Origin of the sequence: Cupriavidus alkaliphilus, assembly GCF_900094595.1 — a bacterium.
Taxonomy (GTDB): Bacteria; Pseudomonadota; Gammaproteobacteria; order Burkholderiales; family Burkholderiaceae; genus Cupriavidus; species Cupriavidus alkaliphilus.
Window position 1 is genome coordinate 280,283 of sequence record NZ_FMAD01000001.1, and the last position, 56,908, is coordinate 337,190.

A 56,908-nucleotide genomic window follows, 5' to 3' on the forward strand; every position below is an offset into this window, starting at 1 on the left:
CCTGCGGCCGGTGGCGGCGAGACCGTCGTCAAGATCGGCCACGCGGCCCCGCTGACCGGCGGCATCGCGCACCTTGGCAAGGACAACGAAAACGGCGCCCGCCTGGCCGTGGAAGAAGTCAACAAGTCCGGCCTGGAAGTCGGTGGCAAGAAGATCAAGCTGGAACTGGTCGGCGAAGACGATGCCGCCGATCCGAAGACCGGCACCTCCGTGGCGCAGAAGCTGGTCGACGCCAAGGTCGTGGCCGTGGTCGGCCACCTGAACTCGGGCGTGTCGATCCCGGCGTCGAAGATCTACAGCGATGCCGGCATCGTTCAGATCTCGCCGTCGTCGACCAACCCGGACTACACCAAGCAGGGCTTCAAGACCACCTACCGCGTGGTCGCCACCGATGCCCAGCAAGGCCCGGCGCTGGCCAACTACGCCGCCAAGACCCTGAACGCCAAGAGCGTGGCGATCGTCGACGACGCCACTGCCTACGGCAAGGGCCTGGCCGACGAGTTCGAGAAGACCGCCAAGGCGGCCGGCGTGAACGTGGTGGCGCGTGAAGCCACCAACGACAAGGCCACCGACTTCAAGGCCATTCTGACCAAGATCAAGGGCAAGAAGCCGGACGTGATCATGTACGGCGGCATGGACGCCACCGGCGGCCCGTTCGCCAAGCAGGCCAAGGAACTGGGCATTGGCGCCAAGATCGTCGGCGGCGATGGCGTCTGTACCGACAAGGTGGCCGAGCTGGCCGGCGATGCCGTGACCAACATCATCTGCTCGGAAGCTGGCCTGGCCCTGTCGAAGATGGAGACGGGTGCCGACTTCAACAAGCGCTACCAGGCACGCTTCAACGCACCGGTGCAGATCTACGCACCGTTCACGTATGACGCGGTGATGGTCGTCGTCGATGCCATGAAGCGCGCCAACTCGGCCGAACCGGCTGCCATCCTGGCTGAAATGCCCAAGACCAACTACAAGGGCGTGATCGGCAACATCGCCTTCGACGAGAAGGGCGACATGAAGGAAGGCACCATCACGCTGTACGAGTACAAGGACAAGAAGAAGTCCGTCCTCGACGTCGTGAAGATGTAATCTGGGCTTACCGGCCCATCCGAACGGCACCGTGAGTATTTTGCGGTGCCGTTCTTTTTAGCCTCGCCTAATGTAGAAGCATCCTTACCATGGATGGAGCAGGGCAGGCCGCTCACCAGCAAACCAACCACCGCAACGTTACCCATCACACACCATGGTCCCCCCGGCATCCACACCATGCCGTAAGGTCAGGGACTGAAGCAGGAGTTTTCATGGATATCCTTATCCAGCAGATCGTGAACGGTCTGGTGCTCGGCAGCATCTATGCGCTGATCGCACTGGGCTACACCATGGTCTACGGCATTCTCGGCATCATCAACTTCGCCCACGGCGATGTGCTGATGATCGGCGCGCTGACCGCCCTGTCAGCCATCCTCGGATTGCAAAAGTTCGCTCCCGGCCTGCCTGAATGGCTGACGCTGGTGATCGCCACGCTGATCGCCATGCCGGTCTGCGCGATCCTGTCGTATTCGATCGAGCGGGTCGCCTACCGGCCCTTGCGCAATGCGCCACGACTGGCCCCGCTGATCACCGCGATCGGGGTTTCCATCATCCTCCAGACGATGGGCATGCTGATCTGGTCGCGCAACCCGCTGACGTTCCCGCAGCTGCTGCCCTCGGAGCCCATCGACATCGGCGCCACCGGCGCCACCATCACCGGCAAGGAAATGGTCATCATTGGCCTGGCCGTGATGGTCATGTCGGGCCTGCTTGCGCTGGTGAACCGCACCAAGCTCGGCCGCGCCATGCGCGCCACCGCCGAGAACCAGAAGGTCGCCGGCCTGATGGGCGTGAACCCCAATTTCGTCATCTCCGCCACCTTCATGATCGGCGCCACGCTGGCGGCGCTGGCCGGCGTGATGATGGCCACCAACTACGGCAACGCCCACTTCTACATGGGCTTTATCCCGGGCCTGAAGGCGTTCACCGCCGCGGTGCTGGGCGGCATCGGCAACCTGGCGGGCGCCATGGTCGGCGGCATGCTGCTGGGCCTGATCGAGGCGCTGGGTGCCGGCTATATCGGCGACCTGACCAATGGCGTGTTCGGCTCGAACTACCAGGACGTCTTCGCCTTTATCGTACTGATCACTGTGCTCGTCTTCCGTCCGTCCGGCATCATGGGCGAACGCGTGGCCGACCGCGCCTGAGGAGAGCGAATCCATGAATACCCCGATTCCATCCGCAGCCGCCGTCGCCGCACCGTCGAAGGTGCCGGCCAAGACCCTGGCCGCATTGATTGGCTTTTTGGTGGTTGCGCTGTGCGCGCCGTTTATCGTCCAGACCCTGGGCGGCAACTACTGGGTCCGCGTGCTGGACTTTGCGCTGCTGTACATCATGCTGGCGCTGGGCCTGAACATCGTGGTCGGCTTTGCCGGCCTGCTTGACCTGGGCTATATCGCGTTCTACGCGGTGGGCGCCTACATGATGGCGCTGCTGGGCTCGCCGCACCTGGCGAACCAGTTCGAGTGGATCCAGCAACTGTTCCCCACCGGCATCCACCTGTCTATGTGGTTTGTATTGCCTCTGGCAATCCTGGTGGCCGCGACCTTTGGCGTATTGCTGGGGGCGCCGACGCTCAAGCTGCGTGGCGACTATCTCGCCATCGTGACGCTGGGCTTCGGCGAGATCATCCGTATCTTCATGAACAACCTGGACCGCCCGGTGAACATCACCAATGGTCCCAAGGGGATCACGGCGGTGGACCCGGTGCATATCTTCGGCTTCGACTTCTCGAAATCGCATGAGATTTTCGGAATGAAGTTCACGCCGGTGTTCATGTACTACTACCTGCTGGTGTTCCTGGTCATCGTGATCGTGTTCGTGTGCCTGCGCCTGCAGACCTCGCGCATCGGCCGCGCCTGGGTCGCCATCCGCGAGGATGAAATCGCGGCCAAGGCCATGGGCATCAACACCCGCAACATGAAGCTGCTGGCATTTGCCATGGGCGCGTCCTTCGGCGGCGCCTCCGGCGCGGTGTTCGGCGCGTTCCAGGGCTTCGTGTCGCCGGAATCGTTCACGCTGTGGGAATCGATCTACGTGCTGGCGATCGTGGTGCTGGGCGGCATGGGCCATATCCCGGGCGTGATCCTGGGCGGCGTGCTGCTGGTGGGCTTCCAGGAGCTGCTGCGCGTGGTGGCCGAGCCGATGCAGACCGGCCTGTTCGGCCATGTGATCGTCGACGCCGAGGTGCTGCGCCAGCTGCTGTTCGGCCTGGCCCTGGTCGGCGTGATGCTGTACCGCCCGGCAGGCATCTGGCCGTCGCCGCGCAAGGAAGACCGCCCGGTGGTGCGCCGCGCGGGCAATATCGGCCGTCTGTAAACCGGAGGAAGGCATGAGCAACAACGATTTCCTCCTGTCGGTGCAGGGGGTCAACAAGCGTTTCGGCGGCCTGCAGGCCCTGTCCGATGTGGGCCTGCAGATCAAGCCGGGCGAGATCTATGGGCTGATCGGCCCCAACGGCGCCGGCAAGACCACGTTCTTCAACGTGATCACCGGCCTCTACACCCCGGATTCGGGCGAGTTCGTGCTGGGCGGCAAGCCCTACCAGCCGACCGCCGTACATGAGGTGGCCAAGGCCGGCATTGCGCGCACGTTCCAGAACATCCGCCTGTTCGGCGACATGACCGCGCTCGAGAACGTGATGGTGGGACGCCACGTGCGCTCCAAGGCCGGCGTGTTCGGCGCGATCTTCCGCCCGCCCTCGGTGCGCCGCGAAGAAGAAGGCATCGAAGACATGGCGCATGACCTGCTCGACTACGTCGGCATCGGCAAGTACGCCAACTTCACCGCGCGCAACCTGTCGTACGGCCACCAGCGCCGGCTCGAGATCGCGCGCGCGCTGGCGACCGAGCCCAAGCTGCTGGCGCTGGACGAGCCGGCCGCCGGCATGAACGCGACCGAAAAGGTCGAGCTGCGCGGCCTGCTCGACAAGATCAAGAACGATGGCAGGACCATCCTGCTGATCGAGCACGACGTGAAGCTGGTGATGGGGCTGTGCAACCGCCTGACGGTGCTGGACTACGGCAAGGTGATTGCCCAGGGCCTGCCGCACGAGGTGCAGAACAACCCCGCGGTGATCGAGGCCTACCTCGGCACCTCGGCGCACTGATGGCGGGAGCGGACGTAATGAATCAGCCTGCAATGAAACAGACAGTACTGAAGATCTCCGGCCTGAAGGTTGCCTACGGCGGCATCCAGGCCGTCAAGGGCATCGACCTCGAAATCCGCGACGGCGAGCTGGTCACGCTGATCGGCGCCAACGGCGCCGGCAAGACCACCACCATGAAGGCCATCACCGGCCTGCAGGGCTGGGTCGGCGGCGACGTGGAATACATGGGCAAGTCGATCAAGGGCGTGCCCAGCTACGCGCTGCTCAAGCAGGGGCTGGCGATGGTGCCGGAAGGCCGCGGCGTGTTCGCGCGCATGACCATCACCGAGAACCTGCAGATGGGCGCCTACACGCGCAACGACGAGTCCGGCATCAAGGCCGACGTCGAGCGCATGTTCGGCATCTTTCCGCGGCTGAAGGAGCGCGCCAACCAGCTGGCGGGCACCATGTCCGGCGGCGAGCAGCAGATGCTGGCGATGGCGCGCGCGCTGATGAGCCAGCCCAAGGTGCTGCTGCTGGACGAGCCGTCGATGGGCCTGTCGCCGATCATGGTGGAGAAGATCTTCGAGGTCGTGCGCGACATCTCGGCGCAGGGCGTGACCGTGCTGCTGGTCGAGCAGAACGCGCGCCTGGCGCTGCAGGCCGCGCACCGCGGCTACGTGATGGAGTCCGGCCTGATCACCATGAGCGGGGAGGCCAGCCAGATGCTGGACGACCCCAAGGTGCGGGCCGCCTACCTGGGCGAGTAAGCGGCGCGCCGCCGCTCCGGTTTTTACACCCCGCCGCTGCAAGAGGGGTGAGGGAGAGGGCGGGCGCTCGCAGGCGCAAGGCCTTTCCCCTTGCCGCGGGGCCCCGCGCGGGCTGGCTTAGGCCGGCTGCGCGGGTTCTGCGGCGCTGGCCCTCTCCCTCACTCCTCTGCGGCGCGGATCCCGGATCCGGCCGCAAAGCAAAAAGCCTCGCGCAATGCGAGGCTTTTTGCCGTCTGCGGATACCTGAAGGGTCAGGCCAGCTTCTTCAGCAGCGTGCGCAGCATGCCGATCATCTGGTCGATCTCTTCGCGCGTGACGTTCAGCGCCGGCATGAAGCGCAGCAGGTTGGCGCGCGGCGCGTTCAGCAGCAGGCCTTGCGGGGCCATGTCGCGCGCTTCTTCCACCAGTTGCGGGCCGATGTCCTTGCCGAGCAGCAGCGCGCGCAGCAGGCCTTCGCCGCGTTCGCCCTCGAGGCCGAATTCAGCCGACAGCGCCAGCAGCTGTTCCTTCAGGTATTCACCCTTGGCCTTGACGTCGTCCAGGAAACCCGGCGCGGTCAGCTGCTCGATCACGGCGCTGCCCACCGCGGTCATCAGCGGGTTGCCGTTGTAGGTGCCGCCCTGGTCACCGGCCTCGAAGCTGGCGACTTCGGCCTTGCACAGCAGCGCCGACAGCGGCACGCCGCCGCCGATGCCCTTGCCCAGCGTCATGATGTCCGGCTCGACGCCCGACAGCTCGTACGCGAACAGCGTGCCGCAGCGGCCGCAGCCGGCCTGCACTTCATCGACGATGAACAGCAGCTTGTGCTTGTCGGCCAGCGCGCGCAGGCCCTGCATGAATTCGCGCGTGGCGGGGATCACGCCGCCTTCGCCCTGCACCGGTTCCAGCATGATGCCGACGGTCTTGTCGGTGATCAGCTTCTCGACCGAGGCCAGGTCGTTCAGCTCGGCCTTGGGGAAGCCCGGCACCTGCGGCGCGAAGATGGTGTCCCAGCCGGCCTTGCCCGACGCGCTCATGGTGGCGAGCGTGCGGCCATGGAAGCTGTGGTCCATGGTGATGATCTCGTAGGCGCCATCCTTGTGCTTGCGGCCCCATTTGCGCGCCAGCTTGATCGCGCCTTCGTTGGCCTCGGCGCCGCTGTTGGCGAAGAAGACCTTGTCGAAGCAGCTGTTATCGGTCAGTTGCCTGGCCAGGCGCAGCATCGGCTCGTTGTAGAACGCCGGGCTCGGGTTGATGATCTTCTTCGATTGCTCGACCAGCGCGTCGATCATGCCCTGGTTGGAGTGGCCCAGGCAGTTGACCGCCCAGCCCTGCACGAAGTCCAGGTATCGCTTGCCGTTGTGGTCCGTCAGCCAGGAGCCCTTGCCCTCGGTGAAGACGAGCTCGGGCCGGTTGGTGATGTACATCAGGGATTGGACGGGAAACTCAGCAAATGCCATGGCGGACTCCAGGGGTCGGCTTTAAACGATGGACGGACGGGAGAGGGATCGAACAAAAAGCAAAAAGCCACGGGGGTTGCCCGTGGCTCGTTGACCTGAACAGACGCAATCGACGGTCAGCGGCGCGGCACCCCGGTGGGGAGCGACGTACGGAAGCTGCGGCGTCGGTTGAAGGTCATGTGCATGCGGGCAAATATAAGGCGCACGGGCCCGGGTGTCAAAACGAATTTTGGCGGGCCCGGGCATTGTTGCGCTGGCGGAACGGCTCGCGGGCGGCGCTCAGGCCGCCGGGGTGGCCGGGTGCAGGTCGGCCTCGGAGGTGAACGAGTCGGCGAAGAAGGCGTCTTCGTGCAGCTTGCACTGGCGGGTAAAGTCGCCGCGCGCGGCATTGATCATCACCGGCGCGCCGCAGGCGTAGACCTCGTGGCCCGACAGGTCGGGGAAGTCGGCGATCACTGCCTGGTGGACGAAGCCGGTGCGGCCCTGCCAGTTGTCTTCCGGCAGCGCGTCGGAGACCACCGGCACGTACTGGAAGTTGGGCAGGTCGCGCGCCCACTGCTCGGCCAGCGCGTGCATGTACAGGTCCTTGGGCCGGCGGCCGCCCCAGTACAGCGTCATCGGGCGCCGGATGCCGGTGTAGGCGGCATGCTCGACGATGGCCTTGATCGGGGCGAAGCCGGTGCCCGAAGCCAGCAGGATGATCGGCGCTTCCGATTCCTCGCGCAGGAAGAAGCTGCCCAGCGGGCCTTCGAAGCGCAGGATGTCGCGCTCCTTCATGGCCGGCTGGCCTTCCTTCGCGCCGAACACGTAGTCGGTGAAGGCGCCGCCCGGCATATGGCGGATATGCAGTTCGATCGGGCCGTCCTCGTGCGGCGGCGTGGCGATCGAATAGCTGCGGCGCTTGCCGTCGCGCAGCAGGAATTCGACATACTGGCCGGCCAGGTACTGCATGCGTTCGGTCGCGGGCAGCTGCAGCTTGATCGCGATCACGTCGTCGGCCAGGCGCTCCAGCGAAGTGACGCGGCACGGCACCTTCTTGATCGGGATGTCGCCGGCGCCATGGACCTCGCGGCATTCGATGGTGATGTCCGATGCGGCATTGGCGCAGCAGAACAGCGCGCGGCCCTCGGTCTTTTCCTGCGCGGTCAGCGCCGACGGGGCATGGTCGCCCTGCACGATGCTGCCTTCGAGCACGCGGCCCTTGCACGAACCGCAGGCGCCGTTCTTGCAGCCGTACGGCAGCCCGATGCTGTGGCGCAGGGCCGCGCCGAGGATGGTTTCGTCCGCGGCCACTTCAAACTTGTGGCCGCTGGGCATGACGGTTACTTGATAAGCCATAATCGGTCTATGAGCCAAATTCTGTCGAAGCTGCAGCCCGCGCGATTCCCGCAACCACCGCAACTGCCGGCGCCAGCGCGCCGGCTGGGCCGCCCGCGCCTGCTGATCGTCGGCTGCGGGGATGTGGGGACGCGCTGCCTGCGTATCCTGTCGTCGCGCATGCGTGTCTTCGCCGTGACCTCGCAGCCGGCACGCCGCGCCGAACTGCGTGCCGCCGGCGCGGTGCCGCTGGTGGCGGACCTGGACCGGCCGGCCACGCTGGCACGGCTGCGCGGGCTGGCCACGCGGGTGCTGGACCTGGCGCCACCACCCGGGCAGGGCGAAGGCGATCCGCGCACGCGTGCGCTGCTCGCCATATTGCGCCGGACCACCTGGCGCCGGACCGCGTGGCGCCGTGCCAGGACGGCTGCCGGCATGCTTCCCGGCGAGCCCGCCATTCTACCCGACCGTACCCGGCCCCGCGCTGCGTTTGTCTACGCCAGCACCACCGGCGTCTACGGCGATCGCCAGGGCGCGCGCGTGGCCGAGTTCCATCCGGTGCGGCCGCAGACCGCCCGCGCGCGCCGGCGCGTCGCGGCGGAACAGGCGGTGCGGGGGTTCGGCCGCGATGCCGGCTGGCGCGCCAGCGTTGTGCGCATCCCCGGCATCTACGCCGAGGACCGCCTGCCGCTGGCCCGGCTCAAGCGCGGCACGCCGGCACTGGTGCGCCAGGACGACGTCTATACCAGCCACATCCACGCCGACGACCTCGCGCGCATCATGGTGGCGGCGCTGTTCCGCGGCCGCCCGCAGCGCGTGGTCCACGCCAGCGACGATACCGAGCTGCGCATGGCGGATTACTTCGACCTCGTCGCCGAACGCCGCGGGCTGCCGCGTCCGCCGCGCATCACGCGCGGCGAGGCGCTCCAGGTGATCGACAAGACCCTGCTGAGCTTCATGAGCGAGTCGCGCCGGCTCGACAACCGCCGGCTCAAGCGCGAACTGCGTCTGCGGCTGCGCTATCCCACCGTCGCCGACTTCTTCGGCTGATTGCTCCAACGCATCCCCGTGCCGCTGGCACGGGGCTTGCAGCCCCACGGCGTCTTCCGATTCCTGTCTATACAGCAACACTTTTCACGCGCCTGACTGGTGCCGGCGGTTCAAACCCGGGACCAGGACAGTGCATCGCCTAAAGGGCGGTTCCGCGATGAAATGCGCTTTTTAAGGCGATTATCCGCCTGGTTGCTTGGTGGAAGCCCTACGTTGACTTGTATATACAGGCATTGTTTAATGCCCGAAAACGAGCACGGCCACATGCATGGCCTGCCGTCGACGGACACACCAAAGGAGCGTACAGATGAGGAATCCAAGCAGGTTTCGCGGTCGGGTGGCAGGGCAGGTGGCAGTGCTGGCTGCGGCCCTGGTGGCCGGCGCGGCGCAGGCACAGAACACGCCGGTAACGCTGGGCATGAGCGGCTGGACCGGCTTCGCGCCGCTGACGCTGGCCGACAAGGCGGGCATCTTCAAGAAGAACGGCGTCGACGTCGAGATCAAGATGATCCCGCAGAAGGACCGCCACCTGGCGCTGGCCTCCGGCGCGATCCAGTGCGCGGCCACCACCGTGGAAACCCATGTGGCCTGGAACGCCAATGGCGTGCCCATCACCCAGATCGTGCAGCTCGACAAGTCCTACGGCGCCGACGGCCTGGCCGTGCGCGCCGACGTGAAGAGCTTTGCCGACCTGAAGGGCAAGACCATCGGCGTCGATGCGCCGGGCACCGCGCCGTACTTCGGGCTGGCCTGGATGCTGAAGAAGAACGGCATGTCGCTCAAGGACGTGAAAACCACCACGCTGTCGCCGCAGGCCGCGGCGCAGGCCTTCGTCGCCGGCCAGAACGACGGCGCCATGACCTATGAGCCGTACCTGTCGACGGTGCGCCAGAACCCGGACAAGGGCAAGATCCTGGCGACCACGCTCGACTATCCGATGGTGACCGACACGCTCGGCTGCGCGCCCAAGTGGCTCAAGGACAATCCCAAGGCCGCCCAGGCGCTGGTCGACAGCTACTTCGAGGCGCTCGAGATGATCCGCAAGGAACCGGCCAAGGCCAACGACATCATGGGTGCGGCGGTCAAGCAGACCGGCGAGCAGTTCGCCAAGTCGTCCGCCTACCTGCGCTGGCAGGACCGCGAGGCCAACAAGAAATTCTTCGAGGGCGAGCTCGCCAGCTTCAGCAAGGAAGCCGCCGCGGTGCTGCTGGACATCGGCGTGATCCGCCAGGTGCCGGACGTGACCAAGCTGTACGACGCGCGTTTCCTCAAGTAACCCGGCAGTTCTCAGGAGGCGTGACGTCATGACGCAAGCCCGTATTGGTTCACCCGCCCCGGCCGCCGCCGTGGCGGCCCCCACCGGGGAAGCGCCGCAGCGACGGCGCCATCCGTGGCTGGCACCGCTGGTGCCGGTGGCGCCCAACACCCGCTGGATGCTGGGCCTGTCCTTCTTCGTGCTGTTCTTCGGCGTGTGGGCCGTGGTGACGCTGGGCGGCTTCGTGCCGCGCACGTTCCTGGCCGATCCGATGACGATGGCCAAAGAGGGCCTGATCCTGTTCACCGAGCACAACTTCATCGGCGACATCGGCATGACGGTGTGGCGCGTGGTCGGCGGCTTCGTGCTGGCGGCGGTGATCGCGGTGCCGCTGGGCATCTTCATGGGCGCGTACAAGGCGGCCGAGGCCTTCTTCGAGCCCTTTGTCTCGTTCTGCCGCTACCTGCCGGCGTCCGCCTTTATCCCGCTGCTGATCCTGTGGGCCGGCATCGGCGAGGCGCAGAAGCTGCTGGTGATCTTCATCGGCTCGTTCTTCCAGATCGTGCTGATGGTGGCGGTGGCGGTCGGCGGCGCGCGCAAGGACCTGGTCGAGGCCGCGTACACGCTGGGCGCCAACAGCGCCGGCATCGTGCGGCGCGTGCTGATCCCGGGCGCGGCGCCGGAAATCGCCGAGATCCTGCGGCTGGTGCTGGGCTGGGCCTGGACCTACGTGATCGTGGCCGAGCTGATCGGCTCGTCGTCGGGCATCGGGCACATGATTACCGACAGCCAGGCGCTGCTCAATACCGGGCAGATCATCTTCGGCATCATCGTGATCGGCTGCATCGGCCTGGTCTCGGACCTTGTCTTCAAGCGCGCCAACCAGCGCCTGTTCCCGTGGAGTTCGATCCAATGAGCGCACTGTCCATCCAGCAGGTCTCGCGGACCTTCTCCAACCCGCGCGGCGGCCAGACGCTGGCGCTGCAGCCGGTCGATTTCGAAGTGCGCGACAACGACTTCGTCACCATCCTGGGTCCGTCGGGCTGCGGCAAGTCCACGCTGCTGCGCATCGTCGCGGGCCTGGATACCCCGACCAGCGGGCGCGTGCTGCTCGACGGCCAGCCGGTGTTCGCGCCCGGCGCCGACCGCGGCATGGTGTTCCAGTCGTACACGCTGTTCCCGTGGCTGACGATCGAGCAGAACGTGCGCTTCGGCCTGCGCGAGCGCGGCATGAGCGCGGCCGAGCAGAAAGAGCGCAGCGACTTCTTTATCCAGCGCGTGGGGCTGCGCGGCTTCGAGCACCATTTCCCCAAGCAGCTGTCCGGGGGCATGCAGCAGCGCACCGCGATTGCGCGCGCGCTGGCCAACGACCCCAAGATCCTGCTGCTCGACGAGCCCTTCGGCGCGCTCGACAACCAGACCCGCGTGCTGATGCAGGAGCTGCTGCTCGGCATCTGGGAGGCCTCGCGCAAGACGGTATTATTCGTGACCCACGATATCGACGAGGCCATCTTCATGGCCAACCGGGTGGCGGTGTTTTCCGCCAGGCCGGGTCGGATCAAGAGCGAGATCGCGGTCGATTTCCCGCATCCGCGCCATTACACGATCAAGACCACTCCGGAGTTCTCCGCGCTCAAGGCGCGGCTGACCGAGGAAATCCGCGCCGAGGCCATGGCCGCGGCCGAGCACTAAGACCTTATGAACCACGCCGCCGGCACCCCGACTTCCGCTTCTGCCTCTCCCACCGCGCTCTACCAGCAGGTGAAGGAGTACATCGCCCGCCAGATCCAGAGCGGCGCGTGGCAGCCGGGCGACCGGGTGCCGTCGGAGCAGGAACTGGTGAACCGCTTCGGCGTCTCGCGCATGACCGTCAACCGGGCGCTGCGCGAGCTGCAGGAGCAGGGCCGGGTGGTGCGCGTGGCCGGCGTGGGCACCTTCGTCGCCGAGCACAAGCCGCAGTCGACGCTGCTGTCGGTGGTCAACCTGCAGGACGAGATCCGCATGCGCGGGCACGACTACGCCTGCGACGTGATCCTGGTGGAGCGGGTCTCGGCGTCGATCGAGGTGGCCGCGGCGCTGGAGCTGCGCACCGGCGAATCGGTGTTCCATTCCGTCTGCGTGCACCGCGAGGACGGCGTGCCGGTGCAGCTGGAGGACCGCTACGTCAATCCGCGCGTGGCACCCGACTTCATCACCCAGGATTTCAGCGAGACCCAGCCCGGCGAATACCTGCTGCGCCACGTGCCCTACGACCAGGTCGAGCATGTGGTCGATGCCATTGCCGCCACCCCGGAGCAGGCCGCGCAGCTGGAAATGCCGCCCACGCAGGCCTGCCTGATGCTGACCCGCCGCACCTGGACCAACGGCGTGCCGGTGACTTTCGTGCGCTGCCTGCACCCTGGCAACCGCTATCGCCTCGGCAGCCGCTTCCGCGCCGACGGCAACCCCGCGTTCGGCTGATTTCACAAGAATCCGCCTGCTACCTGAAATTTTTACCTAAGCTGTATAGACAGGAACATACAAATGACTGCCAGCCCACATGACCACGCCTCTCGTCCGCTGCTGACCCTGCAGCCGGGCCAAGTCACCCTGGCCGACCTGCGCCGCATCTACCGCGGCGAAGTGCGCCTGGCCATGGCCGATTCCGCCTGGGCCGGCGTGCGCGCCGCACAGGCCACGGTGCAGGACATCATCGACGCCGACGCCGTGGTCTACGGCATCAACACCGGCTTCGGCAAGCTGGCGCAAAGCCGCATCCCGCACGACAAGCTGGCGCAGCTGCAGCGCAACCTGGTGCTGTCGCACAGCGTCGGCACCGGCCCCGACCTGGCCGGGGATACGGTGCGGCTGATCCTGGCAACCAAGGCGGTCAGCCTGGCGCGCGGCCATTCGGGCGTGCGGCCCGAACTGATCGAGGCCTTGCTGGCGCTGGTCAACCACGGCGTGACGCCGTGCATCCCGGCCAAGGGTTCGGTCGGCGCCTCGGGCGACCTGGCGCCGCTGGCGCATATGTCGTGCACGCTGATCGGCGTGGGCGAGGTGCTGGTCGACGGCAAGCGCGTGCCGGCCGCCGAAGGCCTGGCCCATGCCGGCCTGAAGGCCTTCGAACTGGGCCCGAAGGAGGGCCTGGCCTTGCTCAATGGCACCCAGGTGTCGACCGCGCTGGCGCTGGCCGGGCTGTTCGCCGCCGAAGACGCGTTTGCCGCGGGCCTGGTCGCCGGCGCGCTGTCGCTGGAGGCGATCAAGGGCTCGGTCAAGCCATTCGATGCGCGCATCCATGCCGCGCGCGGCCAGGCCGGCCAGATCGCCGTGGCCGGCGCGGTGCGCGCGATGCTGGATGGCAGCGAGATCGTCGACTCGCACAAGGCCTGCGGCCGCGTGCAGGACCCGTATTCGATCCGCTGCCAGCCGCAGGTGATGGGCGCGTGCCTGGACAACCTGCAGCACGCCGCGCGCATCCTGCAGATCGAAGCCAATGCCGCGTCGGACAACCCGCTGGTGTTCTCCGAGCAGGGCGATGTGGTCTCCGGCGGCAACTTCCACGCCGAGCCGGTGGCCTTTGCCGCCGACATCATCGCGCTGGCGATCGCCGAGATCGGCGCGATCTCCGAGCGCCGGCTGGCGCTGCTGCTCGATACCGGGCTGTCCGGCCTGCCGCCGTTCCTGGTGCGCGACGGCGGCTTGAATTCCGGCTTCATGATCGCGCAGGTGACGGCCGCCGCGCTGGCCTCGGAAAACAAGTCGCTGGCACATCCGTCCAGCGTCGACAGCCTGCCGACCTCGGCCAACCAGGAAGACCATGTGTCGATGGCCACCTATGGCGCGCGCCGGCTGGGCGAGATGGCGGCCAACACCGCGGTGGTGGTCGGCATCGAGGCGATGGCCGCGGCGCAGGGCATCGAATTCCACCGGCCGCTGAAGTCGTCGCCGCTGGTGGAGCAGGAACTGGCCCGCATCCGGGCGCGGGTGGATTTTGTGGAAGGCGACCGTTACCTGGCGCCGGATATCGAAGCGATGAAGCAGTGGGTGGTGCAGGGGGATGCGGGGGCGGGCTGGCCGCAGGCAGTCAGGGCGATTTTGCCGACCAACGCAAGTTGATGCGTATCCGGAAGCCGACGACGCACCCAATGCCTTGACACCGATCTGATCGCGCCACCAGCGCCATCCCAAAAGGAGAACAACACATGAACGCTCCCGAATCCCAATCCCTGCAACGCGGCCAGCGCGAGATCCGCGCGCCGCGCGGGACCCAGCTGCACTGCAAGAACTGGCTGATCGAAGCCGCCTACCGCATGATCCAGAACAACCTGGATCCTGACGTGGCCGAGCGGCCGCAGGACCTGGTGGTGTACGGCGGCATCGGCAAGGCGGCGCGCAACTGGGAATGCTTCGACGCCATCCTGGACAGCCTGCGCCGCCTGGGCGAGGACGAGTCGCTGCTGGTGCAGTCGGGCAAGCCGGTCGGCGTGTTCCGCACGCACCCGGACGCGCCGCGCGTGCTGATCGCCAACTCCAACCTGGTGCCGCACTGGGCGACGTGGGACAAGTTCAACGAACTTGATCGCGCCGGGCTCATGATGTACGGCCAGATGACCGCGGGCTCGTGGATCTACATCGGCACGCAGGGCATCGTGCAGGGTACCTACGAGACCTTTGTCGAGGCCGGTCGCCAGCACTACAACGGCGACCTGTCGGGCAAGTGGATCCTGACCGCGGGCCTGGGCGGCATGGGCGGGGCGCAGCCGCTGGCGGGCGTGCTCGCGGGCGCTTGCGTGCTGGCGATCGAGTGCCAGGAATCGCGCATCGACTTCCGCCTGCGCACGCGCTATCTCGACAAGAAGGCCACCACGCTCGACGAAGCGCTGGCGATGATCGCCGAGGCCACGGCCAGGAAGGAAGCGATCTCGGTCGGCCTGCTCGGCAACGCCGCCGACATCGTGCCGGAACTGGCACAGCGCGCGCAGGCCGGCGGCATGCGCCCGCATATCGTCACCGACCAGACCTCGGCGCACGACCTGGTCAACGGCTACCTGCCGCAAGGCTGGACCGTCGCGCAGTGGGAGCATGCGCGCCAGCACGATCCCAAATCGGTGGAAGCCGCCGCGCGCCCGTCCATCGTCAGGCACGTGCAGGCCATGCTCGACTTCAAGAAGATGGGCGTGCCGACGGTGGACTACGGCAACAACATCCGCCAGGTGGCGTTCGACGAAGGCGTGCGGAACGCTTTCGACTTCCCCGGTTTCGTGCCGGCCTATATCCGCCCGCTGTTTTGCCGCGGCAAGGGTCCGTTCCGCTGGGTCGCGCTGTCGGGCGACCCCGAGGATATCTACAAGACCGACGCCAAGATGAAGGAACTGTTCCCCGAGGACAAGCACCTGCATCGCTGGCTCGACATGGCGCACGACCGCATCGCCTTCCAGGGCCTGCCGGCGCGGATCTGCTGGGTGGGGCTGGACGAGCGCCATCGCGCAGGACTGGCCTTCAACGAGATGGTGAAGTCGGGCGAACTGAAGGCGCCGGTGGTGATCGGCCGCGATCATCTGGACTGCGGCTCGGTGGCGTCGCCCAACCGCGAGACCGAAGCGATGCGCGACGGCTCCGACGCGGTATCGGACTGGCCGCTGCTGAACGCCCTGCTGAACACCGCCGGCGGCGCCACCTGGGTCAGCCTGCACCATGGCGGCGGCGTGGGCATGGGCTTCTCGCAACACTCCGGCGTGGTGATCGTGTGCGACGGCACCGACGCTGCGGCAAAGCGCATCGAGCGCGTGCTGTGGAACGATCCGGCCACCGGTGTGATGCGCCATGCGGACGCCGGCTATGACCTCGCCATCGCCTGCGCGCACGAGAAGGGCCTGGACCTGCCGATGGTGAAGGGCCTATGAGCGTATCGCCGTTTCAATCATTCGCGCTGGCCGACATCGCCCCCACGCGCTGGAAGAACGGCGGCGGCAACACGCGCGAGATCGCGGTGTGGCCGCCGGGTGCCGGCATGGATGACTTTGTCTGGCGCCTGAGCGTGGCCGATATCGAACGCGATGGGCCGTTCTCGGCGTTTCCCGGCATCGACCGCCAGATCGTGCTGCTCGACGGTGCGGGGGTGGCGCTGCGCGCGGACGACGGCAGCTTCAGCCATCGCCTGGCCAGCGTCGGCGAGCCGTTCGCGTTTTCCGGCGATGCCAGCCTGGAGTCCACGCTGCTCGATGGCGCCACGCGCGACTTCAACGTGATGACGCGGCGCGGATACTGCCGCGCGCGCGTCGAAGCGTTCCGCGCAGGGTTTGCGGTCAGCGCCGGCAGCCACACGCTGTGCCTGCTGGCCGTCAGCGGTACCTGGCAGGCAAAGAGCGACGCCCTGCGGCTGCAGCCGGGCGAAGGGTTGCTGTCGCGCGCGGCCGGTCCCGCATCGACGCACGCGTTTGAACCTGCCGGTGACGCGGCCCTGTGCCTGTGCGTCACCCTCGAGATGGAGCCTGGCCAATGACACCGACTTCCTTGCCGTCCGCCCCCAGCGCGGATGGCGTCTGGCACAACTGCCACCTGCTGCCCGATGCCGATCCCGCGCAGGCGATCCGCGATGCCGCGCTGGTGGTCGAGCACGGGCGCATCGCCTGGCTTGGCGTGGCGGCGGACCTGCCCGCGGCCTGGCGCGGCGCACCGCGCCATGACGCCAACGGCGCCTGGATCACGCCGGGACTGGTCGATTGCCACACGCACCTGGTCTACGGCGGCCAGCGCGCCGACGAATTCGCCATGCGCCTGGCCGGCGCCGGCTATGAAGAAATCGCGCGCGCCGGCGGCGGCATCGTGTCGACGGTACGCGCCACGCGCGCCGCCGACGAAGACACGCTGTTCGCGCAGGCCGCGGCGCGCCTGCGGCCGCTGCTGGCCGAGGGCGTCACCGCCATCGAGATCAAGTCCGGCTACGGGCTGAACCTGGAAGCCGAACGCAAGCAGCTGCGCGTGGCGCGCCGGCTGGGCGAGCATTTCGGCATCTCGGTCTACACCACCTTCCTCGGCGCGCATGCGCTGCCGCCGGAATACGCCGGCCGCGCCGACGACTATATCGACCTGGTCTGCAATACCATGCTGCCGGCGCTGGCCGGCGAAGGCCTGGTCGATGCCGTAGATGCCTTCTGCGAGTCGATCGGTTTCTCGATCGCGCAGACGGAACGGGTGTTCGACGCCGCCGCGCGCCACGGGCTGCGCGTCAAGCTGCATGCGGAGCAGCTCAGCAACCTCGGCGGCGCCGCGCTGGCGGCACGCCACCGCGCGCTCTCGGCCGACCATCTCGAGCATCTCGACGAAGCCGGCGTGGCCGCGATGGCCGAAGCCGGCACGGTCGCGGTGCTGCTGCCGGGCGCCTACTACTTCCTGCGCGACACCAACCTGCCGCCGATCGCGCTGCTGCGGCAGTATGGCGTGCCGATGGCGATCTCGACCGACCACAACCCCGGCACCTCGCCGGTGACATCGTTGCTGCTGATGATGAATATGGCCTGCACGCTGTTCCGGCTGACGGTGCCGGAGGCGCTGGCCGGCGTCACCCGGCACGCGGCACGCGCGCTGGGTGCCGCCGATCGCCATGGGCGGCTGGCAGCGGGGCGGGTTGCCGATTTCGCGCTGTGGCGCATCGATTCGCCGGCCGAGCTGGCGTATTGGTTCGGCCGCAATCCGGTCGCTACGGTGGTGCGCCAGGGGCGCGTCCATGCGGGCGAGGGAGCCGTGGCATGAGCGGACAACTGTTTGCGCCGTTTGCGCTGCTGCCGGAAGGCTGGGCCCGCGATGTGCTGCTGGCCTGGGACGAGTCGGGCCGCTTCACCGCCGTGCAGCCGGGGGCAGCGCCTGCCGCTGGGGTGCCGCAGGCGGCGGGCCCGGTGCTGCCGGGCATGTCCAACCTGCATTCGCATGCGTTCCAGCGCGGCTTTGCCGGCCTGACCGAATTCCGCAGCCGCCCGCAAGGCGACGATCCGGCCGGTGCCGATTCGTTCTGGAGCTGGCGCACGCTGATGTACCGCTTTGCGCAGCGACTCTCGCCCGACACGCTGGAAGCGGTCGCCACCCAGCTCTACATCGAGATGCTGCGCGCGGGCTACACCAGCGTGTGCGAGTTCCACTACGTGCATCACGACGAAGGCGGCCGGCCCTATGCCGATGCCGCCGAGATGTCGCTGCGGCTGCTGCGCGCGGCGCAGCGCACCGGCATCGGCATGACGCTGCTGCCGGTGCTGTACCAGACCGCGGGCTTTGGCGGCCAGCCGCCGCTGGCCGGGCAGCAGCGCTTCCTGCACGACACCGATGCGATGCTGAAGCTGCTGGAACGGCTGCACCCGGCGTGCGCCGAGTCCGGCGCGCGCCTCGGGCTGGCACCGCACTCGCTGCGCGCGGTGCCGGAGGCAAGCCTGGTGCATGCGCTGGCGGGACTGCGCGCGATCGACGCGCAGGCGCCGGTCCATATCCATATCGCCGAGCAGCAGAAGGAGGTCGACGACTGCATCGCCTGGTCGGGCACGCGCCCGGTGACGTGGCTGTTCGACCATGTCGAAGTCGATGCGCGCTGGTGCCTGGTGCATGCCACCCACATGGACTGGGACGAGCGCCGGCGCCTGGCGCACAGCGGCGCGGTGGCCGGCATCTGCCCGACCACCGAGGCCAACCTGGGCGACGGCGTGTTCGAGGCCGCGCCCTACCTGGCGCAGCAGGGCGCATGGGGCATCGGCTCGGACAGCCATGCGAGCGTCAGCGTGGCGGAGGAGTTGCGGCTGTTCGAATACGGCCAGCGGCTCGGCCTGCAGCGCCGCAACGTGCTCGCATCCGACACCCACGCGCAGGTGGCCGACCGCCTGTACCTGGAAGCGGTGGCCGGCGGCGCACGTGCGTCGGGCCGCGCGGTGGCCGGGCTGGCTGCGGGCCAGCAGGCCGACTTCGTGGTGCTGGACGGCGCGCATCCGACCCTGGCGGGACTCGACGGGCCGCAGGCACTGGCCACGCACGTGTTCGCCTGCCACGGCCATGAGACACTAGCGGAAGTCCGCACCGCCGGCCGCAGCCGCGTGCAGCATGGCGCGCATCCGCTGCAGGCGGACGCCGGGCGCCTGTTCATCGCGGCGCGCGCCAGCCTATTGGCCAACTGAAGGCCGACTGAAACCGGGCGCACGCCCACAGCATTGCAACCACCATGTCCTTTTCCACCGATACCCCCGCCTTCACCCTGCACCGGGGCACGCGCCCGCTGCTGGTATCGATGCCGCATGTCGGCACGCACCTGCCCGCATCGGTCTCGCAGCGCCTGACCGCCGAGGCCCGCACCGTGCCCGATACCGACTGGCACCTGGAACGCCTGTACGACTTCGCCCGCGCACTGGGCGCATCGGTGCTCGCGGCCACGCACTCGCGCTATGTGGTCGACCTGAACCGCCCGCCCGACAACGCCAACCTGTATCCCGGCCAGGACACCACCGGCCTGTGCCCGGTCGATACCTTCGACAAGACGCCGCTCTATGCCGACGGCAACGGTCCCGACGACGCCGAGATCGCCGCGCGCCGCGACGCGATCTGGCGCCCGTACCACCAGGCGCTGGCCGACGAACTGGCACGGCTGAAGGCTGCGCATGGCACGGTCGCGCTGTGGGATGCGCATTCGATCCGTTCGGTGCTGCCGCGCTTCTTCGACGGCAAGCTGCCCGACTTCAACCTTGGCACCGCCAACGGCGACAGCTGCGACGCCGCGCTGGCCGGCCAGCTGCTGGAGCAGGCCAGCGCGGTGCCAGGCCATACCGCGGTGCTCAACGGCCGCTTCAAGGGTGGCTACATCACCCGGCAATATGGCAAGCCGGGCGAGGGCGTGCATGCGGTGCAGCTGGAGCTGTCGCAGTGCGCCTACATGAGCGAGGAGTATCCGTTCGCCTATGACGAGGCACGGGCCACCGCGCTGCAGCCGGCGCTGCGCGGCATGCTGGCGATGGTGCTGGAGTTCGCCGAATCGCGGTGAATCGGCAGGGGCGCCGTGCGCGCCCCGCTCAGGCAACGGCTAGCCCGAGGCGCAGGCGGTACAGCGACGTGCTCGCGGCGATGAACAACTCATTGCCCGCGGCGCCGCCGAAGGCAAGATTGCCGACCTTTTCCGGCACCGGGATCTGCGCCATCCGCGCGCCGTCGGGGTGGAACACCTGTACGCCGCTGGCACTGCTGGTGAACAGCCAGCCGCGCCGGTCGACGCGCAAGCCGTCCGGCAGTCCGGGCTCGATGACGGCGAACACGCGCGGCCGGGCCAGCACCCGCCCCGCAACGACGTCGAAGGCGACGATGTGGTGATGGGCTCCGTCGCGCAAGGCCGCCGAGGTATCCGAGACATAGAGTGTGTCTTCGCCGGGCGAGAAGGCCAGACCGTTCGGCTCGTCGAGGAAGTCGCTGGCCACTTCCAGCGTGCCGGCGCCGGGATCGTAGCGGAATACATAGTTGTGCCGCAGTTCGGGATCGGCGCGATGGCCTTCCCGATCCGACACGATGCCATAAGGCGGATCGGTGAACCACAGCGTGCCATCGCGCTTGACGACGATATCGTTCGGCGAATTCAGCCGCCGCTCCTGATAGTGGCTGACCACCAGCTCGTCCTCGCCCCAGCGCGAGCCGTGGCGGCGCGTGCGCACGATGGCGCGGCGTCCGTGCGAGCAATGCAGCAGCGAGCCATCCGCTTCCAGCGCATGGCCGTTGGTAAATTCGACGCCGGTCCGCCACACCGACATGCCCTGCGCGGCGCTCCAGCACAGCATGCGGTCGTTGGGGATATCGCTCCACAGCAGCGCGCCGTCCTGCGGCAGCCACACCGGTCCCTCGCTCCAGGTGGCGCCGCCGGCCAGCCGTTCAAGCCGCGCACCGGCCAGTTGCAGCGCGCGTGCGCGCGCATCGAAAATCTGCACCGCTTCCATGTCGATCTCCATTTGCTCGCGTGATCACGCAGGCCTTCACACGAACTGCCACAACACCAGGATCAACCCCAGCGCGGTGATGCCGGCGATGGTCGTCAGCACCGTCCAGCTCTTCAATCCATCGGCGACGTTCAGGCCGAGCATGCGCGTCACGATCCAGAAGCCGGCGTCGTTGACGTGCGAAACCGCCATGCCCCCCGCGCCCATCGCCAGCCCGAGCAGCGCCAGTTGATTGGCGCTGGGCGATGCCTGCGCGACCAGCGGCGCGATGATGCCGGCGGTGGTCATCAGCGCCACCGTGGTCGGCCCTTGCGCCGCGCGCAGCAGCATCGCCAGCAGGAAGGCAAGGATGGCCAGCGGTAGCCCTGACGATTGCAGCGACGTTGCCAGCGCGGGGCCGATCCCGGTCGACACCAGAACCTTCGCGAACGCACCGCCGGCGCCGGTGATCAGGATCACCACCGACACGGCCGGGATTGCCGCGCCCGCCACCTCCGACACCGTCGCCAGCCGCGCGCCGCGCCGGATGCCGAGCAGGTAGGCGCAGAGCAGCAGGCCAAGCAGCAGTGCGACGTAGGGGATGCCGAGAAACATCAGCGCCGAACGGCCGATGGATCCCGCCGGCAACAGGATCTGCGCCACTGTTCCGGCCAGGATCAGCGCGATCGGCAGTGCGATCAGCGCGGCGACGAGACCGGCGCGGGGCGGGGTGCCGCTGCCGAGGCGCGCAGGTTCGTGATGGTGCTGTGGGTCGTGCGGGCGACTGCGCGTCGCCTGGCCCAGCTCGGCGGCGATATCGGCGGCCATGGAGAACGGGCGCCGGGTCAGGCGGCTGGCCGCCAGCATGGTCGCGGCGCCCGTGACCAGCGCGACCGGCAGCCCGAGCAGCAGCAGGCGGCCGATATCGATGCCCAGTTCACCGGCCACCGCCACCATGCCGGGATGCGGCGGCAGCAGCGCATGCACCACCAGCAAGACCGCGCACACCGGCAGGCCGATCACCACCAGCCCAATGCCGCGGGTGCGCGCGAGGCCGTAGAGCAGCGGCATCAGCATCATGACGCCGACCTCGAAGAACACCGGAATGCCCACGCCAAACGCGGTGCAGACCATGGCCAGCGGGACGCGCTTGTCGCCGAAGCGCTCGATCAGCCGGTTGGCCAGCACCTGCGCGCCGCCGGACAGTTCGATCAGCCGCCCGATCATCGCGCCCAGGGCAATGATCACCGCGACATGGCCCAGCGTCTTGCCCAGCCCGCCCTCGATCGCATTGGCGAGCTCGGTCACCGGCACGCCCGCCGCAACGGCCACGCCGGTGGCCACCAGGATCAGCGCGAGGAAGGGGTGCAGCCGTGCGATCAGAATCAAGGCCAGCAACAGCAGGATTGCTGTGGCCCCGCCGATTATCAGTAGTGCCACGTCTATTCCTCGTGATCGGCCCGCCGTGCCGGCGCGAGTGGCGCGGGCGTGGGCCGGGGTTGCGAAGCAAAGCGGGCGATGCCCCAGCCGATGGGTGCGCGCCGGTTGCCGGGATGCCGCGGATCGGGGCCCCAGATGGCCTGGTAGGTGTCGATGCACCAGCCGGCCCGCTGCAGCGCCATCGCCAGCACCGCCAGCGTGAGCCACCAGGCGCACAACAGCAGCGGCATCCAGCGCGGCGCATCGGCAAGCACCAGGCCAATGGCGATGGTTGCCATCGCCAGCGGCAGCGAACTCCAGCCTATGCCCTTGTGCACGCACTCGAACACCACCCGGCGCGCGCTCATGTCGTAATGGTCACCGCGCAGGCAGGCGCTGGCGGGGCCGCCCTTGCTGCCGCGCAACAGCCCGCTGCACAGCTGCAGCGCGGCGCAACCCGCCAGCAGCCAGCCGCAGGCGTGGTGCCAGAGCGCCAGCGAATCCGGCATGCCAGGGTGGCCGACGATCAGCAGCAAGCCTGCCGACATCAAAACCATGCCGCTGCCCTGCAACCACAAGTGGGCGTGCCACCAGCTCTTGCGATCCAGCTCGTCGGGCCACGCTTGCGATGGCAACACCTTGCAGAAGCGGGCCGCCAGCATGCCGAGCGGCAGCAGCAGTCCCCAGCTCAGCACCATCAGGCGCCCGTGCCAGGCCACCGATGGCAGCACTTGGTGCGCGTCCGCGCGCGACAGCGGACGGCCAAGCCATTGCGCGGGCCAGCCCGGCACTACGGCGGCGACGACGATGCCTGCACAAAGCGCGAGGCCGAGCGCCAGCGTCCAGCGCGCGCAGGCTGGCAGAGCGAGCGGCATGTCGTGTCTCCTGTTGTTCTTCTGATGTGCAACGCGCGGGCACTACCTTCTGCGCCGCAGCGGCCCCGGATCGGAACGTGGTGGCAACTATAGCGAGCGGGGTGCGATCCCTCTAATCAATTGATGGCATACCTGGTTCACCGCGGGTTATGGGCTGCGGAATCTGCTGCAGAATCGGGCTGCGCAAGGTGGCGCGGGCACAAAAAGAAAAAGCCCGGCGTGATGCCGGGCTGGAGGGATCGCGGGTACAGGCCTACTTCTTCACCACGTTCCTGCTCACCTTGCTGCCGGTGACCTCGTTGTACTTCTCCACGTAGGTCTCGAACAGCTTGCGGATCGAGCGCCCGATCTTGGCGTAGTCCGCTTCGTTCAGGTTGGCCAGCGAGACCCGCCCAGACGGATGGCGGGTGCCGAAGCCGCGGCCCGGCAGCAGCACCACCCCGGCCTCGTCGGCCAGCTGGAACAGCAGCTCGTTGGGCTCGACCGAATTCAGCACCCATTTGACGAAGTCCGGCCCGATCGCCTTGCCGCCGAGCTGCTCCAGATCGAGCAGCGTGTAGTAGTCGACGGCGTTGGGGTCGTCGCTCTCCGGCGCGATGCCGATCTCGCGGTACAACGCGGCCTTGCGGCTGCGGATCAGCCGTTTCATCGCGTTCTTGTAGTCGTCCGGCGTATCCATCAGCGAGAACAGCGAGAACAGCACCATCTGCACCTGCTGCGGCGTCGACAGGCCGGCGGTGTGGTTCAGCGCGACCGTGCGGCTGTCGGCGACCAGGCGGTCGATGAACTTGAGCTTCTGCGGCTCGGTGGTGATCGAGCTGTAGCGCTTGTTCAGCTCCTGGCGCGTGGTCTCCGGCAGTTTGCCGATCTGCAGGTCGAAGATATTGTCGCGGTGGGTGGCGATCACGCCCAGGCGCCAGCCGGTCGCGCCGAAGTACTTCGAGAAGGAATACACCAGGATGGTATTGCGCGGGCACATCGCGAACAGCGAGACGAAGTTGTCGGCAAAGGTGCCGTAGACATCGTCGGTCAGGATGATCAGGTCGGGCCGCTCCTCGATGATCGAGGCCAGGTATTCCAGGCTCTCGTCGCTCATGCGCACCGACGGCGGGTTGCTCGGGTTGACCAGGAAGAAGGCCTTGACCTTGGGATCGCGCAGCTTGTCGAGCTGCTCTTTCGAGTACTGCCAGCGCGAATCCGGATCGGCGTCGACCGACAGTTCCACCAGCTGGTAGTCGTTCAGTTCCGGGATTTCGATATACGGCGTGAAGATCGGCATGCCCAGCGCAATGGTGTCGCCGGCCTTGAGCAGGTGGTTCTCGCGGATGGTGTTGAACAAATAGGTCATGGCCGCGGTGCCGCCTTCGACCGCGAACAGGTCGAAGTCGCCGATGAAGGGATGATTGCCGATCATCTCCTTGCGGATGTACTGGCTGACGATGGTTTCCGACAGCCGCAGCATGCGGTCGGGCACGGGGTAGTTGCAGGCCAGGATGCCTTCGCACATCTCGTAGAGGAAGTCGCCCGCGCTCAGGCCAAGCTGGTCGCGCACATAGGAGACCGCGCCGGCCAGGAACTTGACCCCCGGGGTGTCGGCGAATTCGCGCGCGAACAGGTCGAAGCGTTCTTCGATGCCTTCGCGGCGCGGGAACCCGCCGACGCCTTCGGGCATGTACGAGAACGAGCGCTCCGATTCGCGCATCGCGAACAGGCCCAGCTGCCAGAAGCCGTGGCGCGGCACCGTCGCCAGGAAATTGGGGTTGCCGCGGCCAGCGTTGAGCATCAGGCGCTCGGCGTCGCTGCTGGCCAGCTTGATCAGTTCATCCTTCAGTTCGAACGGCGAGAGGCTGGACAGCTTGGAGATATCGAACTTGCTCATGGCTTGCTCCTGTGTAGACGCTTGTCGGTTGGGTTGGCGGGCCGGCACCAGCGGCACGGCCCGCGCAGCAGCGGAGAGGGCAAAGGGAAACGCGCTAGACCAGGCCCACCACCAGCGGACCCAGCAACGTCAGCAGCACGTTGGCGAGCGCATAGGTGATGGCGAACGGCACCGTCGGCACCGGGCTTTCGGCCTTGTCCAGGATGCCGCCGAAGGCGGGGTTGGCGCTGCGCGAGCCCGACAGCGCGCCGGCCAGCAGCGCGGCGTTGTCGTACCTGAGCACGTAGCGGCCGAACAGCATCGTCAGGAACAGCGGCAGCAGCGTCACCACCGCGCCGAGGATGAAGATGGTCAGCCCGCTCTGGCGCAGCGTGGTCACGGCCTGCAGGCCGGAATTGATGCCGACGATGGCGACGAACGCGGCCAGGCCGAAGTCCTTCAGCAGCTGGCACGCGGCGGTCGGCATGGCGCCGAACATCTTGTGCTTGGAGCGGGCCCAGCCGAACACCAGCCCGGACAGCAGCGCGCCGCCGCCGGCGCCCAGCGTCAGCGGAATCGAGCCGACACGCCACACCAGCAGGCCCACCAGCAGCCCCACCAGCACGCCGGCGCCGAAGTAGACGAAGTCCGTCTTCTCGCTCGGCACCAGCTCATAGCCGGCGCTCTGCGCCGCGCGCTTGGTGTCGGCCGGGGTGCCGTACAGGGTGATGACGTCGCCATGCTGCAGCTTCAGCTCGGGCAGCAGCGGCAGCGGGTGGTCATAGCGTTCGATGCGCTCGATATAGACGCCGTGGCGCATGTCGCGCCCGACCATGTCGACGATCTCGGCGACGGTCTTGTTGTTCATGCCCTTGGCGGTGAACACCACGTTGCGCGACTGCATCACCGCGCCCATGCCGTCGGCATCGGCCACTTCCTCGCCGATCTGCGCGGCGGCCGGCACGATGGCGTCGCGGCGTCCCACCAGCAGCACCAGGTCGTCATGCTCCAGCACCAGGTCCTGCGTGACCTCGAGCTGCTTGCCGCCGCGCTGCACTTTCTCGACGGTGACCAGGTCCTCGCCGCCGATCTCCAGCTGCGCGACGGTCTGGCCGGAAGCATCGTTGATGCGATAGAGCCGGCCGACCAGCCGCGGCAGCGCGCCGCGCTGGCCCGGGCCATACTGGGGCAGGCCGCCGTTGAGCTGGGCCTCGACCTTCTTGGCATCGGTCTTCAGGTCCGACTTCATGAAGCGCGGCAGGATGTTGACGCAGACGATGATGGCGCCGAGCGAGCCGAACACATAGGTCACCGCATAGCCGATCGCCACGTTGGCCTGCATCGTCTTGACCTGGTCGGGCGGCAGCCCCAGCTTGGTGATGGCGTCTCCCGCCGTGCCGATGATGGCCGACTGCGTCATGCCGCCGGCGGCGAGGCCCGCCGCGAGTCCCTTGTCGAGATGGAACAGCTTGGCCAGCACCACCACCGTGACCAGCCCGCACACCGCCATGAACACCGCCATGGCGATCTCGCGCAGCGAGCTGCGGTTCAGCGAGTTGAAGAACTGCGGGCCGCTTTCATAGCCCACCGCGTAGATAAAGACCGCGAACATCACTGCCTTGACGCCGTTGTCGATCTCGACGCCGACCTGGCTGATCACCACCGCGGCGAGCAGCGAGCCGGCCACGCCGCCCAGCTGGAAGCGCCCGAACGTGATCTTGCCGATCGCGTAGCCGACCGCCAGCGCAAGGAACAGCGCAGACTCGGGCGACTTCTGGAAAATCTCATGCAACCAATCCATCGAAGGCTCCTGGAAAGAGTGAGGCAGGTTGGGCGAGTTGTGGCATCCGGGCGTGGGGGCGCTGGGGCTCGGCCTCGCAGGCGGCGCGCGCGCAGGTGCCGCGGTGCGTGACGCGGCATACCAGCCCTGGGCGCGAGGGCGATCATGGCGACGCTGGCCCTTTGCGGTGTCGGCACGCAGGCAACGCGTGCGACGGCATGGCCGTGTCGAGGCAGCGAAAGGATTATCTCTGCCGCTCCGGGGCCGGCGTAGTGAAAGCTTTTGTCGGTGAATTAAACGCAGTCAACATTGCGCGCACGGATGGCGCGGCTGCGCGCGGCGGGATGGATGGCGCGACGCAAAGGCGCGGCGCGCACCCGCCGGAGGGAGGGGGCCGCCTCACCCGGACGGGTGCGGCGGCAGGGACGAATGCGACGGGCTCAGCGCCCGCCGGCCAGGCGCGCTTCGATATGCTTGGCGCGCTCGAGCGAACCCGGGTGCGAACTCATCATGCTCGATTGCCCGCCATCGAGCGTCGACATCTTGCGGAATGCCGACGCCAGCGCCTGGCGGTTGGCGCCGTTCTTCGTCAGCAGGTCGAAGGAGTAATCGTCAGCCGCGGTTTCCTGGCGCTGCGAGAACTGCGCATTGACGAACTGCTCGGCCAGCGCGCCGATCTGCGACGACGACAGCGCCGTCAGCGAAGCGATGCCGGTCGACCCCAGCAAGCCGCGCGCCGCGGCCGCGGTGTAGGCCACCTGCATCGCCGCCTTGGTGTGGCCCAGCGCCACATGGCCGATTTCATGGCCGACCACGCCACGCACCTCGTCGTCGCTGAGCAGGTCCATCAGCCCGCTGTAGACGCGCACGCAGCCGTTGGCCATGGCCCAGGCATTGATGTCCTTGGTCACGTAGACCTTGGCGTCGAGCGGCAGCCCGGTATTGCCCAGGCCACTCATCACGGTGGCCAGCCGCCGCGCGTAGGTGCTGTTGGCCGCCGCGATGGTGTTCTTCTTGTCCATCTCGGCGCAGGACTGGTCCGACAGCGTCTTGACGTTGCTGTCCGACAGCGTGGCGGCGGTGAACAGGCTGCCGCCGGCCTGGGTCAGGCTTTCCATGTTGGCGCCGGCACAGCCGGCCAGCAGCGCGGAACAGGCGAGGGCGGAAAGGGCAAGTGGGGCGAGTCGTTTCACGTCGGGCTCCGGTCAAAGGCAATGCCATAGGATAGGAAGCGCGGCGGTGCTGTGCCAGTGGACGCAGTCCGACAGGCGCAGCGGGCGCGCAACACTGGCGCGACGGCAATGCCGATGCGGGCTGCTGGCCGGGAGGCTTGCGGCGCACTCGGGGACGAGGGCGCGGACGTTGGGGAAGTCTGGAGATGGTGCCCGGGGTCGGACTCGAACCGACACGCCTTGCGGCGGGGGATTTTGAGTCCCCTGCGTCTACCTGTTTCACCACCCGGGCAGGTGTGACGGCATCGGAACCGATGCCGGGCTGAGCCGGGGATTATGCCGGAAATCCCGCTACCGGACAACCGGCGCCGGGGCGGTCCGGGGTCACGCAAATCCGGTAGCATGGCGTCCAGTCCTGCGCCCGCCAACCGTACCGATTGCGCCGACCCCGACCGCCATGACCGACCCAGACTTGCTTGCGCGCCTTGCCAGCCTGCCTTCGCAGGACCCCGCCTTCTATGACCGCGAGTACAACAACCGCGCCAATGTGCCGGACAACCCGGCGCATCTGGCGCGCTGGGCGCAGTGGTCCGCGCAGGTGCGCGCGCGCGGCCAGTACCTGGCGGACCTGAGCTATGCCGGCGCGGACGCGCGCCATGCGTCCGGCGAGACCCTGGACTACTTCCCCGCGCAGCGCGCCAACGGGGCCTTGCCGCCGCTGCTGGTGTTCGTGCACGGCGGCTATTACCGCGCGCTGGACAAGCACGACCACAGCTTCGTCGCCAGCGCGCTGCCGGCGCTGGGGGTGTCGGTGGCGGTGGTCAACTACACGCTGGTGCCGGCGGCGACGGTGCCGGAGATCGTGCGGCAGGTGCTGCGCAGCGTGGCCTGGCTGTACCGGCAGGCGGATCGTCTCGGCCATGACCCGCAGCGGCTGTTCGTGGCGGGGCATTCGGTGGGTGGCCACCTGGTGGCGATGCTGATGGCCGCGCGCTGGCCGCAGCTCGGCGCCGACCTGCCTGCGGGGCTGGTCCGCGGCGGGCTCTCCGTCAGCGGGCTGTACGACCTGGAGCCGCTGCGGCGCGCGGCCTTCCTGCAGTGCGACTTGAAGTTATCCGAAGCCGATGTCGCGCGGCTGTCGCCCGCGTACATGGCGCCCGCCGACGAAGCACCGCTGGCGATCGCGGTGGGCGAACTGGAGGCGGCCGAATACCACCGCCAGCATGCGCTGATCCGCGCGGCGTGGCCGGCCAAGGTGGCGCATCCGGCGGCGAGCGACCTGGTGCTGCCGGACTGCCATCACTTCAATGTGCTGGACAGCCTGGTCAGCACGGAGGGCGCGCTGACGCAAGCGGTGCTGCGGCTGGTGGGGCGCTGAGCCGCCAGCGCGGGCCGGGACCTCAGCCCTCCAGCACGCGCAGCAGCGACGAGGTATCGTCCTTGCCCCAGCCCCGGGCCATCAGCGCGCGCAGTTGCGCCGAGGTGGCCTGCATCGCCGGCAGCTCCAGGCCGATTTCCTCGGCGATATCGCGCGCCAGGCCGAAGTCCTTGTCGTGCAGCCGCGCCTCGATGCCTGCGGCAAAGTTGCGCGCCACCATCTTGGGGCCCATCAGGTCGAGCATGCGGCTGCCGGCCATGCCGGTCGCCATGGCCTCGAACACGCGGCCGGTATCGACCTGCTGCGCGGCGGCAAAGCGCATCGCTTCGGCAATGCCTTCGATATTGACGACCTGGGCGATCTGGTTGCACAGCTTGGCGACCTGGCCGGCGCCGTGGTCGCCGATATGGGTGATGGTCTGGCCCAGCCGCTCGAGCAGCGGGCGCACGCGCTCCAGCATCTCGGCCTTGCCGCCGACCATGATGGTCAGCGTGCCGGCCTCGGCGCCCATGGTGCCGCCCGACACCGGGCAGTCGAGCGCCTCGATGCCGCGCGCGGCCAGCGCCGCGGCGATCTCGCGCGTGACGATGGGCGAGATGGTGCTGTGGTCGACGCAGATGGTGCCCGGCGCGGCCCCATGGATCACGCCCTGGGCGCCCAGCAGGACTTCCCGGACATCTTCGGACGAGGTCACGTTGGTGAAGACAACGCTGGCGCCGCGCGCCGCCTCGGCTGGGGTGAAGAACGGTTCTGCCCCCAGCGCGCGCGCGGCCTCGGCGGCCTCCGGGCGGCGCACGAAGGCGCGCACGGTGTGGCCGGCGGCCAGCAGGTGGCGCACCATGTGCGAGCCCATGGCGCCCAGGCCGATGAAGGCGATGGTGACGGGGGTGGGAGTCGTGCTCATGCCATGCTTCCTTTGTCGATACGTTGATGCGGCGGGCTACTTGTCGCCCGCATAGGCGAACTTGCCGTTGCGGATCACCCCCATCACGCGCGAACGCTGGTCGAAGCCCTGGTGGTCCTTCGGGTTCAGGTTCATCACGCCATTGGGGATGGTGAGGTTGGTGGTGGTTTCCAGCGCGTCGCGCATGGCCGCGCGGAACTCGCGCGTGCCGGGCTGGGCCCCGCTCTTGAGCGCGCGGCGGGCGGCATCGTCGAGCAGCATCCATGCGCCCCAGGCATCGCCGGCGAACTGCGTCACGCTGTCGGCGCCGTACTTTGCTTCGTAACGATTGACGAAGTCCAGCGCGACCCTGCGCACCGGATGGCTCTCCGGCAGCTGGCGCGCGACCACCACCGGCCCGGTCGGGAACAGTGTGCCTTCCACGTCCTTGCCGCCCATGCGCAGGAAGTCCCAGGTGGCGATGCCGTGGGTCTGGTAGACCTTGCCCTTGTAGCCGCGCTCGCCCAGCGTCTTCTGCGGCAGCACCGACGGCGTGCCGGCGCCGGCGATCAGGATCGCGTCCGGATTGGCCGCCATCAGCTTGAGCACCTGCCCGGTGACCGAGGTGTCGTTGCGCGAGAAGCGCTCGTTGGCCACCACCCGGATCTTGCGCAGCTCGGCCAGCTTCGAGAACTCGCGCCACCAGCTTTCGCCGTAGGCGTCGGCAAAGCCGATAAAGCCGACCGTCCTGACGCCGTGGTTGCTCATGTACTCGGTCAGCACGGTAGCCATGTGCGAGTCGTTCTGCGGCATCTTGAAGGCCCAGCGGCGCTTGGGGTCGGCCTGCGGCTCGACGATGGCGGCCGAGGCGGCCAGCGCCACCATCGGGGTCTCGCCCTCGGCCACGGCGTCGAGCGCGGCGATCGCGGTGGGCGTGATGTTGGGGCCGACGATCACGTCGACCTTTTCCTCGGAGATCAGCTTGCGCACGTTGCGCACCGCGGCCGCGGGGTCGGTGCCGTCGTCCAGGATGATGTAGTGCGCCTTCTGGCCGCCCAGCGTCTGCGGCCACATCAGCACGGTGTTCTTGGACGGGATGCCGATGGAGGCGGCCGGCCCGGTGGTGGACACATCGATGCCGACGCGGATGTCGGCATGGGCGGCGCCGGCAAGGCACAGCGCGGCGGCAAGCAGCAGGGGGCGCAGGGGCAGCTTCAGCATGGTCTCCTCCGTTCTTATATGTGACGGGAAAGGATAGCCGAACTCGGCCGGCGCGGCACCGTGGCCCCGCGGCAGCGATGTCAGCGCACGCCCAGGCGCCAGAGCGAGGTCACTTCGGCCGAGCGGGCCGCGTGCAGGGGATCGGCGGCATCGGCCGCGCGCGGGTGGCGCGGGCGGATGTCGGAGCGGCCCAGCACCTTCAGCCCGGCCGCCTCGATCCAGCCCGCCAGTTCGTCGCGCTGGCGCAGGCCGAGGTGCTCGGCCAGGTCGGACAGCAGCAGCCAGCCCTCGCCGCCGGGCTCCAGGTGATCGGGCAGCCCTTGCAGGAAGCCGCGCAGCATGGCGCTGTCGGGGTCATAGACGGCACGCTCGACCGGCGAGCTCGGCCGTGCCGGCACCCACGGCGGGTTGCATACCACCAGCGGCGCGCGGCCGGCGGGGAACAGGTCGGCCTCGATCACTTCGACCTGCGCGGCGTAGCCGAGCCGGCCGATGTTCTCGCGCGCGCACGCCAGCGCGCGCGGGTCCTGGTCGGTGGCCACCACGCGCTGCACGCCGCGGCGGGCCAGCACCGCGGCCAGCACGCCGGTGCCGGTGCCGATATCGAAGGCCAGCGTCTTCGCCGGCAGCGGCTCGGCCGCGACCAGGTCGATGTACTCGCCGCGCACCGGCGAGAACACGCCGTACCACGGGTGGATGCGGTCTTCCAGCGCCGGGATCTCGACGCCCTTCCTGCGCCACTCGAACGCGCCGATCATGCCCAGCAGCTCGCGCAGCGAGGCCACGTAGGGCTCGCTGGCCGGGCCGTAGACCTGCTCGCACGCCTCATGCACATCGGGCGCGCGCCGCAGCGGGATCTGGTGGCCGGCCTCGAACGGCAGCAGCAGCATGCCAAGCGTGCGCGCGCGCTGCGACTGCGCCAGCCGGTGCAGGTGGAAGGCCTCGGTGGGCGACGCGGCCTGGCTCTTGTCCCGGGCCTTATCCCGGGCCTTGCCGGGGCGGCTGGCCTTCTTGGGATTGCGCTCGGTGCGACGGGCCAGCGCGTTCAGCAGCTGGCGCGCGTTCTGGAAATCGCCCCGCCATAGCAGCGCGGTGCCTTCGCAGGCAAGTCGGTAGGCGCTGTCGGCGCTGGTGGTGTCGTCGGCGACGACCACGCGCCGCGGCGGCGGCAGGCCGGCCTCGGAGCGCCAGGCGGCGCTGTGCTCGACGCCGTTTTCGGTCCAGTGGATGCGGGGCAGGTCGCTCACAGGACCTCCGGACGGCAGGTGGGGATATGCAGGGCAGGCATCGTGGATTTTCTTATATAGAGCGGGGCGGCAGCGGTGCCGCCTCAGAGTTCGTAGGCTTCGTGTTCGCCGGACATGGCCTGCTCGACCAGCTTGCGGTTGAGCGTCGGCGAGAACAGTTCGATGAAGGTGTAGACAAAGCTGCGCAGGTAAGCCCCCTGCTTGACGGCCAGGTGGGTCACGTTGCTGCCGAACAGGTGCCCGGCGGCGATCCCGCGCAGGTTGCGGTCGCGCTCGGCATCATAGGCGACGCCGGCGACGATGCCCACGCCCAGCCCGATCTCCACATAGGTCTTGATCACGTCCGCGTCGATGGCCTCGAGCACGATGTCCGGCGCCAGGTGCCGCAGCGCGAAGGCCTTGTCGATCTTGGTCCGGCCGGCGAAGTTGGCATCGTAGGTGATCAGCGGGTAACCCATCAGGTCTTCCAGCGCCAGGTGCTTCTTGTCCAGCAGCGGATGGTCGGGCGGCGTAATCACCATATGGGTCCACTGGTAGCCCGGCAGCGACACCAGGTTCTTGTCGCTGGAGATGCCTTCGGTGGCGATGCCGATGTCGGCGTGGTCGTGCAGCAGCATGTCGGCGATCTGGGCCGGATTGCCCTGCTGGATCGACAGCCGCACCTTGGGATAGCGCTTGGTGAACTCGCTGATCACGCGCGGCAGCGCATAGCGCGCCTGCGTATGCGTGGTGGCGATGGTGAAGTTGCCCTGGTCCTGTGCCGCATAGTCCATGCCGACGCGCTTCAGGCTTTCCACTTCCTGCAGGATCTTCTCGACCGAGCTGAGGATGCGGCGGCCGGGTTCGGTCAGGCTGCGGATGCGTTTGCCGTGGCGCGTGAAGATATCCACGCCCAGTTCTTCTTCCAGCTCGATGATGGCCTTGGATACGCCAGGTTGTGACGTATAAAGCGCTTTAGCGGCCTCGGTCAGGTTGTAGTTCTGCCGGACGGCTTCCCGCACAAAGCGAAACTGGTGCAAGTTCATATATCTGCGTTCGTATAAACAAACAACTTCTTATTAGTTTGAGGTATGAGGCCAGTTTATTACGATTCTCGAACTTTGTTAATGAACGGCCTGCCCTCGGTGCGCCTTCTCGCCCCAACCTGTTGCAGGGCGAGATCCGCGGGCCACGCCACACCGAGTCCCTCATGTCCCTGGCCTATACCGTTTCTGGTCTGTTCGTAGGCGTCCTCGTCGGCCTGACCGGCGTGGGAGGGGGCTCGCTGATGACGCCGCTGCTGACGCTGCTGTTCGGTTTCTCGCCGGCCACCGCGGTCGGCACCGACCTGGCCTTCGCGGCCATCACCAAGGGTTTCGGCACCATCGCGCATCGCGCCCACGGCCACGTGCAGTGGCAGGTGGTGCGGCGCCTGTGCATCGGCAGCCTGCCGGCGGCGGTGGCCGCCATCCTGGTGCTGAAGAGCGCCGGCGAGCTCGACGGCCGGTGGCTGCATGCGATCCGCGTGACCATCGGCGTGTCGGTGCTGCTGACGGTGCTGTCGCTGCTGTTCCGCCGCCAGATGCTGGCCTGGCTGGAACGCAACCCGCGCTTCCAGCTGCATGGCCGCAGGCAGGTCATCGCCACCATCATCGTCGGCGCGGTGATCGGCGTGCTGGTCACGGTCTCGTCGATCGGTGCCGGCGCGGTCGGCGCCACGCTGATCCTGCTGCTGTATCCCCATATGAAGCCGGCCGAAGTCGCCGGCACCGACATTGCCTACGCCGTCCCGCTGACGGCGCTGGCCGGGCTGGGCCATGTGTGGCTTGGCACGGTCAACTGGAATTTGCTGCTGGCGCTGCTGGTGGGTTCGATCCCCGGCATCTGGCTGGGTGCGCAACTGTCGCGGGCGCTGCCCGAGCGGCTGGTGCGCGCCGCCCTGGCGACCACGCTGACGCTGGTCGCCATCAAGCTCGTCTCCTGAATTCAACGAATACTGAACGGACCCCGCCATGTATCAGTACGACCAATATGACCAGCGCATCGTCGCCGAGCGCGTCGCCCAGTTCCGTGACCAGGTGCGCCGCCGCCTGTCGGACGAGCTGACCGAGGAAGAATTCCTGCCGCTGCGGCTGCAGAACGGCCTGTACATGCAGCGCCACGCCTACATGCTGCGCGTGGCGATTCCGTACGGCCTGCTGTCGTCGAAGCAGATGCGCAAGCTGGCCCATATCGCGCGCGAATACGACCGCGGCTACGGCCACTTCTCGACCCGCCAGAACATCCAGTACAACTGGATGGAGCTGGAGCGCGTGCCCGACGTGCTGGCCGAGCTGGCCAGCGTCGAGATGCATGCCATCCAGACCTCGGGCAACTGCGTGCGCAACATCACCACCGACCACTTCGCCGGCGTGGCGCCGGACGAGTCGGTGGACCCGCGCGTGCTGGCCGAACTGCTGCGCCAGTGGAGCACGTTCCAGCCGGAATTCGCCTTCCTGCCGCGCAAGTTCAAGATCGCGATCTCGGCCTCGGCCGACGACCGCGCCGTGGTGCAGATGCACGACATCGGCGTCTACGCCTACAAGAATGCCGACGGCGAAGTGCGCCTGCGCATCCTGGCCGGCGGCGGTCTCGGCCGCACGCCGATCCTGGGCACGGTGATCAAGGACGACCTGCCGTGGCAGCACATGCTGACCTACATCGAGTCGGCCATCCGCGTGTACAACCGCTATGGCCGCCGCGACAACAAGTACAAGGCCCGCATCAAGATCCTGGTGAAGGCCATCGGCGCCGACAAGTTCGCCCAGGAAGTCGAGGAAGAGTGGCAGCACAGCAAGGACGGTCCGGCCACGCTGACGCAGGCCGAATTCGACCGCGTGGCGCAGTACTTCACGCCGCCGGCGTATGAAAAGCTGGCCGATACCGATGCCTCGTACGAAAAGCACCTGCTCGAGGACAAGGCCTTCGCGCGCTGGGTCAGCCGCAGCGTGCATGGCCACAAGGTGCCGGGCTACGCCGCGGTGACGCTGTCGACCAAGCCGGGCCTGGTGTCGCCCCCGGGGGATGCCACCGACGCGCAGATGGAAACCGTGGCGGACCTGGCCGACCAGTTCGGCTTCGGCGAGCTGCGCGTCGCGCACGAGCAGAACCTGGTGCTGCCGGACGTGAAGAAGCAGGACCTGTACGCGCTGTGGCAGCTGGCAAAGAAGGCCGGCCTGGCGACGCCCAACATCGGCCTGCTGACCGACATCATCGCCTGCCCCGGCGGCGACTTCTGCTCGCTGGCCAATGCCAAGTCGATCCCGATCGCGCAGGCGATCCAGGACCGCTTCGACGACCTCGACTACGTCTACGACCTGGGCGAGATCTCGCTGAACATCTCGGGCTGCATCAACGCCTGCGGCCACCACCACGTCGGCAATATCGGCGTGCTGGGCGTCGACAAGGATGGTTCGGAGTGGTACCAGGTCACGCTGGGCGGCGCCCAGGGCAACCAGACCGCGCTGGGCAAGGTGATCGGCCCGTCGTTCAGCGCCGAGGAAATGCCCGAGGTGGTGAGCCGCATCATCGACACCTTCGTCGCCAACCGCATCGAGGACGAGCGCTTTATCGAAACCCTGTCCCGCATCGGCATCGCCCCGTTCAAGGAGCGCGTCTATGCCGACAAGCAACCGCGCGAACGCGCCGAAGCCTGAGGACCGGAGAGACTGAACATGGCAAAGATCATTCAACTGCAACGCCAGGATGCAACGGGCAGCGCCAACGTCACCCCGGTGATCGTCGAAGACAACTGGACCGTGCTGCGCGCCACGGAAGAGCAGCCGCTGACCGAAGAGCGCATTTCGGCTGCCGTGCAAGGCCAGGATGCGGTGCTGTTCCCGCTGTCGGTCTGGAAGGCCAATGAAGCGCTGCTGGCCGGCCGCGATGCGGCCCGCACCGGCATGTGGCTGGCGCCGGAAGACGAGCCGGGCGATGCCGCCGCGTACTTCGACCGCGTGTCGCTGGTGGCGGTGGACTTCCCGGTGTTCCGCGACGGCCGCGGCTTCTCCACCGCCTACCTGCTGCGCACCCGCTACAAGTGGGAAGGCCAGCTGCGCGCCATCGGCGACGTGCTGCGCGACCAGCTCAACTTCATGAAGCGCTGCGGCTTCGACGCCTTCGCCGTCCGTGCGGACAAGAGCATCGACGACGCGATCAAGGGCTTCACCGAGTTCACCGTGACCTACCAGGCGTCGGTCGACGAACCGCTGCCGCTGTTCCGCCGCGCCCGCACCGAAGGCGGCGCCGTGCAACCGAAGGCCACGGCATGAGCACGGTGCTGAGCGATATCCCCGTGGTGGATGCCGGCGCGGTATCGGCGCTGCGTCCGCCCGCGCTGTGGGTCGCGCCCGAGTACACCGGCAGCATCGAAGCGCTGGAGCAGAAGGAGCGCGAGCTGGCAGAGCGCCTGGCGGGCATCGCCGGCCGCTTCTTCCGCGCGCGCTTTGCCTCGAGCCTGGCGGCCGAGGACATGGTGCTGACCGACGCGATCCTGCGCGGCAGCGAAGCCGTGCGCGCGGGCATCCGCGTGTTCACGCTGCAGACCGGGCGCCTGCACGCCGAGACCCTGGCGGTGCTGGACAAGGTGCAGGCGCACTACGGCTACACCATCGAGCAGTTCACGCCGGATGCCGAGGCGGTCGAGAACTACCTGAAGAAGCACGGGCTGAACGGCTTCTACGACAGCATCGACGCGCGCAAGTCGTGCTGCGGCATCCGCAAGGTCGAGCCGCTCAACCGCGCGCTGTCGCACGCCGATGCCTGGCTGACCGGCCAGCGCCGCGAGCAGGCCGTGACGCGCGCCGAGCTGCCGTTCGAGGAACTGGACGAAGCCCGCGGCATCCCCAAGTTCAACCCGCTGGCGGACTGGTCCGAGCCGGAAGTGTGGGCCTACCTGAAGCGCCACAACGTGCCGATCAACGACCTGCATGCCAAGGGCTATCCCAGCATCGGCTGCGAGCCATGTACGCGCGCGGTACGCGCGGGCGAGGACGTGCGCGCGGGACGGTGGTGGTGGGAGAGCAAGGACTCGAAAGAGTGCGGGCTCCACGAACAGAACATCAAGCATTGAGGCCGGAACAAAATGGGCATCATGAACGACATCGCAGAAGCCACCTCGGGCGTGGCGCACCTGTTGCAGGTACAGAACGACCATCTCGACCGCCTCGAGGCGGAATCGATCTACATCATCCGCGAGGTGGTGGCCGAGTGCCGCAACCCGGCGCTGCTGTTCTCGGGCGGCAAGGATTCGATCGTGATGCTGCACCTGGCACTGAAGGCGTTCCGGCTGGGCGAGCGCAAGATCGAGCTGCCGTTCCCGCTGGTGCATATCGACACCGGCCACAACTACCCGGAAGTGATTGCGTTCCGCGACCAGCGCGTGGCTGAGCTCGGTGCGCGCCTGGTGGTCGGCCATGTCGAGGACTCGATCAAGCGCGGCACCGTGCGCCTGCGCAAGGACACCGATTCGCGCAACGCGGCGCAGGCCGTGACGCTGCTCGAAACCATCGGCGAGCACCAGTTCGACGCGCTGATGGGCGGCGCCCGCCGCGACGAAGAGAAGGCCCGCGCCAAGGAGCGCATCTTCTCGTTCCGCGACGAGTTCGGCCAGTGGGACCCGAAGGCCCAGCGCCCGGAGCTGTGGAGCCTGTACAACGCCCGCATGGCGCAGGGCGAGCAGATGCGCGTGTTCCCGATCTCGAACTGGACCGAGCTGGACGTGTGGCAGTACATCGCCCGCGAAAACCTGGCGCTGCCGCCGATCTACTACGCGCACCAGCGCGAGGTGGTGCGCAAGAACGGCCTGCTGGTGCCGGTCACGCCGATCACGCCCAAGCAGGATGGCGATGTCAGCGAAGTGCTGTCGGTCCGCTTCCGCACCGTCGGCGACATCAGCTGCACCTGCCCAGTGGCCAGCGTGGCCGATTCGCCCGAAGCGATCATTGCCGAGACCGCGGTGACCGAGATCACCGAGCGCGGCGCCACCCGCATGGACGACCAGACCAGCGAAGCCTCGATGGAGCGCCGCAAGAAGGAAGGCTACTTCTAAGCCGCACGCAGCAAAGGATCCAGACATGACTCACCAAGCAACCCACCAAGGCCTGCTGCGCTTCATCACCGCCGGCTCCGTCGACGACGGCAAGAGCACGCTGATCGGCCGCCTGCTGTACGACAGCAAGGCGGTGCTGTCCGACCAGCTGACCGCGCTGGCCAATGCCAAGAACAAGCGCACCGCCGGCGAGCAGATCGACTTCTCGCTGCTGACCGACGGCCTGGAAGCCGAGCGCGAGCAGGGCATCACCATCGACGTGGCGTACCGCTACTTCTCGACCGCGCGCCGCAAGTTCATCATCGCGGATACGCCGGGCCACGAGCAGTACACCCGCAACATGGTCACCGGCGCCTCGACCGCGCACGCGGCCATCGTGCTGGTCGATGCCACCCGCGTCACCGTCACCGACGGCCGCGCCGAACTGCTGGCGCAGACCAAGCGCCACTCGGCGATCCTGAAGCTGCTGGAAATCCAGCACGTGATCGTCGCCGTCAACAAGATGGACCTGGTCGACTACAGCGAGCAGAGCTTCAACGAGATCCGCGCCGCCTACGCCGAACTGGCCGAGCAATTGGGCCTGAAGGACGTGCGCTACGTGCCGGTGTCCGCGCTGCGCGGCGACAACATCGTGCACGAGAGCGACGCCATGCCGTGGTACCAGGGCGAGCCGCTGCTGCCGCTGCTGGAAGAGCTGCCGGTGGAAGAGGCCGCGCCCGAGGATGACGCCGCGCTGCGCTTCCCGGTGCAGCTGGTGATCCGCCAGGACGGCTCGCAGTCGGACGACTTCCGCGGCTATGCCGGCCGCGTCGAAGCCGGCACCGTGCGCGTCGGCCAGAAGCTGCGCGTGCTGCCCGCCAACCGCGAAGCGGTGGTGGCCGAAGTGCTGACTCCGAACGGCGCCGCGGCATCGGCCAACGTCGGCGACACGGTCACCGTGCGCCTGGCCGAGGACGTCGATGTATCACGCGGTGACATGTTCGTCGCCGCCGACGCGACCGCGGCCTCCGCCAAAAAGCTGCAGGCCGACCTGTGCTGGTTCGACGACGAGTCGCTGAACCCGGCGCGCAAGTACGTGCTCAAGCACACCACGGCGAGCGTGTTCGCGCGCGTGTCGGCGGTGGACCGCGTGCTGGACGTGCACACGCTGTCGCACGAGACCGGCCGCCACGACATCCGCCTGAACGATATCGGTTCGGTGCAGATCTCGCTGCAGAAGCCGATCGTGTGCGACGCCTACGGCGATAATCCGGCCACGGGCGCCTTCGTGCTGATCGACGAGGCGACCAACCACACGGTGGCCGCAGGCATGATCCGTGCGTTCTCCTGATCGGTAGCGAACAGGATCGACCGGACAAGGGGTTGGAGATGGGCAAGCAGGCACAGAAGACTTTCGGCAAGGTGTACCTGATCGGGGCAGGCCCCGGTGCGGCAGACCTCATTACGGTGCGTGGTGCACGGCTTTTGGGCGAAGCCCAGGTGGTGCTGCACGACGCGCTGGTATCGCCGGAGATGCTGGCCTGGTGTCCGCAGGCGGAGCTGGTAGAGGTCGGCAAGCGCTGCGGCCAGCGCTCCACCGCGCAGCTGTTCATCAACCGCCAGATCGTCGACCTGGCCAGCAAGTACGAGCGCGTGGTGCGGCTCAAGGGCGGCGACCCGATGCTGTTCGGCCGCGCCGACGAGGAACTGCAGGCGCTGGAAGCGGCTGGCATCGAGTATGAAGTGGTGCCCGGCATCACCGCCGCGCTGGCGGCCGCGTCCGCGATCGGCAAGCCGCTGACCAAGCGCGGCGTGTCGCGCAGCGTGGCCTTTGCCACGCAGGCCAAGGCCGCGGACGGCGAGGGTTCGGCCGATATCGAAGCCGCGGTCAGGGCCGACACGCTGGTCTACTACATGGGTCGCGATCAGGCCGCATCGATCGCCGCGCAGCTGATCGCGCACGGCAAGCCCGCGTCGACGCCGGCGTGGGTGGTGGAAGCCGCCACCACGCCGCAACAGCGCAGCCGCGAGTTCACGCTCGGCCAGATGGCGGCCGGTGAGGCGGCGTCGTGGATCGACCCGGTGCAGCCGAGCCTGCTGATGATCGGCGCCGCGCTGGCCGCGCGCGCGACCGAGGCGCCGCGGGAGGACGCGGGCGTGACGAACATGCGCGCGGCGCGCGCTGCCTGAGGTTTTTTTCCCCTCTCCCATTTATGGGCGAGGGGAGAAGACCAGCAGCATCGACGCGTCAAAGAAAATACCCCGTGCGGAATTCCGGCACGGGGTTTTTCATTGAGGCCGTCACGACTTCAGGCAGCGGGCGGAGTCCCGGGCAGCGACGCCACGCAATACGCCGCGATCGCCTCCAGCACCGCATCCGACTCTCCCACCGCGGCCGCGCAATGGATGCGCAGCCCGGGATGGGCCTGCCGGCACTGGTCGATCAGCGCCGGCAAATCGCGCCGGATATGCCCGCCCTGGCCGAAGAACACCGGCACCACGGTGACCTCGGTCACGCCCTCTGCGGCCAGTTCGGCCAGCGCATCCGCCAGCAGCGGCGACATCAGCTCCAGGAACGCCAGCCGCACCGCGCAGCCGGGCAGGGCGGCCACCAGCTTCTGCTGCAGCCGCTCGAACGGCTCGCGCCAGCGCGCATCGCGCGCGCCGTGCGCGAACAGGACCAGGGCGCGGTCGCGGGCTGCCATGGCCGTGCTCAGTGCCGGTCGACCCAACGCAGCGCCAGCAGCGCCACCATCAGGTAAAGCGTGCCCGGCACCAGCGCCGAGATGATCGGCGGCCAGGTATGCAGCAGGCCGACGTGCGAGAACAGCGTGTTCGACAGGTGGAACGACAGCCCCAGCATGATGCCGCCGAATACCTTGACGCCGACCGCGCCGGCACGCGCGTGCAGGTAGGCGAACGGCAGCGCCAGCGCCACCATCACGAACAGCGTCAGCGGGTAGATCACCTTCTTCCAGAACGCGATCTCGTAGCGCTGGGTGTCCTGCTTGTTGTCGCGCAGGTGGCGGATATAGCGGAACAGGTCCAGCGTCGACATCCGCTCAGGCGTGACGAGCAGCACCGACAGGATCTGCGGGGTCAGCTCCGAATGCATGGCCACGCGCGGGAACTTGACCTGCTCGGCGCGGAAGTCCGGCGCCAGCGCGTCGCGCGCCGGCGCGGCGGCCGCGGGCTGTGCGCCCTGGGCCTGGGGCGCCAGCTCGACGAAGCGGGTCTCGCTGACGTTCTGCAGCTCCCATGACTGGCCGCCCTGGTAGCGCCCCTCCTGCGCCACGCGGATCACGCGCAGCCGGTACTGGGGGTCGAACTCGTACATGGTGATGCCGGTGATGGTCTGGTCCGGCCGCAGCCCCGCCACGTTGACGAAGCGGGTGATCTCGCCATCGCCGGCGGCATCCTTGTCGCGGTCCTTGACCCAGACCCCGGAGCGGAAGCCCGACGACACCGTGGCGCCGATCGCCTCCAGCTTGACCTTCTGCGCATACTGCTCGGCGCGCGGGCCGATGAACTCGCCAAACAGGAAGGTCACGATCGCCAGCGGCACCGCCAGCTTGAACAGCGAGAACAGCGCCTGGCGCGTGTTCAGGCCGGCCACGCGGAAGATGGTGTACTCGGACTGGCTGGCAAGCTGCGAGAACACATAGATCGCGCTGATCAGCACCGCGATCGGCAGCACCTCGTACACCCGCGTGGGCGCCTGCAGCAGGACGTGGAACAGCGCCACCAGGGAGGTGTACTGGGCGTTGACGTTCTCCAGCTCGTTGAGCATGTCGAAGAACACGAACAGCGACAGCACCGCGAACAGGATGAAGGCGAACACGCCATAGACCAGGCGGCCGAAATAGCGTTCGTAGACGCGCAGGATCCTCATGCCCGGCCTCCGGCGGCGGTCTCGGCATCACGCTTGCGCAGCCCGAACACGGCGCGCCAGCCACCCAGGCTGCGGTTCTGGCGGTAGCGGAACAGCAGCAGCGCACCCAGGAACACGGCCAGGTGGATCGGCCACCAGGCCAGCCAGAACGGGATCGAGCCGTTGCGCACCCAGGACTGCGACAGGTTGATCAGGTTGCTGTAGGTCAGGTAGATCAGCACGGCGAACACCAGCGGCGTGTAGCGGCCCAGGCGCGGGTTCACGTAGGCCAGCGGGATCGCGATCATGACGAAGTTGAAGGCCAGGATCGGCAGCGAGATGCGCCAGATCAGTTCGCCCAGGTTCTCGCGCGTGGGGTTGCGGATCAGCTCGATGGTGTCGCGGCTCTTGGGCGGCAGCTTGGCCTCGGACTCGGGCGGCTTGTTGTCCACCTTGACCGCGTAGCGCTCGAACTCGACGATGCGGTAGTCGATCTGGCCGGGCGTGCCGGAATAGCGGCGGCCGTTCTCCATCACCACCAGGCGGTCGCCGTTGGGCATGGTCTCGAACTTGCCCTGGTGCGCCAGCGCCACGCCGATCTTGTCGGCTTCGGCATTGGCGACAAAGACATTGCGCGCATGCTTCATGTCGGGGTCCATGCCCTCGATGAACAGCACGTAATTGGCCTTGGCCGGCTCGATGAAGCGGCCGGCGGCGATCATCGACATCACCCCGCGCTGCTCGAAGCGGTCGCGGAACAGCGCGCTCTGCTGGTTGGCCCACGGCCAGGCGAACAGGCCCAGCAGCAGCGCCAGCAGGATGAAGGGCGCGGCGAACTGCAGCACCGGCTTGACCAGGTCGCGCAGCGAGATGCCGGCCGAGAACCACACCACCATTTCCGAATCCTTGTACCAGCGCGTCAGCACGATCAGGGTGGAAATGAACAGCGTCGCCGACAGCAGGATCGACAGGTAGCCGATGGTGGCCAGGCCGATCAGCATCAGCACGTCGTTGGGGCTGGCCTTGCCGTTGGCGGCCATCCCCAGGATGCGGATCACGAGCGAGGTGAGCATGAAGGTCAGCATCACCAGGAACACCGCCCCGGCGGTGTAGGCAAGCTCGCGTCGCAGGGCTTGTTGAAGGATCATGCGGGTTCGGTTCCGGGCTGCCGGCCGGAGCGGGCGATGTGCCGTGCGAGGTGCCTGGCAGAACAGCTGGCTGACGGCACAGCGTGCTGTCAACGTGACCGGGGCGTATCAGCGGCGGCAGGTCGCGGGGTAAAAATCGCGGATAATGGAGGCTTTCGTGTCTAACGAGCCCCTGGAAGGAAGCGCGATGGAATTTAGCACAAAAGCCCTGGATTGGAGCAAAGCCGGCCAAAATGGTTTCCTGGCGACCAAGACCGACTGCCTGGTGGTCGGCCTGTTCGAAGGCCAGAACCTCGGCGGCGTCGCCAAGGCCCTCGATGTGGCCACCAAGGGCTTGGTGGGACGGCTGGTCAAGCAGGGCGACTTCGAGGGCAAGCGCGGCACCCACCTGATGCTGCACGAAGTGGCCGGCGTGGGCGCCGCGCGCGTGCTGCTGGTGGGCCTGGGCAAGGAAGCCGATTTCACCGACAAGGCCTTTGCCGATGCGGTGCGCACCGCGGTGCGTGCCTTGTCGTCCACGCGTTCGGCCTCGGCCTTGTGGTGCCTGGCGCAACAGGCGCCGCATCAGCGCGACGTGTCGTGGGCCGTGATCACCACCATCACGCTGGTGCGCGAAGCCGGCTACCGCCTGCTCGAGCGCCATCCGGGCCTGAAGCGGGCCAATGCCCAGAGCGCCGCCAGCGGCAAGCCCAACGGCAACGACAAGGCGTCGCTGCGCAAGGTCGTGATCGCGGTCGACAGCGGCGATGCCCGCGCCGCGACCCAGGCCGCGGTGCGCGGCACCGCCATCGCCAACGGCATGGAGCTGACGCGCGACCTCGGCAACCTGCCGTCCAATATCTGCACCCCGACCTACCTGGCCAATACCGCGCGCAATATCGCCAAGCGCCACAAGCTCAAGGCCGAAATCCTCGGGCGCAAGCAGATCGAGGCCCTGAACATGGGCGCGTTCCTGGCCGTGACCAAGGGCAGCGAGGAGCCGCCGCAGTTCATCGTGCTGCGCTACGACGGCGCCGGCGCCAAGCAGGCGCCGGTGGTGCTGGTGGGCAAGGGCATTACCTTCGATACCGGCGGCATCTCGCTCAAGCCGGGCGAAGGCATGGACGAGATGAAGTACGACATGTGCGGCGCGGCCTCGGTGCTTGGCACGATCCAGGCCGTGGCCGAGATGGGCCTGAAGCTCAATGTGGTGGCGGTGGTCCCCACCTGCGAGAACATGCCCAGCGGCATCGCCACCAAGCCGGGCGACGTGGTCACCAGCATGTCGGGCCAGACCATCGAGATCCTCAACACCGACGCCGAGGGCCGCCTGATCCTGTGCGACGCGCTCACCTATGTCGAGCGCTTCAAGCCGGCCGCGGTGATCGATGTCGCCACCCTGACCGGCGCCTGCATCATCGCGCTCGGCCACGTCAACAGCGGCCTGTACGCGCGCTCCGACGCGCTTGCCGACGCGCTGCTGCAGGCTGGACGCCGCGCCATGGACAGCGCCTGGCGCATGCCGCTGGACGACGAATACCAGGACCAGCTCAAGTCCAACTTTGCCGACATGGGCAATATCGGCGGCCGCCCGGCCGGCAGCGTCACCGCGGCCTGCTTCCTGGCGCGCTTTACCGAGAAGTACGACTGGGCCCACCTGGACATCGCCGGCACCGCGTGGAAGAGCGGCGCGGCCAAGGGCGCCACCGGCCGTCCGGTGCCGCTGCTGACGCAGTTCCTGATGGACCGCGCCGCCTGAGCGCGGCGCCACTAAGTCAGAGCGGAAACCGTCCATGACGCGCATCGACTTCCACAGCAACGTGCCGGACGTGCTCGGCTATGTCTGCCGGCTGGTCCGCAAGGCCTACGGCGCCGGGCAGAAGGTGGTGATCCACGGCGCGCCGGCGCAGCTTGCGGACCTCGACGCGCGCCTGTGGACCTTCTCCGCGCTGGACTTCCTGCCGCATTGCGGGCTGGAAAGCCCGCATGCGGCGGCGACGCCGATCCTGCTGGCCGCCACCACCGAGGGCGTGCCGCACCACCAGCTGCTGATCAACCTGGCTGACGAAGCGCCGGCGCAGTTTGCCAGCTTCGAGCGGCTGATCGAGGTGGTCGGCGCCGGCGACGCCGCGCGCGAGGCCGGCCGCCAGCGCTACCGCTTCTATCGCGAACGCGGCTATCCGCTGACGCACCACGACATCGGCCAGCCCAAGGGAGACGCCGCATGAGCGAACGCACCACCTCGCGGGTGATCCCGCGGCCGGAACCGCACGACAGCATCCCGCTGCTGACCGAGGTCGTCGACCTGCCGGATGCCGACACCGAAGCGCCGGCGCAGGCGGGCGCTGCGGCGGACGACGGCGTGATCGACACCTTTGGCATGGACGATGCCGGCATGGTGATGCAAGTGGGCGACACCGGGGACGCCGCGCTGGACGACGCGATCGTGCCGGCCCAGCCCGCAGCCGGGACGGACACCGCCACGGACACCGGCGACGACGACCTGCGCGCAGTGCGCACCGAGCTGCTGAGCCGCGTGATGATGCGCTTTCGCACCGAATGGCCGCAGGTGGTGGCGGCCCACACCGAAGCCACGCTGCAGTCCCGGCTGGCGCCGCTGACGGCGCAGCTGGCCAGCGAGCTGACCCAGTCGCTGGAAGCGCGGCTGGTGGAGTGGCTGGACGCGACGCTGGAGGAGATGGAGAAGGCGCCGGGAACGGACTGAGGGTTTTCTTCCCTCTCCCGCTTGCGCCAGAGGGAAGCCTCTGCCAGGGGCGAGGGTACTGCGAACGCTCTGCACACAAAAAAGCCTGCGATACCTCGCAGGCTTTTTGCCATCCGCCGCGCCGCGCTCAGTCCGTCACCGCGCCCCTGCTCGCCGTCGATGCCAGTCGCGCAAACTTGGCCAGCACTCCGCGCGTATAGCGCGGCGCGGGTGCTTTCCAGCTGGCGCGGCGCCTGGCCAGTTCTTCTTCCGGCACGTTCAGCTGCAGCAGCAGCTGGTGCGCGTCGATGGTGATCGAGTCGCCCTCCTGCACCAGTGCGATGGTGCCGCCGACGTACGCTTCCGGCGCGACGTGGCCGACCACCATGCCCCAGGTGCCGCCCGAGAAGCGGCCGTCGGTGATAAAGCCGACCGCTTCGCCCAGGCCCTTGCCGATGATGGCCGAGGTCGGCGCCAGCATTTCCGGCATGCCGGGGCCGCCCTTGGGGCCGAGGTAGCGCAGCACCAGGATGTCGCCGGCGTTGATGCGGTCGGCCAGGATCGCGTCCATCGCGCTCTGCTCGTCCTCGAACACGCGCGCCGGGCCGGTGATGACCGGGTTCTTCAGGCCGGTGATCTTGGCGACCGCGCCTTCCTCGGCGAGGTTGCCCTTGAGGATCGCCAGGTGGCCCTCGGCGTAGAGCGCCCGCTCGATCGGCAGGATCACGTCCTGGTCGGCGCGCGGGGCGTCGGGCACGTGCTCGAGTTCCTCGGCCAGCGTGCGGCCGGTGATGGTGATGCAGTCGCCGTGCAGCAGGCCGGCCTTGAGCAGAATCTTCATCACCTGCGGGATGCCACCGGCGCGGTGCAGGTCGGTCGCCACGTACTGCCCCGAGGGCTTGAGGTTGCAGAGGACCGGCACCTTGCGGCGGATGCGCTCGAAGTCGTCGATGGTCCATTCCACCTCGGCGGCATGCGCGATCGCCAGGTAGTGCAGCACCGCGTTGGTGGAGCCGCCGGTTGCCATGATCAGCGCCACCGCGTTCTCGATCGACTCGCGCGTGATGATGTCGCGCGGCTTGAGATCCCGCTTGACGGCCTCGACCAGCACGCGCGCCGATTCCGCGGCGCTGTCGACCTTTTCCTGGTCCGGATTGGCCATGGTCGACGAATACAGCAGCGACATGCCCAGCGCCTCGAACGACGAGCTCATGGTGTTGGCGGTGTACATGCCGCCGCACGAGCCGGTGGACGGGCAGGCGTTCCGTTCCACCCCTTCGAAGTCTTCCTCGCTCATGCGTCCCGCGGTGAACTCGCCGACGGCCTCGAACGACGACACGATGGTCAGGTCCTTGCCCTTCCAGTGGCCCGGCTTGATGGTGCCGCCGTAAACGTAGATACCCGGCACGTTGGTGCGCGCCAGCGCGATCATGCCGCCCGGCATGTTCTTGTCGCAGCCGCCGATCACCACCACGCCGTCCATCCACTGGCCCTGGGCCGCGGTCTCGATGCAATCGGCGATGACCTCGCGCGAGATCAGCGAGTACTTCATGCCCTCGGTGCCCATCGACATGCCGTCCGAGATGGTGGGCGTGCCGAACACCTGCGGGTTGGCGCCGGCGGCCCGGATCGCCTCGATGGCCGCGTCGGCCAGGCGCTGCAGGCCGGCATTGCACGGCGTGATGGTCGAATGGCCGTTGGCGATGCCCACCATCGGCTTGTCGAAGTCCTCCTTCTGGTAGCCGAGCGCGTAGTACATCGAGCGGTTGGGGGAGCGCGCCACGCCTTGCGTGATGTGCCGGGAGCGCTTGTTGAATGCCATGGTGGGAGTCTCCGGGATCCTTGTTATATGCCGCCGCGGGCGCGCGGCGGGCGCTGTGATGGGGCAAGAATGACGCGTGCGTTTTGGCGTGTCAAATGGATTGTTCGGGCGCTGGCGGGCGCGGGTCCCGGGTGCCGCCGCGCCGGGCGCCGCGGGGATTTGTGACATCATTACGGGCTACGATGCGTGCGCGGACCCGGCGTTGGCATTGCCGTGCAACCTTCGCCGCACCCGCGCGTCTTACCTGGCGCCGCACGGCCGGCGCCGCCGCCGCCTCACAACCACCATTCACGTCAACATGCTGATTCATCCCCAGTTCGACCCGGTTGCCATCCACCTGGGCCCGCTTGCGATCCGCTGGTATGGGCTGATGTACCTGGCCGGGTTCGTCATGTTCCTGTGGTTCGGGCGCCTGCGTATCCGCCAGCCGCATATCGCCGCCAAGGGCTGGACCACGCGCGACCTCGACGACATGCTGTTCTTCGGCGTGCTGGGCGTGATCCTGGGCGGGCGGCTCGGCTACGTGCTGTTCTACAAGCCGTCGTACTACCTGTCGCATCCGATGGAGATCTTCAAGGTATGGGAGGGCGGCATGGCCTTCCATGGCGGCTTTCTTGGCGTGGTGGTGGCGATGTGGCTGTTCGGCCGGCTGCGCCGGCGCCACTGGATGGAAGTGACCGACTTTATCGCGCCGATGATCCCCTGCGGGCTGGCCGCCGGGCGCATCGGCAACTTCATCAACGGCGAGCTGTGGGGGCGCGCCACCGACCTGCCGTGGGGCATGATCTTCCCGCAGGCCGGCGACAACATCCCGCGCCATCCGTCGCAGCTCTACCAGTTTGCCGGCGAGGGCGTGGCGTTGTTCATCCTCCTGTGGCTGTTCGCGCGCAAGCCGCGGCCGATGGGCGCGGTGTCGGGCGTCTTCCTGATCGGCTACGGCGCGTTCCGCTTCGCCGCCGAATTCGCGCGCGAGCCCGACAACTTCCTGGGTCTGCTGGCGCTGAAGCTGTCGATGGGGCAGTGGCTGAGCCTGCCGATGATCCTGGCGGGCATTGCCATGGTGATCTGGGCCTACCGCCGCCAGCCCGGCGCCGGCGCCCCGCAGCCGGCGGCCTGAGCCAGGCTATTTGCCGGCGCGGCGCAGCGCGTCGATGCGCGCCTGGGTATGCGGGTGCGTGGACAGGAAGTCTTCGGCAGGGTCTGCGCCGGCATCGGCCGGCTTGCCTTCGCGTTGTTCCAGCGCGACCAGCACGTCGGCCAGCGCCGCCGGGGGCAGGCCGTTGCGCTGCATGATCTCGATCGCATAGGCATCGGCCTCGCGCTCGTGGTCGCGTGAATAGCGCAAGGTCAGCATGGCGGCCGGCACGCCCGCCAGCACCGAAGAGATATCGCCGAACAGGTAGGCCGAGAGCGCGGCCAGTGCCGATCCCTGGATCACCTGCTGCAGCCCGTGGCGTCGCGCCACGTGGCCTGCTTCGTGGGCCAGCACCCCCATCAGGCCGGCGCCGCTGCCCGCCAGGCGCACCAGTTCGTCGGTGACGATGATGGTGCCGCCCGGCAAGGCCAGCGCATTGGCGCCGATTTCGCCGCCCTGGCGGAACAGGATCTGGTAGTCGTGCGCTGTATCGCGCGGGCGCCGCAGCGCCGCGAAGCCGGCGCGGATGCGGGCCTGCTCGGCGGCCGGCAGCTGCGTCGGCGCAAGCATGCCGTTGTCCAGGCTCTCCAGCGTCAGCTGGCCGAGCCGGGCCTCCAGTTCGGCCGGCACCGCGCGTGCCATCATGCCCGCGCCCCACGGCAGCAAGACGTAATAGCCCAGCACCAGCACCGCCACCAGCGCCGCCACGGCCAGGCCGGCCAGGCGCCAGCTGTTCTGCGCGCGCGCCACCAGGCCGTCGCGATGGCCGGTGGCGGCGAGCAACTGGTCGAAGGCGGCATGGTCGGTGACTTCGCAGAAGGCGCCGTCGGCGAATGTGACCAGCCGCGGCGCGCGGCGCACGCGCTCCGACACGCGCAGCTGCGACAGCGGCGCGCGCCGTAATTCGGTGCCGTCGGCGTCGCGCAGCACGGCCTGCTGCGCCTCCACGGCGAGCGTGGCCGGATGCGCGCGCGACGAGCGCCCGTCGAAGAAGGTGACCGGGACCATGGCGCGTCAGAGCGCGATGTCGATGTCGTACCAGTCTACCGCCGCGTCGCCCAGCGCGCCCACTTGCTGGGCTGCGCCGGCGACGAAGCTGTCGAGCGGGCCCGCCGCGAGCATGGTCACGCACTGCAGCCGGTAGCGCGTGGCGCGCACGCGCGCGAACGGCAGGAACAGGCCAAGCGTCAGCGCGATCGCAATCAGGTTGGTGACAAAGATAAAGACCATGCGCGCGGCGCTGACCTCGCTGCGGAACGCGTGCGGCGCCAGCGTGGTGTGGCTCCACACCACGTTCTGCAGCCGCGCCATCAGGTAGGGGCTGACCGACAGCATGCCCAGGTAGAAGCCGGCGATGCCGAAGCCAAGCAGCGCCGCCGCGCCGAAATTGCCGATTCCCGGCGCCATCACGAAGCCGGCCACGGCCATCGCCAGGGTGCCCGCCAGCACCACGCCGAAGGCGCGCAGGTAGGCCCGGTAGAAATCGCCCGCGCCGGCGTGGAAGCCGAACGGTGCGGTGCCGAAGCGGGTGTGGTTGTGCTGGTAGCGCTTGAAGCGCTGGTGCGCCAGCGGCCCCAGCAAACCCAGCGTGGCCACCGCGGCCAGCGGCCACAGCACGAATACCCGGTAGGCCTCGGCATCGCCGCCGGTGAAGCCGAAGCGCAGCCCGCGGTAGCTGGAGTTGGCCATGCGGAAGCGCAGCGAGCGCACCAGCAGCAACGGGAATACCGCCAGCAGCACAAGCAGCATCGCCAGCGCCAGGAATGGCGAGAAGGTCGACGCGAACTGGAACGCGATCACCAGCCCGAACACGATGGCCCGGCCCTTGAGGATCGCCGACGGCTTGCCGTGGTAGTCGAAGCTGGCGCCGTCCAGCCGCGTATTGCGATAGAAGTACTGCAGCGTGCGCACCTTGGCCCAGGCGGAATAGATGCCCAGGGTGACGATGGTCAGCAGCGCATTGACGATCCAGATCCGGAAATACTCCGAGCCCGATCCGGTGAAGCTCAGCCCGAGCGGCCGCAGCGCTGCAGCGCGAGGGCCGGTGGGGTCTGCCGGTTCGGCCGGGGTGTCCAGGGTGAAATCGCTGCCAGCTTGCATGGCGTGAGCTCCAGATTGAGATGCGATGGATACAGGGAAAACCGGCGGGAAAACCGTTAGGGGGAGTCGCGGTGGCCGGCGCCTGTTTCAAAAACGCAACGATGGCAATTCAGGTAATTGCGGCGACGGCCTCACATTCTGACACCGATAAATATCGCCAACGGCACAATTTGCATGGCAGCGCGCCGCCAGTCTATGCCGCAATGTCAACACCATGGAAAACCCTCGTAACACTATGGAAACATCCTGTTACACTGATCTCATCCTGTAACAAATTTCGGTTCGGTGCCATCCATAAAATCAAGGGCTTAGCCCGACTGGCACGTAAATCGCTAGTGGCATTGTTACAAGATGAGCGGCGAGCCACAGCCGCCGACGGCAGTGCCAGGGGGGAGTACGGCTCTTCGGGTCGAGAGTTACGCTAGCCGCGCTGCACGGATCAAAGGGCACGGGAAAATCCACGCGCTTTGGCGCGTTTGCAACAGGGGTGGCGCGGGGCCAGCGCCAGGTCAATCCATGGACCCACGCGACGGATGCATTCGTATCCGCCAGCGATGAATCACGCAGTACAGCAGTTCTTTTCAGGCGCGGGCGTCTCCTTGCGGGGAGGCAAGGGACGCCCGCCGCACCTCATCAGATCATTCCCGCTCAATCAGCGCGCCCGACCTTGCGGCGCACCATCGAAAGTCCTTGTATCGTTCGCGTCCTAATCCATAATTATGAATTATGGGATCCGGTGCACACGCCATTGGATCCTCCGTTCGATACAGGAGGAGGCATGCGCATCGTCCAGCAGGCGCTGTATCTGGAAGTGGCAGACCGGCTGCGCGCCATGATCGACGCGCATACGCTGGTGCCGGGCGCATGGATCGACGAAAGCGCGATGGCCGAAACGCTGGGCATCTCGCGCACGCCGCTGCGCGAGGCGCTCAAGGTGCTTGCCGCCGAAGGCCTGGTGCGGCTGGAGCCGCGCCGCGGCTGTTTCGTCAATGAACTGTCCGAGCAGGACCTCGACGAGATCTTCCCGCTGATGGCGCTGCTCGAAGGGCGGTGCGCCTACGAGGCCGCCCGCAACGCCACCCGCGCCGACCTCGACGCGCTCGACGGCCTGCACGCCGACCTGGCGCGCTATGCGCAGGCCGGCGATATCGACGCCTACTACGAGACCAACGCCCAGATCCATGAAGCGATCCAGCGGCTGGCGGGCAACCGCTGGCTGAGCGGGCTGATCAGCGACCTGCGCAAGGTGCTGCGGCTGTCGCGCCACAAGAGCCTGAAGCTGCCGGGGCGGATCCACGAATCCTGCGCCGAGCACCTGAGCGTGTTTGCCGCGCTCAAGGCGCGCGACCCGGAAGGCGCCGAAGCCATGATGAAGACCCACTTGCTGCGCCAGCGCGGCGCGCTGCAGGCGCTCGATGCCGGCGGCGCCGTGCTGGCGGCGGACGCGAAGGCCGTGCGCGCCCCGCCGGCCTTGCACGTGGCGGGCGCGGAAGACTAGTTCCCGCACACCGCTACGCCACGCCACTCAGAGTTTCCCCCACGTTCACATCGATGCATCAAGGCAGGTACCGCATGAACTCCTTCGATACGGGTGACCAGAAGATCAGCGCGCCGCTGGGCGAGAGCGAGCCGTCCAGTTCCAATATCCTGTCGCGGCTGGGCCGCTGGTGGGGGCGCAAGGGCGAGGGCGACGCCAAGGCCAATGGCGATGCCAGGGCCGCTACGCCGGCCGATGGCGAGGCGCCGCTGCCGGCGCGGGTGGTGCGCCGCCAGCGCGAGCAATTGCGCCTGTGCTTCGATGCGCGCCTGACCGACGGCGCCGCCAATGCCGCCGCGCAGGCCTGGCAGGCTGAATACGAAGCCGCCAGCGAGGCCACGCGCCGCGGCATGCTGGCGGTGCTGGCCGAGGTGGCCAGCAGCGGCAGCGAAGACACCGCGGCCGAGGGCGACAAGGGCACGCGCGCGGGCCAGGCGCAGTCCAACGCCCGCATCCGCTTCTTCAAGCGGCTGGCCGCGCTGCATGGCCAGCGCGGCAACAGCGCCTGCGGCCTGCACTTCCTGATCCAGCTGCGCGCCGACATGCTGCGCTGGCAGCGCCGCATGCCCGGGCTGCGGCCGCTCGACGATGACCTCGAGGCCTTGTTTTCCAACTGGTTCGACGTCGGCCTGCTGGAGCTGCAGCCGATCACCTGGGACTCGCCCGCGTCGCTGCTGGAAAAGCTGATCCGCTACGAGGCCGTGCATGAGATCGCCTCGTGGACCGACCTGCGCAACCGGCTCGATTCTGACCGCCGCTGCTACGCCTTCTTCCACCCGCGCATCCCGCGCGAGCCGCTGATCTTCGTCGAGGTGGCCTTTGCCCCGGAGATGGCCGCCGACGTCCACACCCTGCTGGACGAAGCCGCGCCGCTGGAAGACCTGCGCCGCGTCAAGTGGGCGATCTTCTATTCGATCAGCAATACGCAGGCGGGGCTGCGCGGCGTCAGCTTCGGCAACTTCCTGCTCAAGCGCGTGATCGAGGAAGTGCAGCGCGAATTCCCGAAAGTGAAGCAGTTCGCCACGCTGTCGCCGATCCCCGGCTTTGCCGACTGGCTGCGCAAGCAGGACGGCGAAGCCGTGGCGCGCGTGCTGGGCGACAAGCGGCTGGCGCGCTGGAGCGAGCGGCACGGCAATGCGCCCGCCGACGGCGCGGCGTGGCTGGAGGCGCTGGCGCCGGATGCCGCCGATGCCGTGGTGCGCGACACCGCGCTGACCCTGGCCGCGCATTTCCTGGTGCGCGAACGCAACCAGTCGATGCCGGCCGACCCGGTGGCGCGTTTCCACCTTGGCAACGGCGCCTGCGTGGAGCGGCTCAACTGGGGCGCCGACCTGTCGCGCAAGGGCCGCAGCCAGAGCTGCGGCATGATGGTCAATTACCTTTACGTGCCCGAGGCGCTGGATGACAATCTGGCACGCCTGGGCGCAGGCAACCCGCGCATCAGCCGCAGCGTCGGGAAGCTGCTGTGATCCTGGTCCGGTCACGGCAATCGCCCTTGCCCTCGTGCCGGCGCCGCCGCGCGCGCCGTGTCGTTTTGACGGGAGCCCTGTCGTAGAAGCAAAGCCGGCCGCGCTGCGTCCCTGCGGACGCGCGCGGCGATCAGATTGACTTTCCAGAAGAGAGAGGAGACAAAGATGAATCGTCGTCAGTTCAGCCTGGCCGCGTGCGCGCGCGCAGCGGGCCTGGTCCTTGGCGTGGCCGGCATCGGTGCCGGCGCCATGCTGGCCGCCCCGGCGCACGCCGATACCTGGCCGTCCAAGCCGGTCACCGTGATCGTGCCGTTCCCCGCCGGCGGCGGCACCGATGCCTTCGCGCGCCCGCTGACCGCGCAGTTGTCCAAGCAGTTGGGCAAGCAGTTCGTGATCGACAACCGCGGCGGCGCCGGCGGCACGGTCGGCGCCAGCCTCGCGTCCAAGGCCGCGCCGGACGGCTACACCGTGTTTATCGGCGGCGCCCACCACGCCATCGCGCCGTCGTTCTACAAGAAGCTCGACTACGACATCGAGAAGGATTTCATTCCGGTCACGGTGATCGCGCAGCCGCCGCAGGTGGTAGTGGTCAATCCCAACCGCGTCAAGGCCAACACGCTGCAAGAGCTGATCGCCTATGCCCGCGCCAACCCCGGCAAGCTGAACTACGGCTCGGCCGGCAACGGTTCGTCGCACCACCTGGCGGGCGAGCTATTCAAGATCCAGACCAAAACCTTCATTACCCATATCCCGTACAAGGGTGCCGGACCGGCGCTGTCCGACCTGATCGCGGGCCAGGTCGACCTGATGTTCGACGGCCTCGGCTCGTCGGCGCAGCATATCCGCGCGGGCCGTATCAAGGCGCTGGCGGTGGCGTCGACCAAGCGTTCGCCCGCTTTCCCCAACGTGCCGACCGCGGCCGAGGCCGGCGTGCCCAACTACGAGGTGTCGACCTGGTACGCGATGTGGGTGCCCAAGGGCACGCCGAAAGACATTGTCGACCGCCTCTACGCCGAGACCGAGAAGGCGCTGAACACGCCGGAGCTGAAGCAGGTCTGGTTGAACAACGGCTCGGAAACGCCGGCGTTCACGCCGGAGCAGTTCGGCCAGTTCCAGCACGCCGAGATCCGCCGGTGGGCCCAGGTGGTGCAGCAGTCCGGCGCCAAGATGGACTGACGCAACGTTATGCCTATGCCGATCCGAACCCGGGGGATGCGCCCATGAGCGGCACCGTGCGTTTTGCCACGCAGGGCACCACCGCCACCGTGACGCTGGCGCACGCGGGCAAGCTCAACGCCATTTCCGCGCAGATGTGGCGCGAGCTGGCGGCGGGCTTTGCGCGCCTGTCGGCCGATACCTCGCTGCGCTGCGTGGTGGTGCGCGGTGCCGACGGCAACTTTGCCGCCGGCGCCGACATTGCCGAGTTTCCCGCCGAGCGCGGCGACGAGGCCGCGGTGCGCCACTACCACATGGCCACCATCGCGCCCGCGCTGGCGGCGGTGGCGCAATGCACGCACCCCACCGTGGCGATGATCGAAGGCGTGTGCGTGGGCGGCGGGCTGGAAATCGCCTGCCATTGCGACCTGCGCATCGCCGCGTCGGACAGCCGCTTCGGCGTGCCGATCAACCGGCTGGGCTTCCCGATGGCGCCCGGCGAGCTGCAAGGCCTGCTGGCGCTGGCGGGCCGCGCCGCGGCGCTCGAGATCTTGCTCGAAGGCCGCGTCTTCGATGCCGCCGAGGCGCGCGACAAAGGCCTGCTGACGCGCGTGGTCGAGCCGGCCGCGCTGGCTGCGGAGGTCGACGCCACGGTTCGCCGCATTGCCGCCGGCGCGCCCGCCGCGGCGCGCATCAACAAGGCCACCATCCACCGGCTGGCGCCATCGCCGGCGCCGCTGTCGCCGGCCGACCTGGACGCCCATTTCGCCTATGCCGAAGGCGCGGACCACGCCGAAGGCGTCGCGGCCTTCCTGGCGCGCCGGCCACCACGGTTTCGCGGGGAGTAGGGCGCGCCGACGGCACTGCTTCCCAACATCGATGACTTCGCTTTTCAGCCCGCTTTTTCAGTCTTTCGTTCGCTCCCTGCCATGAACGCCAACCTGTTCGCCCTGTTCGCATCCCGCTTCCCCGCTGACCGTACCGCCTGCTGCATCGAGACGCACGACGGCCTGTACTACAGCTGGGACGACCTTGACCGCGCCACCGCCAAGCTGGCCAACCTGCTGGCCTCGCTGCACCTGCCCGAAGGCGCGCGCGTGGCGGTGCAGGTGGAAAAATCCCCCGAAGCGCTGTTCCTGTACCTGGCCACGCTGCGCGCGGGCTATGTCTACCTGCCGCTGAACACGGCCTACCAGGAGG

General features: G+C 68.0%; 51 protein-coding genes and 1 tRNA gene (2 of these 52 cut by a window edge). 33 read left to right on the forward strand and 19 right to left on the reverse strand.

From position 1 onward, the window contains the following. The 5 genes from GA0116996_RS01310 to GA0116996_RS01330 form a co-directional block, all read left to right on the forward strand. Positions 1–1,083, forward strand: the 3' portion of a protein-coding gene (locus tag GA0116996_RS01310; RefSeq protein ID WP_092306578.1) for a branched-chain amino acid ABC transporter substrate-binding protein. It extends 129 nt beyond the left edge of the window; 1,083 of the gene's 1,212 nt are visible here — the last part of the coding sequence; its start codon lies off the left edge, out of view; its stop codon occupies positions 1,081–1,083. A gap of 212 nt (positions 1,084–1,295) precedes the next feature. Beyond that, positions 1,296–2,231 (forward strand): branched-chain amino acid ABC transporter permease, encoded by a 936-nt coding sequence (locus GA0116996_RS01315; protein WP_092306580.1) that lies wholly within the window; start codon positions 1,296–1,298, stop codon positions 2,229–2,231. Between the two features lie 13 nt (positions 2,232–2,244). Next, a complete protein-coding gene (locus tag GA0116996_RS01320) occupies positions 2,245–3,402 on the forward strand; it encodes an ABC transporter permease subunit (RefSeq protein WP_092306582.1) in 1,158 nt (385 codons plus the stop codon). A 13-nt stretch (positions 3,403–3,415) separates the two neighbouring features. After that, the gene (locus GA0116996_RS01325; protein WP_012353733.1) at positions 3,416–4,192 is read left to right on the forward strand and encodes an ABC transporter ATP-binding protein; all 777 of its coding nucleotides are present in this window, start codon (positions 3,416–3,418) and stop codon (positions 4,190–4,192) included. 32 nt (positions 4,193–4,224) lie between these two features. Further along, on the forward strand, positions 4,225–4,941 hold the full coding sequence (locus GA0116996_RS01330; protein WP_092306584.1) for an ABC transporter ATP-binding protein: 717 nt from the start codon (positions 4,225–4,227) through the stop codon (positions 4,939–4,941). A gap of 251 nt (positions 4,942–5,192) precedes the next feature. On the opposite strand, the gene GA0116996_RS01335 is transcribed toward GA0116996_RS01330, so the two are convergent. Together GA0116996_RS01335 and GA0116996_RS01340 are read right to left on the reverse strand one after the other, a co-directional pair. After that, the gene (locus tag GA0116996_RS01335) at positions 5,193–6,380 is read right to left on the reverse strand and encodes an acetylornithine transaminase (RefSeq protein WP_092306585.1); all 1,188 of its coding nucleotides are present in this window, start codon (positions 6,378–6,380) and stop codon (positions 5,193–5,195) included. A 279-nt stretch (positions 6,381–6,659) separates the two neighbouring features. Next, positions 6,660–7,718 (reverse strand): CDP-6-deoxy-delta-3,4-glucoseen reductase, encoded by a 1,059-nt coding sequence (locus GA0116996_RS01340; RefSeq protein ID WP_092306587.1) that lies wholly within the window; start codon positions 7,716–7,718, stop codon positions 6,660–6,662. Positions 7,719–7,727: 9 nt separating this feature from the next. Here GA0116996_RS01340 and GA0116996_RS01345 point away from each other — a divergent pair, with 9 nt between their 5' ends. The 11 genes from GA0116996_RS01345 to hutG all read left to right on the forward strand — a co-directional run bounded on the left by GA0116996_RS01345 (position 7,728) and on the right by hutG (position 19,993). Beyond that, a complete protein-coding gene (locus GA0116996_RS01345) occupies positions 7,728–8,747 on the forward strand; it encodes an NAD-dependent epimerase/dehydratase family protein (RefSeq protein ID WP_092306589.1) in 1,020 nt (339 codons plus the stop codon). 307 nt (positions 8,748–9,054) lie between these two features. Then, entirely contained in the window at positions 9,055–10,023 is a 969-nt protein-coding gene (locus GA0116996_RS01350; protein ID WP_092306591.1) for an ABC transporter substrate-binding protein, read from the forward strand. Positions 10,024–10,051: 28 nt separating this feature from the next. Next, the gene (locus GA0116996_RS01355) at positions 10,052–10,918 is read left to right on the forward strand and encodes an ABC transporter permease (RefSeq protein WP_092306593.1); all 867 of its coding nucleotides are present in this window, start codon (positions 10,052–10,054) and stop codon (positions 10,916–10,918) included. After that, positions 10,915–11,694, forward strand: a complete 780-nt coding sequence (locus GA0116996_RS01360) for an ABC transporter ATP-binding protein (protein ID WP_012353726.1) — start codon at positions 10,915–10,917, stop codon at positions 11,692–11,694. The genes GA0116996_RS01355 and GA0116996_RS01360 overlap by 4 nt, the downstream gene beginning before the upstream one ends. A 6-nt stretch (positions 11,695–11,700) precedes the next feature. Next, positions 11,701–12,462 (forward strand): histidine utilization repressor, encoded by a 762-nt coding sequence (gene hutC / locus GA0116996_RS01365; protein ID WP_012353725.1) that lies wholly within the window; start codon positions 11,701–11,703, stop codon positions 12,460–12,462. A 63-nt stretch (positions 12,463–12,525) separates the two neighbouring features. Next, positions 12,526–14,100, forward strand: coding sequence for a histidine ammonia-lyase (gene hutH, locus GA0116996_RS01370; RefSeq protein ID WP_092306595.1), 1,575 nt, complete (start codon positions 12,526–12,528; stop codon positions 14,098–14,100). 86 nt (positions 14,101–14,186) lie between these two features. Then, entirely contained in the window at positions 14,187–15,887 is a 1,701-nt protein-coding gene (gene hutU / locus GA0116996_RS01375; RefSeq protein WP_092306597.1) for a urocanate hydratase, read from the forward strand. Continuing rightward, complete coding sequence (locus GA0116996_RS01380; RefSeq protein WP_092306599.1) at positions 15,884–16,486, forward strand: HutD/Ves family protein; 603 nt, start codon at positions 15,884–15,886, stop codon at positions 16,484–16,486. The genes hutU and GA0116996_RS01380 overlap by 4 nt, the downstream gene beginning before the upstream one ends. Further along, on the forward strand, positions 16,483–17,736 hold the full coding sequence (gene hutI, locus GA0116996_RS01385) for an imidazolonepropionase (RefSeq protein ID WP_092306601.1): 1,254 nt from the start codon (positions 16,483–16,485) through the stop codon (positions 17,734–17,736). The genes GA0116996_RS01380 and hutI overlap by 4 nt, the downstream gene beginning before the upstream one ends. Beyond that, positions 17,733–19,136: a formimidoylglutamate deiminase gene (locus GA0116996_RS01390; RefSeq protein ID WP_092306603.1), complete on the forward strand. Its 1,404-nt coding sequence runs from the start codon at positions 17,733–17,735 to the stop codon at positions 19,134–19,136. Before hutI ends, GA0116996_RS01390 begins: the two co-directional genes overlap by 4 nt. Positions 19,137–19,180: 44 nt before the next feature. Further along, a complete protein-coding gene (gene hutG, locus GA0116996_RS01395; RefSeq protein WP_092306605.1) occupies positions 19,181–19,993 on the forward strand; it encodes an N-formylglutamate deformylase in 813 nt (270 codons plus the stop codon). A gap of 28 nt (positions 19,994–20,021) precedes the next feature. On the opposite strand, the gene GA0116996_RS01400 is transcribed toward hutG, so the two are convergent. From GA0116996_RS01400 to GA0116996_RS01430, 7 genes are all read right to left on the reverse strand, one after another. After that, complete coding sequence (locus tag GA0116996_RS01400) at positions 20,022–20,942, reverse strand: SMP-30/gluconolactonase/LRE family protein (RefSeq protein ID WP_244159740.1); 921 nt, start codon at positions 20,940–20,942, stop codon at positions 20,022–20,024. Positions 20,943–20,966: 24 nt separating this feature from the next. Beyond that, complete coding sequence (locus GA0116996_RS01405; RefSeq protein WP_092306607.1) at positions 20,967–22,349, reverse strand: GntT/GntP/DsdX family permease; 1,383 nt, start codon at positions 22,347–22,349, stop codon at positions 20,967–20,969. Positions 22,350–22,351: 2 nt separating this feature from the next. Next, the gene (locus tag GA0116996_RS01410) at positions 22,352–23,203 is read right to left on the reverse strand and encodes a cytochrome b561 domain-containing protein (RefSeq protein WP_208601224.1); all 852 of its coding nucleotides are present in this window, start codon (positions 23,201–23,203) and stop codon (positions 22,352–22,354) included. Between the two features lie 253 nt (positions 23,204–23,456). Further along, the gene (locus GA0116996_RS01415) at positions 23,457–25,082 is read right to left on the reverse strand and encodes a bifunctional aspartate transaminase/aspartate 4-decarboxylase (protein WP_092306609.1); all 1,626 of its coding nucleotides are present in this window, start codon (positions 25,080–25,082) and stop codon (positions 23,457–23,459) included. A 94-nt stretch (positions 25,083–25,176) separates the two neighbouring features. Continuing rightward, the gene (aspT, locus tag GA0116996_RS01420; RefSeq protein ID WP_092306611.1) at positions 25,177–26,862 is read right to left on the reverse strand and encodes an aspartate-alanine antiporter; all 1,686 of its coding nucleotides are present in this window, start codon (positions 26,860–26,862) and stop codon (positions 25,177–25,179) included. Between the two features lie 419 nt (positions 26,863–27,281). Next, positions 27,282–28,034 carry a metalloprotease LoiP gene (gene loiP / locus GA0116996_RS01425; RefSeq protein WP_092306613.1) on the reverse strand — a complete coding sequence of 251 codons (753 nt, stop codon included), beginning with the start codon at positions 28,032–28,034 and terminating at the stop codon, positions 27,282–27,284. A 186-nt stretch (positions 28,035–28,220) separates the two neighbouring features. Next, positions 28,221–28,305: transfer RNA gene (locus GA0116996_RS01430), tRNA-Leu, on the reverse strand. 165 nt (positions 28,306–28,470) lie between these two features. Here GA0116996_RS01430 and GA0116996_RS01435 point away from each other — a divergent pair. Continuing rightward, positions 28,471–29,391, forward strand: a complete 921-nt coding sequence (locus GA0116996_RS01435) for an alpha/beta hydrolase (protein WP_092306615.1) — start codon at positions 28,471–28,473, stop codon at positions 29,389–29,391. 22 nt (positions 29,392–29,413) lie between these two features. On the opposite strand, the gene GA0116996_RS01440 is transcribed toward GA0116996_RS01435, so the two are convergent. The 4 genes from GA0116996_RS01440 to GA0116996_RS01455 all read right to left on the reverse strand — a co-directional run bounded on the left by GA0116996_RS01440 (position 29,414) and on the right by GA0116996_RS01455 (position 33,767). After that, positions 29,414–30,295, reverse strand: coding sequence for an NAD(P)-dependent oxidoreductase (locus GA0116996_RS01440; protein WP_092306617.1), 882 nt, complete (start codon positions 30,293–30,295; stop codon positions 29,414–29,416). Positions 30,296–30,331: 36 nt separating this feature from the next. Beyond that, positions 30,332–31,495, reverse strand: a complete 1,164-nt coding sequence (locus GA0116996_RS01445) for an ABC transporter substrate-binding protein (protein ID WP_092306619.1) — start codon at positions 31,493–31,495, stop codon at positions 30,332–30,334. A gap of 80 nt (positions 31,496–31,575) precedes the next feature. Further along, positions 31,576–32,742: a methyltransferase gene (locus GA0116996_RS01450; protein ID WP_092306621.1), complete on the reverse strand. Its 1,167-nt coding sequence runs from the start codon at positions 32,740–32,742 to the stop codon at positions 31,576–31,578. 83 nt (positions 32,743–32,825) lie between these two features. After that, entirely contained in the window at positions 32,826–33,767 is a 942-nt protein-coding gene (locus GA0116996_RS01455; protein WP_092306623.1) for a CysB family HTH-type transcriptional regulator, read from the reverse strand. A gap of 164 nt (positions 33,768–33,931) precedes the next feature. On the opposite strand from GA0116996_RS01455, the gene GA0116996_RS01460 reads away from it, so the two are divergent. The 7 genes from GA0116996_RS01460 to cobA are packed head-to-tail and all read left to right on the forward strand — an operon-like array spanning position 33,932 to position 40,978. Continuing rightward, complete coding sequence (locus GA0116996_RS01460) at positions 33,932–34,705, forward strand: sulfite exporter TauE/SafE family protein (RefSeq protein ID WP_092306625.1); 774 nt, start codon at positions 33,932–33,934, stop codon at positions 34,703–34,705. 28 nt (positions 34,706–34,733) lie between these two features. Continuing rightward, positions 34,734–36,416 (forward strand): nitrite/sulfite reductase, encoded by a 1,683-nt coding sequence (locus tag GA0116996_RS01465; protein WP_092306627.1) that lies wholly within the window; start codon positions 34,734–34,736, stop codon positions 36,414–36,416. Between the two features lie 18 nt (positions 36,417–36,434). Continuing rightward, entirely contained in the window at positions 36,435–37,031 is a 597-nt protein-coding gene (locus GA0116996_RS01470) for a DUF934 domain-containing protein (protein WP_092306629.1), read from the forward strand. Continuing rightward, positions 37,028–37,831, forward strand: a complete 804-nt coding sequence (locus tag GA0116996_RS01475) for a phosphoadenylyl-sulfate reductase (RefSeq protein WP_092306631.1) — start codon at positions 37,028–37,030, stop codon at positions 37,829–37,831. The genes GA0116996_RS01470 and GA0116996_RS01475 overlap by 4 nt, the downstream gene beginning before the upstream one ends. A 12-nt stretch (positions 37,832–37,843) precedes the next feature. Next, positions 37,844–38,809: a sulfate adenylyltransferase subunit CysD gene (cysD, locus tag GA0116996_RS01480; protein WP_092306633.1), complete on the forward strand. Its 966-nt coding sequence runs from the start codon at positions 37,844–37,846 to the stop codon at positions 38,807–38,809. 25 nt (positions 38,810–38,834) lie between these two features. Next, complete coding sequence (locus tag GA0116996_RS01485) at positions 38,835–40,139, forward strand: sulfate adenylyltransferase subunit 1 (protein ID WP_092306635.1); 1,305 nt, start codon at positions 38,835–38,837, stop codon at positions 40,137–40,139. A gap of 38 nt (positions 40,140–40,177) precedes the next feature. Further along, a complete protein-coding gene (gene cobA, locus GA0116996_RS01490; RefSeq protein WP_092306637.1) occupies positions 40,178–40,978 on the forward strand; it encodes a uroporphyrinogen-III C-methyltransferase in 801 nt (266 codons plus the stop codon). Positions 40,979–41,097: 119 nt separating this feature from the next. Here cobA and GA0116996_RS01495 read toward each other — a convergent pair whose 3' ends face one another. The 3 genes from GA0116996_RS01495 to lptF are packed head-to-tail and all read right to left on the reverse strand — an operon-like array spanning position 41,098 to position 43,807. After that, positions 41,098–41,493, reverse strand: a complete 396-nt coding sequence (locus tag GA0116996_RS01495; protein WP_092306639.1) for a sirohydrochlorin chelatase — start codon at positions 41,491–41,493, stop codon at positions 41,098–41,100. An 8-nt stretch (positions 41,494–41,501) separates the two neighbouring features. Then, on the reverse strand, positions 41,502–42,680 hold the full coding sequence (gene lptG / locus GA0116996_RS01500) for an LPS export ABC transporter permease LptG (RefSeq protein ID WP_092306641.1): 1,179 nt from the start codon (positions 42,678–42,680) through the stop codon (positions 41,502–41,504). After that, positions 42,677–43,807 (reverse strand): LPS export ABC transporter permease LptF, encoded by a 1,131-nt coding sequence (gene lptF, locus GA0116996_RS01505; protein ID WP_092306643.1) that lies wholly within the window; start codon positions 43,805–43,807, stop codon positions 42,677–42,679. Before lptF ends, lptG begins: the two co-directional genes overlap by 4 nt. Positions 43,808–43,994: 187 nt before the next feature. Here lptF and GA0116996_RS01510 point away from each other — a divergent pair, with 187 nt between their 5' ends. The 3 genes from GA0116996_RS01510 to GA0116996_RS01520 are packed head-to-tail and all read left to right on the forward strand — an operon-like array spanning position 43,995 to position 46,511. Next, positions 43,995–45,545, forward strand: a complete 1,551-nt coding sequence (locus GA0116996_RS01510; protein WP_092306645.1) for a leucyl aminopeptidase — start codon at positions 43,995–43,997, stop codon at positions 45,543–45,545. Positions 45,546–45,579: 34 nt separating this feature from the next. Continuing rightward, entirely contained in the window at positions 45,580–46,014 is a 435-nt protein-coding gene (locus GA0116996_RS01515; RefSeq protein WP_092306647.1) for a DNA polymerase III subunit chi, read from the forward strand. Further along, positions 46,011–46,511, forward strand: coding sequence for a hypothetical protein (locus tag GA0116996_RS01520; RefSeq protein WP_092306649.1), 501 nt, complete (start codon positions 46,011–46,013; stop codon positions 46,509–46,511). Before GA0116996_RS01515 ends, GA0116996_RS01520 begins: the two co-directional genes overlap by 4 nt. 127 nt (positions 46,512–46,638) lie before the next feature. On the opposite strand, the gene ilvD is transcribed toward GA0116996_RS01520, so the two are convergent. Beyond that, a complete protein-coding gene (gene ilvD, locus GA0116996_RS01525; protein WP_092306651.1) occupies positions 46,639–48,312 on the reverse strand; it encodes a dihydroxy-acid dehydratase in 1,674 nt (557 codons plus the stop codon). A gap of 298 nt (positions 48,313–48,610) precedes the next feature. Here ilvD and lgt point away from each other — a divergent pair, with 298 nt between their 5' ends. Then, on the forward strand, positions 48,611–49,429 hold the full coding sequence (gene lgt / locus GA0116996_RS01530) for a prolipoprotein diacylglyceryl transferase (protein WP_092306653.1): 819 nt from the start codon (positions 48,611–48,613) through the stop codon (positions 49,427–49,429). Positions 49,430–49,435: 6 nt separating this feature from the next. Here the strand turns inward: lgt and GA0116996_RS01535 are convergent, their stop codons facing one another. Further along, a complete protein-coding gene (locus tag GA0116996_RS01535) occupies positions 49,436–50,455 on the reverse strand; it encodes a M48 family metallopeptidase (protein ID WP_092306655.1) in 1,020 nt (339 codons plus the stop codon). Between the two features lie 6 nt (positions 50,456–50,461). Further along, positions 50,462–51,547 (reverse strand): YjgN family protein, encoded by a 1,086-nt coding sequence (locus tag GA0116996_RS01540; RefSeq protein WP_092306657.1) that lies wholly within the window; start codon positions 51,545–51,547, stop codon positions 50,462–50,464. 778 nt (positions 51,548–52,325) lie between these two features. Here GA0116996_RS01540 and GA0116996_RS01545 point away from each other — a divergent pair. The 5 genes from GA0116996_RS01545 to GA0116996_RS01565 form a co-directional block, all read left to right on the forward strand. Continuing rightward, on the forward strand, positions 52,326–53,045 hold the full coding sequence (locus GA0116996_RS01545; RefSeq protein WP_092306659.1) for a GntR family transcriptional regulator: 720 nt from the start codon (positions 52,326–52,328) through the stop codon (positions 53,043–53,045). 74 nt (positions 53,046–53,119) lie between these two features. Further along, positions 53,120–54,553 carry a malonyl-CoA decarboxylase domain-containing protein gene (locus GA0116996_RS01550; protein WP_092306661.1) on the forward strand — a complete coding sequence of 478 codons (1,434 nt, stop codon included), beginning with the start codon at positions 53,120–53,122 and terminating at the stop codon, positions 54,551–54,553. A 165-nt stretch (positions 54,554–54,718) separates the two neighbouring features. Further along, on the forward strand, positions 54,719–55,729 hold the full coding sequence (locus tag GA0116996_RS01555) for a Bug family tripartite tricarboxylate transporter substrate binding protein (protein ID WP_092306663.1): 1,011 nt from the start codon (positions 54,719–54,721) through the stop codon (positions 55,727–55,729). Between the two features lie 44 nt (positions 55,730–55,773). Beyond that, positions 55,774–56,556: an enoyl-CoA hydratase/isomerase family protein gene (locus tag GA0116996_RS01560; RefSeq protein WP_092306665.1), complete on the forward strand. Its 783-nt coding sequence runs from the start codon at positions 55,774–55,776 to the stop codon at positions 56,554–56,556. A gap of 81 nt (positions 56,557–56,637) precedes the next feature. After that, positions 56,638–56,908 carry the beginning of a malonate--CoA ligase gene (locus tag GA0116996_RS01565; RefSeq protein WP_092306666.1) on the forward strand. It continues 1,283 nt past the right edge of the window, so 271 of the gene's 1,554 nt are visible here — the first part of the coding sequence; its start codon is at positions 56,638–56,640; its stop codon lies off the right edge, out of view.

Coding starts and splice junctions, on each gene's coding strand:
- hutU (WP_092306597.1), top strand. CDS start 14,187: ATGAACGCTCCCGAATCCCAATCCCTGCAACGCGGCCAGCGCGAGATC.
- GA0116996_RS01330 (WP_092306584.1), top strand. CDS start 4,225: ATGAAACAGACAGTACTGAAGATCTCCGGCCTGAAGGTTGCCTACGGC.
- GA0116996_RS01540 (WP_092306657.1), bottom strand. CDS start 51,547: ATGCAAGCTGGCAGCGATTTCACCCTGGACACCCCGGCCGAACCGGCA.
- GA0116996_RS01345 (WP_092306589.1), top strand. CDS start 7,728: ATGAGCCAAATTCTGTCGAAGCTGCAGCCCGCGCGATTCCCGCAACCA.
- GA0116996_RS01495 (WP_092306639.1), bottom strand. CDS start 41,493: ATGGCAGCCCGCGACCGCGCCCTGGTCCTGTTCGCGCACGGCGCGCGC.
- cobA (WP_092306637.1), top strand. CDS start 40,178: ATGGGCAAGCAGGCACAGAAGACTTTCGGCAAGGTGTACCTGATCGGG.
- GA0116996_RS01560 (WP_092306665.1), top strand. CDS start 55,774: ATGAGCGGCACCGTGCGTTTTGCCACGCAGGGCACCACCGCCACCGTG.
- GA0116996_RS01445 (WP_092306619.1), bottom strand. CDS start 31,495: ATGCTGAAGCTGCCCCTGCGCCCCCTGCTGCTTGCCGCCGCGCTGTGC.
- GA0116996_RS01465 (WP_092306627.1), top strand. CDS start 34,734: ATGTATCAGTACGACCAATATGACCAGCGCATCGTCGCCGAGCGCGTC.
- GA0116996_RS01460 (WP_092306625.1), top strand. CDS start 33,932: ATGTCCCTGGCCTATACCGTTTCTGGTCTGTTCGTAGGCGTCCTCGTC.
- GA0116996_RS01435 (WP_092306615.1), top strand. CDS start 28,471: ATGACCGACCCAGACTTGCTTGCGCGCCTTGCCAGCCTGCCTTCGCAG.
- hutC (WP_012353725.1), top strand. CDS start 11,701: ATGAACCACGCCGCCGGCACCCCGACTTCCGCTTCTGCCTCTCCCACC.
- GA0116996_RS01415 (WP_092306609.1), bottom strand. CDS start 25,082: ATGAGCAAGTTCGATATCTCCAAGCTGTCCAGCCTCTCGCCGTTCGAA.
- hutI (WP_092306601.1), top strand. CDS start 16,483: ATGACACCGACTTCCTTGCCGTCCGCCCCCAGCGCGGATGGCGTCTGG.
- GA0116996_RS01515 (WP_092306647.1), top strand. CDS start 45,580: ATGACGCGCATCGACTTCCACAGCAACGTGCCGGACGTGCTCGGCTAT.
- GA0116996_RS01410 (WP_208601224.1), bottom strand. CDS start 23,203: ATGCCGCTCGCTCTGCCAGCCTGCGCGCGCTGGACGCTGGCGCTCGGC.
- GA0116996_RS01510 (WP_092306645.1), top strand. CDS start 43,995: ATGGAATTTAGCACAAAAGCCCTGGATTGGAGCAAAGCCGGCCAAAAT.
- hutH (WP_092306595.1), top strand. CDS start 12,526: ATGACTGCCAGCCCACATGACCACGCCTCTCGTCCGCTGCTGACCCTG.
- cysD (WP_092306633.1), top strand. CDS start 37,844: ATGGGCATCATGAACGACATCGCAGAAGCCACCTCGGGCGTGGCGCAC.
- hutG (WP_092306605.1), top strand. CDS start 19,181: ATGTCCTTTTCCACCGATACCCCCGCCTTCACCCTGCACCGGGGCACG.
- GA0116996_RS01455 (WP_092306623.1), bottom strand. CDS start 33,767: ATGAACTTGCACCAGTTTCGCTTTGTGCGGGAAGCCGTCCGGCAGAAC.
- GA0116996_RS01315 (WP_092306580.1), top strand. CDS start 1,296: ATGGATATCCTTATCCAGCAGATCGTGAACGGTCTGGTGCTCGGCAGC.
- GA0116996_RS01475 (WP_092306631.1), top strand. CDS start 37,028: ATGAGCACGGTGCTGAGCGATATCCCCGTGGTGGATGCCGGCGCGGTA.
- aspT (WP_092306611.1), bottom strand. CDS start 26,862: ATGGATTGGTTGCATGAGATTTTCCAGAAGTCGCCCGAGTCTGCGCTG.
- GA0116996_RS01470 (WP_092306629.1), top strand. CDS start 36,435: ATGGCAAAGATCATTCAACTGCAACGCCAGGATGCAACGGGCAGCGCC.
- GA0116996_RS01350 (WP_092306591.1), top strand. CDS start 9,055: ATGAGGAATCCAAGCAGGTTTCGCGGTCGGGTGGCAGGGCAGGTGGCA.
- GA0116996_RS01335 (WP_092306585.1), bottom strand. CDS start 6,380: ATGGCATTTGCTGAGTTTCCCGTCCAATCCCTGATGTACATCACCAAC.
- GA0116996_RS01440 (WP_092306617.1), bottom strand. CDS start 30,295: ATGAGCACGACTCCCACCCCCGTCACCATCGCCTTCATCGGCCTGGGC.
- GA0116996_RS01555 (WP_092306663.1), top strand. CDS start 54,719: ATGAATCGTCGTCAGTTCAGCCTGGCCGCGTGCGCGCGCGCAGCGGGC.
- GA0116996_RS01320 (WP_092306582.1), top strand. CDS start 2,245: ATGAATACCCCGATTCCATCCGCAGCCGCCGTCGCCGCACCGTCGAAG.
- lptG (WP_092306641.1), bottom strand. CDS start 42,680: ATGAGGATCCTGCGCGTCTACGAACGCTATTTCGGCCGCCTGGTCTAT.
- GA0116996_RS01325 (WP_012353733.1), top strand. CDS start 3,416: ATGAGCAACAACGATTTCCTCCTGTCGGTGCAGGGGGTCAACAAGCGT.
- GA0116996_RS01550 (WP_092306661.1), top strand. CDS start 53,120: ATGAACTCCTTCGATACGGGTGACCAGAAGATCAGCGCGCCGCTGGGC.
- lptF (WP_092306643.1), bottom strand. CDS start 43,807: ATGATCCTTCAACAAGCCCTGCGACGCGAGCTTGCCTACACCGCCGGG.
- GA0116996_RS01400 (WP_244159740.1), bottom strand. CDS start 20,942: ATGGAGATCGACATGGAAGCGGTGCAGATTTTCGATGCGCGCGCACGC.
- GA0116996_RS01380 (WP_092306599.1), top strand. CDS start 15,884: ATGAGCGTATCGCCGTTTCAATCATTCGCGCTGGCCGACATCGCCCCC.
- GA0116996_RS01520 (WP_092306649.1), top strand. CDS start 46,011: ATGAGCGAACGCACCACCTCGCGGGTGATCCCGCGGCCGGAACCGCAC.
- GA0116996_RS01485 (WP_092306635.1), top strand. CDS start 38,835: ATGACTCACCAAGCAACCCACCAAGGCCTGCTGCGCTTCATCACCGCC.
- GA0116996_RS01340 (WP_092306587.1), bottom strand. CDS start 7,718: ATGGCTTATCAAGTAACCGTCATGCCCAGCGGCCACAAGTTTGAAGTG.
- lgt (WP_092306653.1), top strand. CDS start 48,611: ATGCTGATTCATCCCCAGTTCGACCCGGTTGCCATCCACCTGGGCCCG.
- GA0116996_RS01545 (WP_092306659.1), top strand. CDS start 52,326: ATGCGCATCGTCCAGCAGGCGCTGTATCTGGAAGTGGCAGACCGGCTG.
- GA0116996_RS01390 (WP_092306603.1), top strand. CDS start 17,733: ATGAGCGGACAACTGTTTGCGCCGTTTGCGCTGCTGCCGGAAGGCTGG.
- GA0116996_RS01535 (WP_092306655.1), bottom strand. CDS start 50,455: ATGGTCCCGGTCACCTTCTTCGACGGGCGCTCGTCGCGCGCGCATCCG.
- GA0116996_RS01355 (WP_092306593.1), top strand. CDS start 10,052: ATGACGCAAGCCCGTATTGGTTCACCCGCCCCGGCCGCCGCCGTGGCG.
- GA0116996_RS01360 (WP_012353726.1), top strand. CDS start 10,915: ATGAGCGCACTGTCCATCCAGCAGGTCTCGCGGACCTTCTCCAACCCG.
- ilvD (WP_092306651.1), bottom strand. CDS start 48,312: ATGGCATTCAACAAGCGCTCCCGGCACATCACGCAAGGCGTGGCGCGC.